The organism is Rhizobium sp. PAMB 3182, from assembly GCF_052908355.1.
The window spans coordinates 1,851,072-1,906,993 of sequence record NZ_CM128607.1 but is presented as its reverse complement, the minus strand read 5'-3'; the positions used below and the strand labels follow the sequence as shown (position 1 = coordinate 1,906,993).

Below are 55,922 nucleotides of genomic sequence, written 5' to 3'. Positions count from 1 at the left end.
GGCGGCGACTTCGGGAGTGGTCTCCGGCTTCGGCACGGAGCGCAGCATCGCCGTCGGCGCGGAAGAAGGAGCCGCGCTCGGCATTGCCTGCGTGGCGCGGACCGTGGACGAGGTGTAGCTCGCCGTTGCGCCGCCATTTCCGCCGCGGGGTGCGCCGCTGCCATTGCCGGCCGGCTGGCCGCTTCCGGCCATGTCCAGGAGCCGGCGAGCGGCGTCTTCGGGAGAGGGCAGGTGGGCGGCGTGCGCCAGCCGGATCAGCACCATTTCAGCGGCACCGGCGGGGCGCGAGGAGTTTTCCGTCTCCGGAATGCCCTTCAAGAGCATCTGCCACATGCGCGACAACGTGGTCACCGCAATGCTGGATGCGAACTCGGCACCGCGGGTGCGCTCGACTTCGCTGAGCGACGGGTCGTTCGCGGCTTCCGGCACGTATTTGAGCTTGGTGACGAGATGGGTGAAATCGGCAAGGTCGGTCAGGACGACGGGCGGATTGGCGCCCGATTCGTACTGGCTCTGGAATTCGTTCAAGGCGGCTGCCGCTTCGCCGGCGACGATATGGCCGAAGAGGTCGACGATGCGGCCGCGGTCGGCAAGCCCCAGCATTGCGCGCACCTGGGCGGCATCGATGCGGCCGCCGCCATGCGCGATCGCCTGGTCCATCAGCGACAGGCCATCGCGCGCCGAGCCTTCCGCCGCGCGGGCGATCATGGCGAGCGCTTCCGGATCGGCCTTGATGCCTTCCTTGCCGGCGATGGTGGAGAAGAGATGCACGAGGTCGGCAGCCGAGATGCGGCGCAGGTCGAAGCGCTGGCAGCGCGACAGGACCGTGATCGGAACTTTCCGGATTTCCGTCGTCGCGAAGATGAACTTCACATGTTCCGGCGGCTCCTCGAGCGTCTTCAACAACCCGTTGAAGGCCTGCGTCGAGAGCATGTGCACTTCGTCGATGATGTAGACCTTGTAGCGCGCCGAAACCGGGCGGTAGCGCACCTGCTCGATGATCTCGCGGATGTCGTCGATGCCGGTATGCGAGGCGGCGTCCATCTCGATCACGTCGACATGGCGGCCTTCCATGATCGCCTGGCAGTGTTCGCCGGGGATGGCGAGGTCGATGGTCGGTTTGTCGACGGTCGGGCTCTTGTAATTGAGCGCACGGGCGAGGATGCGGGCGGTGGTCGTCTTGCCGACCCCGCGCACGCCGGTCAGCATGTAGGCCTGCGCGATGCGGCCCGTCTCGAAGGCGTTGGTCAATGTCTTGACCATCGGCTCCTGGCCGACCATCAGGTCGGTGAAATCCTTGGGGCGGTATTTGCGGGCGAGCACCCGGTAGCCGCCCTGCGGCGGATCGGTGGCCTTGTCTGTGGGTCCGCTCGTGCTCATTGCCCTCGCCGGCTTGGGTGCCTGGTTTTCTGGCCCGGCATGGCGGATCATCGATCCGCTCGCTCACGAAACCGGCCGGTAACTTAAGAGGTGGGAGGCTGGCACGGCGACCCGTGCCGGGCTCGTTAGGGCTGCTTCCTTCCGGACCTGACCCGGTTGGCGAGTGGCTCGTCCACCACCAACCTCCCGTCCGCACATATCGGGGATATCCCGCCCAATTGCAAGCCGGGTCGGCAAAAAACTCGTCCAACCCACTGGCGCAGCACTTTGCGTGCATCGGCAAGCCGATACGCACCAATCCTGCCATTCCAATTGTCCCGCCGATGATCTACTCTTCATGGAAAAACAGATGATTGGAGAGAACGGGTGGGGAAATTCGAACTCGACGGCCGCCTTGAGCGCGACAGCATTCTTGTCGCCAATCTCGGCCTATGCCAACTGCGCCTCATGACGGATGCCCGCTGGCCGTGGCTCGTGCTCGTTCCGCAGCGCGCCGGCGTTTCAGAGGTGTTCGACCTGACGCCGCTCGACCAGACCATGCTGACCTTCGAGACCAACCAGGTCGCCTCCGCGCTGAAGGCGGCGACCGGTGCCGAAAAAATCAATGTCGGGGCGCTTGGCAATATCGTCCGCCAGCTCCATGTGCATGTGCTCGCGCGGTCCGAGGGCGATGCCAACTGGCCGGGCCCGGTCTGGGGCTATGGCAAGGCCGAGCCCTATGACGACGACACGCGCAACGCACTGATCAAGAAGATACTGGACGCCATTTCATCATGACATCAGCCCTGTTCGACCTTCATGCTCCCCATATCGAACCGAGCAGCATGACGGCCTTTGCCGGCAACGGCCTTGAAAGACGGTCGGAAAACCGGGATGAGAACTGCGTCGAAGAGGCGCTGTCGAAGGAAGGGTCGCATATCCTTGCCTTTTCCGGGCGCAATCTGGTGCTGAAGCACGACCGGCAGGTCCTCGATCCGCTGTTCGCGCCCTACGAGCTGGCGGAGCTGAAGCCGGAATTCGACGATGCGATCCTGCTCGGCTACTACAAGAACGGCGAGCCGAGACTGGCCGTGCCGGTCAAGGCGCCCGCCGAGGAAATCGAAAGGCACTACAAGATCGCTGACGGCCGTACGCTCTACCGCGACCAGCTGATATCGGAGGAGCTTCTGGGCGAATTCGCGCAGGGTGCGGCGCTGATCGCCTGGAACTTCGACAATCGCTTCTGCGGCCGCTGCGGCAAGCCGACGGAGATGAAGATTGGCGGCTACAAGCGCGTCTGCACGGCGTGCGAACACATGATCTTTCCGCGCACCGATCCGGTGGTGATCATGCTCGTCGTCGACGAGGAACGTGACCTGTGCCTGCTTGGCCGCGGCGCCCATTTCGCGCCGGGCATGTATTCCTGCCTGGCGGGCTTCGTCGAGCCCGGCGAAACGATCGAAAACGCGGTGCGGCGCGAGACGCATGAGGAGTCGGCGATCAAGGTCGGCCGCGTGCGCTACCATGCGTCGCAGCCCTGGCCGATGCCGCATACGCTGATGATCGGCTGCTATGGCGAGGCACTGTCACGCGACATCAAGCGCGACGAGGCGGAACTGGAGGACTGCCGCTGGTTCACCCGGCAGGAAGTGGTCGAAATGCTTGAAAACACCAGCGCCAACGGCTCTTCACCGCCGCCGAAAGGTGCGATCGCCCATCGACTGATGCGCGACTGGCTGGAATGGGGCGCCTGAGACGCGCGCCCGGCCTTATGGAGGCCGGGCTCATCGTGGCAAGACGGCGAGGCTAGATCTTGCCGCGCATCGGATGGGCCTTGTAGACGCCGAGAATCCGGACCTTTTCCGAGAAGAAGTTCAACTCTTCCAGTGCCCGCTGCACGGGCGCGTCGCTCGGATGGCCTTCGATGTCGGCATAGAACTGCGTCGCGAAGAACTTGCCGCCGAGCTGGTAGCTTTCGAGCTTCGTCATGTTGATGCCGTTGGTGGCAAAGCCGCCCATCGCCTTGTAGAGCGCTGCCGGAATGTTGCGCACGTTGAAGATGAAGGTGGTGATGTAGACCTCGTCATCGCTGGCGCGCTGCGGAATGCTCTCCTTCGGCGCCAGCACGACGAAGCGGGTGACGTTGCTTTCCGTGTCCTCGACGTTCTCGGCCAGGATTTCCAGCCCGTAGAGTTCGGCCGCAAGCCGCGGCGCGAGCGCCGCCATGGTGCGGTCGCCCTTTTCCGAGATGAACTTGGCCGCGCCCGCGGTATCGCCGGCGACCGTCGGCTTCCAGCCGTTGGCGCGGATAATCTTGCGGCACTGGCCAAGCGCATGGATGTGGCTGTGGACCGTCAGGATCTCGCTCTTCGTCACGCCCGGCAGCGCCATCAGCTGGAAGCGGATCGGCATGAAATATTCGCCGACGATGTGCAGGCGTGATTCCGGCAGCAGGTGATGGATGTCGGCGACGCGGCCGGCGATCGTGTTTTCGATCGGGATCATCGCGATGTCCGCCTCGCCGGTCTCGACCGCGTTGAAGGCGTCCTCGAACGTCTGGCAGGGCAGCGGATCCATGTCCGGAAACATGTCGCGGCAGGCCATGTCGGAATTGGCGCCATAATCGCCCTGGAAGGCGATGCGGTTGGTCTTCTGGGTCATCGTGTTTCCGTTCTGTCTTCTTGAAATCATGCAGTCCGGCCGGAGAGAATCCGGCGGGCCTTTTCGAGATCGGCGTGGGTATCGACCCCGAGCGGCACCGAATCGACGATCTCGACGTCGATCCGCATGCCGGCTTCCAGCGCCCGCAGCTGCTCCAGCCGCTCGCGGCGCTCCAGCGTCGAGGGCTGAAGGGAGACGAACTGCTCCAGCGCCGAGCGGCGATAGGCGTAGAGGCCGATGTGATGGTAGAGCGGCCCGTCGCCGGTGGGCGCCGTGGCACGGGTAAAATAGAGCGCGCGCAGCCGCGTCGGCGAGAGCGGAGAGCCTATGACCTTGACCACGTTCGGGTTGGTCTTCTCCTCTTCGTCGGTGATTTCGACGGTCAGCGTGCCGATGTCGACGGAAGGATCCTTCAAGATGTCGATCGACCGGTGGATCGGTTCCGGCTCGATCGTCGGCAGGTCGCCCTGGACATTGATGATGTAGTCGATGCGGCCATCGGGATCGACGAGCTGCAACGCTTCATTGATCCGGTCCGATCCGGACTGGTGGTCCTGGCTGGTCATCACCGCCTCGAAACCGGCCGCCTTGACGGCCTGCAGCACGTCGGCGTCATCGACGGCAACGACGACCCGGCCGCAATCGGCTTCCTTCGCGCGATGCGCCACCTGGACGATCATCGGCAGCCCGCAAATGTCCGCCAGCGGCTTTCCGGGAAGACGCGTCGACGCCATACGGGCCGGGATCATGAAAAGTGTATTGTCAAAGTGGGGGTACTTCATTCTCGACTCTTCTAATCCGGGCTGAAAGATGGCAAATAGACACCAACCGACAATCAATATCGTGTTGCATCCGAAATGCAAAAGACATAGGTTCCGCGCGATTTCAAGATGGTCCGGTCTTCATATCTGGCGGTTGCAGGGGAGCGTTTGCAGATGAATTCGAAGGTGAATATGGCCGTTGGGGCGTTGCTCGGCACGGTTTTCGTTCTTATGACGGTGTCGATCGCGTCGGAAGGGATCTTCCATTCCGAGGCACCGGAGAGCGAAGGCTTCAAGATCGTCGCCGAGGAAGCGTCGTCCGAAGGCGGCGCTGCGGAAGCAGCCCCGGCAGCCAAGCCGATCGCCGTCCTGCTGGCCAGCGCCGACGCTGCCGCCGGCGAAAAGGTCTTCAAGAAGTGTCAGGCCTGTCATGACGCCACCAAGGGTGGTCCGAACAAGGTCGGACCGAACCTTTGGGGCGTCGTTGACCGTCCGATCGCCTCGCATGAGGGCTTCAGCTATTCGTCTGCCATGAAGGACTTCTCCAAGGGCGGCTCCGAGGTCTGGGACTACGAGCACCTGAACCACTTCCTGCATGGTCCCAAGTCCTACATCGCCGGCACGGCCATGGGTTTTGCGGGTGTGAAGAAGGACGAGGAACGCGCCGACCTGATCGCCTATCTCCGTACGCTGTCCGACAGCCCGGTACCGCTGCCGACGCCTGAGGCCGAACCGGCCGCCGCTCCGGCTGGCGATGCCGCCGCCCCGGCCGCCGAGGCTCCCGCTGCTGAAACGCCGGCACCGGCCGCCGAAACCCCGGCACCGGCTGCAGACGCTCCTGCCGCCGAGACGCCCGCACCGGCAACGGAAGCACCGGCCACCGAGGCGCCTGCCACGGAAGCGCCTAAGACATCGAACTGATCTTCGGGATGTCGAAGTAAAAATGGCCCGGAACGCGAGTTCCGGGCCATTTTTTATTGCCAGTCCTGCAGGGATATCGGCCTGTCGATGTCGTAGACCGCCAGCCCGTCCAGCGCATCCGGAGGTATGCGCCAGTCTTCGGCCTTCAGCGCCTTCCTGCCGTCTTCCATGCCTGCTTCCCAATGCTGGTGCATCGAGACGCGCGAGAACTCGTAGTCCTTCGAATGGATTGCCCTGTTCTTGCTGCGGTGGATCAGGTGGATGAGGGTGACGCTGTAGTCGGCGCTCATGCCTTTCAGCTCGTCGATCTCCTCGCCGTCGAGCGCGTCATCCGGCAGCTTCTCGAGTAGCGTCGCGATCGAACGGCGCATCTTGTGGCGCTCGAGGAAGGCGTCGGTGATCATGCGCGTACGGCTGGAATAGGTGATGTCCTTGCGCCGCTCTTCGACCTCTTCCAGATTGCCGGGCACCTCTCCGCGGGAATTGAAGAGATCGACCTGGAAGATGACGGTGTCGACCGATGCGCCGCGGATCAGCACCTGCTGCAATGGCGTGTTGGAAACGAGGCCGCCGTCCCAGTAATGCCGACCGTCGATCTCGATCGATGGAAAGCCCGGCGGCAGCGCGCCGCTCGCCATGACGTGCTCCGGACCGAACGTCCAGGTGCGGCCGGGCTCCTGATTGTCGAAATAGCGGAAATTGCCGGATTCGACGTCCACCGCGCCGACCGAAAGCCGTGTCTTGCCTGCATTGATGCGATCGAAATCGACGAAACGCAGCAGTGTCTGTTTCAGCGGATGAGTATCGTAGAAGCTGGCGGCTTCGTCGCTGCCGTATTTCTGCAGCCACGGGCCAGGGAAGCGGGGCGTGAAGAAGCCCGGCACGCCGAGCATGATCGACCACAGGCTGCTGGCCTGCTTGAATTCCCGGCCGCTGGAAAGCTGCTTCGGCATGATCGAATCCATCGGGAATTCGACGCCGATCGTTTGCCAGAAGGAGGTCAGTTTCTCCACCCGGTCCTGCGGTTCGTTGCCGGCGATGATCGCGGCGTTGATCGCGCCGATCGAGATGCCGGCGACCCAGTCGGGTTCGATCGCGGCTTCCGCAAGCGCCTGGTAGGCGCCGGCCTGATAGGCGCCGAGCGCGCCGCCGCCCTGCAGGACAAGGACTTTCTGCTGGTAGGCTGCGGCGGGGCTGACGGCTCTGGTGCTGGACATGTTCACTTGGCTGTCCTCTCAAGGATCAGAAATATTGCAGTGCATATAAATCTGAATGTACCGCAGGATCGGCCCGAGAGAAGCACGTGGACGAAATTTAATGGTGGCCTGACGTGGATGCGGGCGATCAGCTTAGCAGATAGGCCCAGAACGACACGGTCAGCACGCCGAGCGCGGTCGTCAGGCTGATCGTCGAGGCAGCGACCGTGTGGCCCGCCTTGAACTGGTTGGCGAACAGCCAGGCGTTGACGCCGGTCGGCACCGAGGCCGTCAGCACGATTGCCGTCGTCCAGATCTGGTTGAGGCCCACCAGGGTCGCCATCGCATAGACGATCGTCGGCAGCACCATCAGCTTCAGGAGCGTCATGATCGCCGTGATCATGCGGTTGCCGGAAATCTGGTAGCGGGTCAGCGCCATGCCGATGGCGATCAGCGCCGTCGGCCCGGCGATGCCGGCAAGCTCGTCGACGACCGTCTTGATTGGACCGATGAGCGGAATGCCGGCGAAGTGGACGATGACGCCGGCGATGATGCCGATGATCAGCGGATTGGTCAAAAGATTGCGGCCGACCTGCTTCACGACGTCGAAAGTGCTGCGTCCGGCAACGCCCTGTTCCAGCGCCGCCGCACGCTCGGTCAGGATCGTGCCCATCATCATCATGAAGGGGAGGTGGACGGCGAGCAGGATCGACATGGCGACCATGCCCGGCGGGCCGAGCAGCCGGTCGATCAGCGGCAGGCCGATGAACACGGCGTTGGAGAAGACCGCGGAAATGCCGGCAATCACGCTTTCGCGCGGTGGCCTATTGAAGATGCGCCGGGCGGCAAAGGTCGCCAGTGTCATCGTGATGAGGGCGCTGGAGAAATAGGCGGCCCACAGCCGGAACGGCGATGCCCCGTGGAAATCCGCGACCGCGATGGTGCGGAACAGGATGAAGGGCACGGCGATCTTGAAGACGAAATCGCTGATCGCATCGCCGGTCTCGGCCTTCAAGAGGCCGGTGCGGGCAATCACCCATCCGATCAGGATGAGAATGAAGATCGGCAGGACGTTGGAAGCGATGACGAGCATGTCGGCGATTGTGTCGTGGGCAGGATGACCCGCGTTTATCAGGCCGACTTACGTTTGACAAACGGGTCGGGCGAAAACCGGGCAACAAAAAAGCGGGGTTGAACCCCGCTTCCGCCCTCCATCGGGAGGTTGCGGTACCGCTGCCAGTTCATCCGTGGTCAGCCGTCCCGCGTTTCAGCGCGGACCGTCTTCGGCCCACCGCTGCATATTCATATAGGTATGAATTGTATCAGCACAATGACAGCCGGCAAAATTCGGGAAGTCCCGAAAATTTGGCGAATTCCCGCGCCGGTCTTCCCAAGCCGGCAAAATCGGGTATTACCGGAGACTGCATCACTATAACCGGGAAGGGCTGATGAGCAGGTTCGACGTTTTGACGGTAGGCAACGCGATTGTCGACATTCTGGCACGCTGCGACGAGAAGTTTCTTGTCGACAACGGCATCATCAAGGGGGCGATGAACCTGATCGATGGCGACCGTGCCGAACTGCTCTATTCGCGCATGGGGCCGGCAGTCGAGGCCTCAGGCGGCAGCGCCGGCAACACGGCGGCCGGTGTGGCCAATTTCGGCGGACGTGCCGCCTATTTCGGCAAGGTCGCCGACGACCAGCTCGGCGAGATCTTCGCCCACGACATCCGCGCCCAGGGCGTCCATTACAAGACCCACGCCAAGGGCATCTCGCCGCCGACAGCGCGCTGCATGATCTTCGTCACGCCGGACGGCGAACGCTCGCTCAACACCTATCTCGGCGCCTGCGTCGAGCTCGGCCCGGAGGACGTCGAGGCCGACGTCGTCGCCGATGCGCTGGTTACCTATTTCGAGGGATATCTCTGGGACCCGCCGCGGGCGAAGGAGGCGATCGTCGAATGCTGCCGCATCGCCCACGAGGCGGGCCGCGAAACCTCGATGACGCTCTCCGACAGCTTCTGCGTCGGCCGCTACCGGGCCGAGTTCCTGGAGCTGATGCGCTCTGGCACCGTCGACATTGTCTTTGCAAACCGGGACGAGGCGCTGTCGCTCTACGAGACGACGGATTTCGATCAGGCGCTCGACCGCATGTCGAAGGACTGCAAGCTGGCCGCGGTGACGATGAGCGAGGACGGCGCGGTTATCGTGCGTGGCGACGAACGCATCCGCATTCCGGCAACCCCGATCGCCCAGCTGGTCGACACCACCGGCGCCGGCGACCTGTTCGCGGCCGGCTTCCTGTTCGGCTACACCAAGGGACTGGATTTGGAGACCTGCGGCAAGCTCGGCTGCCTGGCGGCCGGCGTCGTCATCCAGCAAATCGGCCCGCGGCCGATGTCATCGCTTGCAGATCTTGCCGCAACGGCGGGGCTTATTTGAAGGCTTCGCCGGGATAGGCGCCCCAGATTTCGGCCTGCGCCACCCAGCCTTCCAGGTCCTTTGCCGTGACTTCGCACCAGTCGCCGTTGCATTCCTTGACCGTCAGCACCACGCCGGGTTCCATCTTGGCGATGACGCGGGCGGTCTTCTCCGGTTCGTTGCGCATGGTGATGTAGATGTCCGCGCCTTTGCCGCGCATCCATGGCGCGGTGATGGCGGTGCGCTCGCCGGAAAGCAGCGAGCGGTTGACCCAGCCCTCGACGCCGTCGGCATCGCGGATGCGCCGCCAGTTGTCATATTCCTGGATGATCTCCACCGGCAGACCGTGGCGGGTGTAGAGCCACTCGACCGCGTAGTCCGTGCTCGGGCCGACGCGCATGTTCACCCGGCTCGCCTTCAGGCTGGCGAAACGCGGCAGCGGCAGGCCGCTGGCGCCCTTGGCCGCCTGGGCATAGGTCTCGTGCGCGGTGGCGCTGAGATGCAGAAAGCTTGCCAGCAAAGAGAAGACGATTTTTGTCAGTACGCCGCGCATTGCACGTTTCCGATGGTCGTTGCCTGGGTGGTCGATTGCTTAACGCTGCTTCCATCCTGCCCGCGAATGCGCCAGACATCTGTTGGTCTTCGCTGACGGGTCTGGTAGAAACGATTGAAGCGGATCAAAGTATCACCCGTCTTGGTTAACGAGCTCTGAACAGGCACAGCATCATCGATGATGAACAAGAAGAAGCCGAAGGTTTACATCACGAGGAAACTCCCGGACGCCGTCGAAACCCGCATGCGCGAACTGTTCGACGCGGAGCTGAACATCGATGATCGCCCACGCTCGCAGCCCGAGCTGGTCGCGGCGATGAAGACCGCCGACGTGCTGGTGCCGACAGTGACCGACCGAATCGATGCGGCACTGATCGAACAGGCGGGGCCGCAACTGAAGCTCATAGCCAGCTATTCGAACGGCTACGACCACATCGACGTCGATGCCGCCGCCCGCAAGGGCATCACGGTGACGAACACGCCGAACGTGCTGAGCGAAGACACCGCCGACATGACCATGGCGCTCATTCTCGCCGTCTCGCGCCGCCTGCCGGAAGGCGCACAGATCCTCACCGAAGAGGGCGCCGAATGGGCGGGCTGGTCGCCGACCTGGATGCTCGGCCGCCGCATCTGGGGCAAGCGCATCGGCATTGTCGGCATGGGCCGTATCGGCACGGCGGTGGCCCGTCGCGCGAAGGCCTTCGGCCTGGCGATCCATTATCACAACCGCAACCGGGTGAGCCCGGCGACGGAGGAGGAACTGGAGGCCACCTATTGGGACAGCCTCGACCAGATGCTCGCCCGCGTTGACATCGTGTCGGTCAATTGCCCGTCGACGCCCGCGACCTATCATCTTCTGTCAGCCCGCCGTCTTGAACTGATGCGGCCGGAAAGCTACATCGTCAACACGGCGCGCGGCGACGTGATCGACGAGACCGCGTTGATCAAGCTCCTGAGGGCCGGCAAGATTGCCGGCGCCGGCCTCGACGTGTTCGAAAACGAGCCGGCCGCCAATCCGAAGCTCGTGGCGCTCGCCCGGGACGGCAAGGTCGTGCTGCTGCCGCACATGGGCTCGGCGACGATCGAGGGCCGCATCGACATGGGCGACAAGGTGATCATCAACATCCGCACCTATTTCGACGGTCACCGGCCGCCGAACCGCGTCCTGCCCGGACGCAGCTAAGGGCGTTCCCGAAAGATCAGGCCACCGGCCGCTGCATCTCGATCGACGTGGTGCGGTCGAAACCGGCATGCCGGTTCTCGGCCGTCTTCACGAACCCCCAAGCGGCGAATGTCGCGTGATTTTCGACAAGCTCGATCCGCGTCTCCAGCCGAAGCTTCGGCAGGCCGAGTTGGCGCGCGGTGTCCATGGCGGCCGCCAGCAACAGCTTGCCGAGACCCTCCCCCTGCGCAGCCGGCGAGACCGCCAGCTTGCCGAGATAGAGGAAGTCCGGCGGCTCCGGCCGGAAGAAGGCGCAGGCCAGCAACGTGTCGCCGTCGGCAATGACATAGCCGATCTCGTCGCGCGCCTTCTCAGCCAGCGCCTCCGGTGTCAGCCTGTGGGCCGAGGAGGGCGGGTCGATCCGCTGATCCATGTAGGCAAACGACGCCATGACGAGCGCCAGCAGCGCGTCCCAGCGGGAAAAGCTGTCGTCGAGCCGGTAGAGTTCAGGCATGCTTGCGGGCGTCTGTCTTGGCGCGGCGGTACTTGATCGTGTCGAAGCGGGACGTGAGTGAATCGTAGAGCAACAGCCGCCCGACCAGCGGCTCGCCGGCACCGGTCACGAGCTTGATCACCTCCATCGCCATCAGCGTGCCGATGACGCCGGTCAGCGCGCCGACGACGCCGGCCTCGGCGCAGGACGGCACCATGCCCGGCGGGGGAGGGGCGGGAAAGAGATCGCGGTAGGAGGGAAGCAACTCACCGTCGGCGCCGCGCTCATAGGGCTTCAGCACGGTGAGCGACCCGTCGAAGCGGCCGACCGCGCCGCTGACCAGCGGCACTTTCGCCTGTTCCGCCCTATCGGCGGCGAGATAGCGGGTATCGAAATTGTCAGAGCCATCGACGAGAATGTTGAAGCCGGAGACCTGCCGGTCGGCATTGTCGAAGCTGAAGCGCTCCTCGAACCGGATCACCTTCACATGCGGGTTGAGGCGGGCGATCGCGTCGCTGGCACTCTGCGTCTTCATCTCGCCGAGCATGTCGGTCGAATGGATGACCTGCCGCTGCAGGTTGGAGAGCGACACGCGGTCGTCGTCGGCGATCCCGATCGTGCCGACGCCGGCGGCGGCGAGATACTGCAGCACCGGCGCGCCGAGCCCGCCGGCGCCGATCACGAGCACCCGCGCGTTCTTCAGCTTCTGCTGACCCGGCCCGCCGATCTCCGGCAGCAGGATGTGCCGTCCGTAGCGGGTGATCTCGTCGGGGGTAAGGGGGTCGGTCATGGGCCGGGCATCCTTTTGGGGATCTGCATAACAACACCATATAGTATCAAAGGCCGGCGGAGTGAATTGCGTTCATTTGCACCGGCATAGAGCCCCCTCCCCAACCCCTCCCCACGAGGGGGAGGGGCTAACCCCGCGTCAGCTGTCTTCATCAATAAGGATGCTGCAGTTCTTAGGTGCCAGGCCTGCCACGAGTCTTCTCCCCCCTTGTGGGGGAGATGGCCGGCAGGCCAGAGGGGGCATTCTTCACCTCGGTCTTCATTCCGAAACGGCGCCGTTGGCAACCGTAAAAAACTGCGCGCGGTCGGCAAGGGCGGAAAACATGGCCCGGTCGGTGCCGGTCATGAAGGCCTGGCCGCCGAGATTGTCGATGAGGTCGAAGAGCGCGGCGCGCCGGCCCTCGTCCAGATGGGCGGCGATCTCGTCCAGAAGCAGGATCGGCGCAAAGCCGGTCATGTTGGCGGCAAGCCGCGCATGCGCGAGGATCAGGCCGACCAGCAGCGCCTTCTGTTCTCCCGTCGAGCAGCGCTCCGCCTCCATGTCCTTCTCGCGGTGGCGGACCAGGAGGTCGGCGCGGTGCGGGCCTTCCAGCGTCCGACCGGCGGCCTGGTCGCGGTACCGGCCCCTCGCCAGCATGTCGGCATAGTCGTCCTCGAGATCGATCGCCGGGCGATGATATTCGCCGTCGAAGAAGCCGGAAAGCATCAGGGTCGCGGAGGGAAACGGCGAGCCGCCCGCCGTCTCCTCGATCAGCTTTGCCAGCAGGCCGAGCATTTCATGGCGGGCGAGCATCATCGCGATGCCGAGGCTCGCCATCTGCTGCTCGATGCCCGAAAGCCAGGTCGGGTCGAGCCGGCCGTCGGCGAGAAGCTTGTTGCGGCTGCGCATGGCGCGCTCGAAGTCGCTCGCCCGCCGCCCATGGGCGGGGTCGATGGAGAGCACCAGCCGGTCGAGGAAGCGGCGGCGGTCGCCGGCAGCCCCGGTGAACAGCCCGTCCATCGCCGGCGTCAGCCACAGGAGGCGCACATGGTCGAGCAGCTCGTCCATGGATTTCGCCTGCGTGCCGTTGATGCGCAGCTGGCGCGAGGCAATGTCCTCGCCGCCGGTCATGCCGGTGCCGACCTTGACCTCGCCCTCCATGCCCTCGACATCGGCGAAGATGGTGAAGCCGCCGGAGCCATGGGCGCGCGGAAGGTCGCCATAGGCGGCGCGGCGCAGGCCGCGGCCGGGGGAGAGGAAGGAAACGGCTTCCATCAGGTTCGTCTTGCCGGCGCCGTTCTCGCCGGTCAGCACCACATGCCGCCCGTCGAACGCGACCGAGGCTTCGGCATAGTTGCGGAAGTCGGTGAGCTTCAGGCGGGTGATGGCAATCTTTTCCGGCATCGAAGCCAGCTACGATGAATCGGGCGTCGAGTGCAAGGCGGGATGACATCTTGTGGTCGCCGCGATGCGTCAGTATGAAGGCCGTCATCAGGAGACGAGGCCATGTCCGACGAAGACCGCATCATCACGCTCGAGGAAACCGTCGCCCACCAGGCGAAGGCGATCGAGGAGCTTTCGGACCAGATTGCCGAGCAATGGAAGGTGGTCGAGCAGGTGCGCGCCAAGCTCGACCGGCTGACCGAACGCTTCCTCAGCCTTGAGGAACAGTCGCTCGACGCGCCGCCGATCACCAGGCCGCCGCATTATTGACGTGTGCATCTTCTCCCCTTGGGGAGAAGGTGGCGCGAAGCGCCGGATGAGGGTTTTTTGTGAAGTGCAATAGGGGAACCCCTCATCGCCTCACATGCGTTCGGCACTTCTCCCCAGGGGGAGAAGGGGAGGTGAACTGAGCCGCTGGGCTGGAATGGATCAGCTTGCGGCGAGCACGATTCTTGAGATTGAAAGCCGGTGGAATTTTCGCTATTTCTATTTGCGTGACCGCGCGGCGATGGCGTCGCTGCACTTTCGCGGATCACGATCATCGCCATGATGATTGCTTGTCCTGTACGCCCGGATGGAACGCCGGGCGTTATCCATCCTGCCCGGCTTTTGGACGAGGATGAACCCATGCTTGATGTCACCAAGCGTCCCGAAACATTTGTCTGCCACAATGGCGAGAAGGTGCCGCTGCCCTTCTCTCAAGCCGAATATGTGCGCCGGCTCGCCGGCCTGCGGGCGATCATGGCAGAGCGCGACCTGCCGGCCGTTCTGCTGACCTCCATGCACAACATCGCCTACTATTCCGGCTTTCTCTATTGCAGCTTCGGCAGGCCCTATGGCTGCGTCGTCACCGCCGAGGGGCTGACGGTGGTGTCGGCCAATATCGACGGCGGCCAGCCCTGGCGCCGGTCGGTCGGCGACAACATCATCTACACCGACTGGCAGCGCGACAATTACTGGCGCGCCGTCGCCGGCCTTATCGGCACTAGCGGCCGCCTCGGCATCGAAGGCGATCACATGACGCTCGCTGCCCGCGCCACGCTGGAGCGTATCGTCGGCACCGTCGAACTCGTTGACATCGCGCAGGCGACCATGGCCTCGCGCATGATCAAGTCGGCAGAGGAGATCGCCCTCATCCGCGAGGGTGCGCGTATCGCCGATGTCGGCGGCGAGGCGATCCGTACGGCGATCCGTGAAGGAACGCGCGAGATCGACGTGGCAATGGCCGGCCGCGATGCGATGGAGCTCGAAATCGCCCGCGCCCATCCGAACGGCGAACTGCGCGACAGCTGGGTGTGGTTCCAGTCCGGGCCCAACACGGATGGCGCCCATAACCCCGTCACCACGCGCCGGCTCGCACCGGGCGAAATCCTCAGCCTCAACGCCTTCCCGATGATCTCCGGCTACTACACCGCACTGGAGCGCACGCTGTTCCTCGGCGAGCCGGATGCGGCGTCGCTGAAGCTGTGGGAAGCCAATGTCGCCGCCCATGAACTCGGCCTGTCGCTAATCAAGCCGGGGATCAGCTGCGCCGCCGTCTGCGCCGAGATCAACCGATTCTTCGCCGACGAGGGCCTCTTGCAGTACCGCTCCTTCGGCTACGGCCACTCCTTCGGCATTCTCAGCCACTACTACGGCCGCGAGGCCGGGCTGGAGTTCCGCGAGGATATCGAGACAGTGCTGGAACCGGGCATGGTCGTCTCGATCGAGCCGATGCTCTGGGTGCCGAACGGCACGTCGGGAGCGGGCGGCTACCGTGAGCACGACATCCTGGTCGTCGGTGAGACCGGAGCCGAGAACATCACCGGCTTCCCGTACGGGCCGGAGAAGAACGTGATTGCCTGCTAGGGCCGAACCTGGGGCCAGCAGGTTTCCGCAGAAACAAGAAGAGCCGGGCGATGCCGCCCGGCTCTTTGTATTCCATCATATGAAGAACACGCCCTACTCGAAGAATTCCTTCATCCGGGCGAAGAAGCCGGAGGTCTCCGGATTGTTCTCCTTCGAGGAGAGCTGCTCGAATTCCTGCAACAGCTCACGCTGGCGCTTGGTGAGCTTCTGCGGTGTTTCGATCTGCACCTGGATGTAGAGATCACCCTTCTGTGCGGAACGCAGCACCGGCATGCCCTTGCCCTTGAGGCGGAACTGCTTGCCGGCCTGGGTGCCTTCCGGAACCGTGACCCGCGATTTCGTCGCGTCCAGCGTGCCGACGTCGAACGTGCCGCCAAGCGCTGCCGTCGTCATCGAGATCGGCACCGTGCAGTAGAGATCGGCGCCGTCGCGCTGGAAGAACTGGTGCGGCCTGACCGACAGGAAGATATAGAGATCACCCGCCGGACCGCCCCGTACGCCGGCTTCGCCTTCGCCCTGCAGGCGGATGCGCGTGCCGTCCTCGATGCCGGCCGGGATGTTGACCGACAGCGACCGTTCTTCCTGGACCCGGCCATGACCATGGCACTTGGTGCAGGGATCGGAAATCGTCTGGCCGCGACCCTGGCAGGTCGGACAGGTGCGTTCGATCGAGAAGAAGCCTTGCGCCGCGCGCACGCGGCCGGAGCCCTGGCAGGTGGCGCAGGTCTGCGGCTTGGTGCCGGGCTTGGCGCCGGAACCGGAGCACACGTCGCAGGTGATCGAGGTCGGAACCCGGATCTGCGCCGTCTTGCCGGCATAGGCTTCCTCGAGCGAAATTTCCATATTGTAGCGAAGGTCGGCGCCGCGTTCGCGTCCGCCGGTCGAACGCCGGCCGCGGCCACCGCCCATCATCTCGCCGAAAATGTCTTCGAAGATATCGGAGAAGCCACCGGCACCCATGCCGCCGGCGCCGAAAGGTCCACCGGCGCCACCGCCGCCACCCATGCCGCCATGTTCGAAGGCGGCGTGGCCGAAGCGGTCATAGGCGGCCCGCTTCTGCGGGTCCTTGAGCACTTCGTAGGCTTCGTTGAGTTCCTTGAACTTGTGTTCGGCTTCCTTGTCGTCGGGGTTCTTGTCGGGATGATACTTCATCGCCGCCTTGCGGAAGGCGCTTTTCAGCTCCTTCTCGTCAGCGGTTTTGCCGACCCCCAATGTTTCGTAGTAGTCCGCTTTTGCCATGGAGAAACCAACCCTGGAAAGTAAATGTCCGGCCGCAGGACGCGGCCGGAATTTCAGGACGTGGCGGACGCCTTGTCGACGCCCGTCATCGAATTAGGCCGACTTCTTGTCGTCCTTGATTTCCTCATAGTCGGCGTCGACGACGTCGTCGTTGCCGCCGGCTGCGCCCTCTTCGGAAGCGCCGCCTTCAGCCTGCTGGGACTCATAGATCGCCTGACCGAGCTTCATGGAAACTTCCATGAGGGTCTGGGTCTTCGCCTTGATGTCCTCGGCGTCGGGCTCGGAAGCCTCGATGGCCGTCTTCAGCGCGGCAATGGCGTCCTCGATGGCCTTCTTGTCGTCGGCCGAAACCTTGTCGCCATAGTCCTTGAGGGACTTCTCGGTCGAATGAACGAGGCTTTCGGCCTGGTTCTTGGCTTCGACGGAGTCGCGACGCTTCTTGTCGGCCTCGGCATTGGCTTCGGCGTCCTTGACCATCTTGTCGATCTCGGCGTCGGAAAGGCCGCCAGATGCCTGGATGCGGATCTGGTGTTCCTTGCCGGTGCCCTTATCCTTGGCCGAAACCTGGACGATGCCGTTGGCGTCGATGTCGAAGGTCACTTCGATCTGCGGCACGCCGCGCGGTGCCGGCGGAATGCCGACGAGGTCGAACTGGCCGAGCAGCTTGTTGTCGGCTGCCATTTCACGCTCGCCCTGCGAGACGCGGATCGTCACGGCCGACTGGTTGTCTTCGGCGGTCGAGAACGTCTGCGACTTCTTGGTCGGGATCGTCGTGTTGCGTTCGATCAGGCGGGTGAACACGCCACCGAGCGTTTCGATGCCGAGCGACAGCGGGGTCACGTCGAGCAGCAGAACGTCCTTGACGTCGCCCTGCAGGACACCGCCCTGGATGGCCGCGCCCATGGCGACGACTTCATCCGGGTTCACACCTTTGTGCGGTTCCTTGCCGAACAGCTGCTTGACGACTTCCTGGACCTTCGGCATGCGGCTCATGCCGCCGACGAGAACCACTTCATCGATATCGGCTGCGGTCACGCCGGCGTCCTTGAGGGCGGCCTTGCACGGCGCAACGGTGCGCTGCACGAGGTCGTCGACCAGGCTTTCGAACTTGGCGCGGGTCAGCTTCATCGTCAGGTGCTTCGGACCGGAGGCATCCGCCGTGATGAACGGCAGGTTGATTTCGGTCTGCTGCGAGGACGACAGCTCGATCTTCGCCTTTTCAGCGGCTTCCTTCAGACGCTGCAGGGCCAGCTTGTCGCCCTTCAGGTCGATGCCGTTGTCCTTCTTGAACTCGGCTGCCAGATATTCGACGAGACGCATGTCGAAGTCTTCACCGCCGAGGAAGGTGTCGCCGTTGGTCGACTTCACTTCGAAGACGCCGTCGCCGATTTCCAGCACGGAGATATCGAAGGTACCGCCGCCAAGGTCGTAGACGGCGATCGTCTTGCCGTCCTTCTTGTCGAGACCGTAGGCGAGCGCGGCAGCGGTCGGCTCGTTGATGATGCGCAGGACTTCCAGACCGGCGATCTTGCCGGCGTCCTTGGTGGCCTGACGCTGGGCGTCGTTGAAGTAGGCCGGAACGGTGATGACGGCCTTTTCAACCTTCTCGCCGAGATAGGCTTCCGCGGTTTCCTTCATCTTCTGAAGGATCATCGCCGAGATCTGCGAGGGAGAATAGTTCTTGCCGGTGGCTTCAACCCAGGCGTCGCCATTGTCGCCCTTGACGATGTGGTAGGGAACGAGGCCCTTGTCCTTTTCGACGGTCGGGTCTTCATAGCGGCGGCCGATCAGGCGCTTGACCGCGAACAGGGTGTTCGTCGGGTTGGTCACAGCCTGGCGCTTGGCCGGCTGGCCGACGAGACGTTCGCCGTCTTCCGTGAAGGCTACCATGGACGGCGTCGTGCGCGCGCCTTCGGCATTTTCGATCACCTTCGCGTCCTTGCCGTCCATGATGGAGACGCAGGAGTTGGTGGTTCCAAGGTCGATACCAATTACTTTTGCCATGTCATTCTCTCCTTTAAGCAGGCCGTCGGAACCCGGCTCAGGCGTTCCGCTGACAGCCCCTCGACTGGATGGTCTTTGGGATTGCGCAGCATCCAGGCTGCGGTTATGCGGCGTATATAAGTAGCAGTTTTGCGCTCTGCAAGGCGGAAGGCGGGGGCCGAAAGACGAAAATCAAAAGATTCCCGCCGCGAATTCCGTATCGCTCATCCACGTCAATTCGCATTAGCGGACCAGCCTTGCGCCGGGCCGTCCCGGGGCTTGCGGCTGGACACGGTCATTCTCCCATGATGATACCGAGAAGGCTGGTCTTGCGCGGCGCGCGCGGCGGCGGCTCGTAGGTGCCGACATCGGCCGGCGGCACGGGTCCGCCATTGACCTGCTGCGGCATCTCCTCGACCGGCTGCCGGTTGTCATTGCCACCGCCGCCGACGGGCGCCGGCGGATAGGCGGTCTTGCGCTGGTCGCCGGTCAGTACCCGCGAAATCAGGCCGTAAAGCGTGTCGATGCCGTCGTCCTCGCGGACCATCTGCTGGTCGCCGGGCGCCTGCTGCTGTTGCTGCTGGCGGGGCTGCTGGTCGACCGTCTGTCCCTCGCCATAAAGGGGCGCGGGCGACAGGCCCTGATGAGCCGCGGCCATGAATTCCTGCCAGGTCCGCGCCGGCAATCCGCCGCCGGTCACCCGCTTCATCGAATGGCCGTCGTCGTTGCCGAACCACACGCCGGTCGTCAGGTTGCTGGTGAAGCCGACGAACAGGGCGTCCCTGTAGGACTGGGTGGTGCCGGTCTTGCCGGCGACCTGCCAGCCGGAAAGCCTGGCGGCGGTCCCGGTGCCCTTGTTCACGACGCCCATCATCATCGTGTTCATGTTGACGACGGTCTGCGGCTCCAGCACGCGCGGCGGCTTGTCGTAGGTGTTCTCGTAGAGCACCTTGCCGTCTGTGGTGGACACCCGCCGGATGATGTGCGGCGTCGCCTTGTAGCCGCCGTTCATGAAGGCGGCATAGGCGCCGGTCAGCTCGACCAGCGAAACTTCGGACGTGCCGAGCGCGATCGAGGCGTTCGGTTCCAGCTCGGATTCAATCCCCATCCGGTGGGCGAGCTTGATGATGTTGTTCGGGCCGACTTCCTGCGCCAGCTGGGCTGCGACCGTGTTGATCGAATGCGCCAATGCGTATGAAAGCGTGACCGGCCCCTCATACTTCTTCTCGTAGTTTTCCGGCGTCCAGTTGCCGATTTTCACCGGCGCGTCGTTGCGCATCGAATCCGGGCTGTCGCCCTGTTCGAGCGCCGTCGCATAGACGAAGGGCTTGAAGGCCGAGCCCGGCTGGCGCTTGGCCTTCCAGGCGCGGTTGTACTGGCTTTCCGAATAGTCCTTGCCGCCGACCAGCGCCCGGATCGCACCGGTGCCGTCGATCGAGACCAGCGCGCCCTGTTCGACATCGAGCTTCTTGCCGTTCTTGTCGATCGCCGTGGCGATGGCGTCTCCGGCGGCCTTTTCCAGCGTCGGGTCGATGGTGGTGTCGACCACCAGATCCTGGTTGACGTCGCCGACCAGCGTCTTCAGCTCGTCCATCACCATGTCGGCGGCGTAATGCGACGCGCCGGACCAGAAATGCTTGGCCTGGGCCGGTTCCTGGTTCATGGCCGTCTTGATTTCGCTGTCGGTGATGTAGCCGGCGTCCTTCATGGCGCCCAGCACCACCTGGGCGCGGGCCTTGGCGCCGTCCGGGTTGGTGGAAGGCGAAAGTCGCGACGGCGCCTTCAGGAGGCCGGCAAGCATGGCCGCCTCTGCGAGGTTCACGTCGCGCGCGGATTTGTTGAAGTAGCGCCGCGACGCCGCTTCGACGCCGTAGGAATTGGCGCCGAAATAGACGCGGTTCAAATACATCGCAAGGATCTGGTCCTTGCTGAACTTGTGCTCCAGCCACAGGGAAAGCAGGACTTCCTGGACTTTACGTTCCAGCGTCCGCTCTGGCGACAGGAACAGGTTCTTCGCAAGCTGCTGTGTCAGCGTCGACCCGCCCTGGACCATGTGGCCGGTCAGGACGTTGGTGACCATCGCGCGGGCAAGGCCGATCGGGTCGATGCCGAAATGCGAGTAGAAGCGGCGGTCCTCGATCGAGATGACGGCCATCGGAATGTAAGGCGACATTTCGTCCAGCGTCAGCGCTTCGCCGCCGGTCGGCCCGCGATTGGCGAGCACGGTGCCGTCGACCGCCATGATCTTGACGTTCGGCGGGCGATCCGGAATGGCCCAGCTGCTGGCGGCCGGCATCTTCGAGCCGTAGTAGACCACCACGCCCGCGACCGCGACGGTGCCCCAGATGCCGAGCACGATGCACCAGTAGGCGACGAACCGGAAAAGACCGATCAATCCGCCGCGACGGGCCTTGGTCTTCTTCTTGCCCTTGGACGGGCGACGGCCCGAATTCGGCTTTTCACGGGAGCCCTGGCTATCGAAGGTAGGTTCAATCCGGTCGCGGTATTTCTTGTTTCCAGCCATTGCCGACGGGTTAGCCTTGCTTGGGGGAGAATTCAAGTTTCGCGGACACGCCGGAACACTTCATGAAACATGATGATCGGGCGACTCTGGATGCCCGGATGAAAACTCCATTGGTAATATGGTCGCCCTGAACTCTAAATGCGGCGATTTAAGGGGAAGTTAACTAGTTTCCCCGGTTCGCAATTCATTGATGCCGGTCGCCAACCCGAAATTTATCGGGCGGACATGCGCAAAAACCGAAGCAGATATGGAAACCAGCAGTTTCGGACAGCGCACGAAAAGGCAAATCCAAACCGGGTTGCCTTATTTAAACCAATTTTAATCAGACTCGCCCGATTATCAACTGCAGATAGACGCCTCCTCCGCCGGGGGTGTCAGATGTCGACCAAATTTTGATCTGCAGGCCCCGAATACCGCGCAAGTAGAGGCATTTCGAAATGTTCAGCTTTTTTGACCGGGCTTTCTCCCGGCTCTCAATTCAGACCAAGGTCGTTGTTTTCATCATCCCGATTGTTGCCGGTATTGCCGGCCTGGCCTTTATCAGTCTGGTCACCGGCTCCATGCTCGGCCAGCGGCTGGACGGCACCGCGGCGAGCATCGATTCGCTCGGCGGCTTCAAAAAGGCCTATGCCGAGATGAACGAATTCCTCGGCTCGGCCACCGAAGAGCGCCGCGCCGCAGTCGTTGAGCACCTGCAGGAGCAGGTAACCGCGATGCAGACCATTCTCGACCACGTGCAGGACGACGCCCATGTCGTCGAATTGCAGAAGGGCGAGGATATCGCCCGCAACCTGATTGCCCGTGTCAACGACCTGTGGGAGCTGAACAAGAGCGAACTGGCGACCCGCGGCGAGATGGACAAGCATCTGGCCGAACTCGCCGCCGTCAAGGACGAGCTCTTCGCCACATCCTCGAAGGTCAGCAAGGAGGCCCGCAAGGCTGACAACGAGGCGAAGGATATGTTGCGCGGTTCCGAGGTCCTGAGCCAGGGCGCCACCTTCGTCACCCGCCTCTCCGGCGACCTCTCCGCGGCCGGAACGCCGCAGGAGGCCTTCGATATCGTCAAGCAGAACTATTCCGACATCCGCGCTCTGGCGAAAGATATCGGCCGCGCTGTGCCCAAGGCGAGCGCCGTCGTCGCCGATACGATCCGCGAAAACCTTCAGGGTATCCTCGACACCGCCGAGAAGAACATGAATGTCGATGCATCGCTGATCACCATCCAGAAGCACGCTACGGCGCTGCGTCCGATGGGCATCAAGCTGCGCGCGCTCGGCGCCACGGCGGCCCGTGATGCCATCAAGCGGTTCGGCGAACTGGACGAGCAACTGTCGGATTCGCAGGCGATCGTCGCCTATACGACGAACGTGCTCATCCAGGTCAACAACACGCAGATCCTTGCCGCCGACTTCCTCGGCCGCGCGGATGCCGAGAGCCTGAAAAACCTGGTGAACGGCTCGCAGAAGCTCAAATCCGTCATCCAGGCCTTCCCGATGATCATGGGCGACCTGCAGTCGGTCTTCGATACGGCCCAGAAGGCGGTCGCGCCGATCGATGCGATCAACGCCCAGGCAGCCAAGCTCGTCGAGGTCGCCAACACCCGCACGACATCCTTCAAGCAGGCCTCGCTCGACATCGACGAAGCCTGGAAGAACATCGTCGCCTTCGCCGGCAGCCAGCGCAGCGAGGCAACGCAGGTCCAGGAGCAGGCCCGCACGATCACCGTCGTTGCCGCCTTCTCGGCTGTGGCCTTCGCCATCGTTGCGACGCTCCTGCTCGTCGCCGCCCTCAAGGGGCCGATCCTCCGCCTGACCAATGCCATGCGGGACGTCGCCTCCGGCAAGCTGCAGACCGCGGTCGCCGGCCTGGAGCGCGGTGACGAAATCGGCGAGATGGCCCGGGCGCTCGGCATCTTCAAGACCAATGCCGAAGACAAGATCAAGGCGGAGCGGGAAGCCGAGCAGAACCGGCTGCGGGCCGAGGCCGAACGCCAGTCCGCCGACCGCGAGAGGGAACGCTCGGCCCAGGAGCTGCGCGTGACCATCGACGCGCTCGCCTCCAGTCTCAGGGCGCTCGCCCATGGCGACCTCGTTTGCACCATCGACACGCCGTTTGCCGGCGAGCTCGATGAACTGCGCATCAACTTCAACGAGTCCGTCGCCCATATGCGCGATACGCTCGCCAGCATCCGTGACAACGCCCTTTCCATCCAGGCGAAGAGCGGCCAGCTGAACGGCAGCGCCAACGACCTGGCGCGTCGCACGGAACAGCAGGCCTCGTCGCTGGAGGAAACGGCCGCCGCCGTCGATCAGATGACCGGTACCGTCAAGATGACGTCCGAACGTGCGGCCGAAACCGATCGCGTCACCCGCGACATTCTGAGCGAGGCGTCGAAGTCCGGCCAGGTGGTCTCGGAAGCCGTCAGGGCCATGGGCCGCATCGAACAGGCCTCGCAGCAGATCGGCCAGATCATCAGCGTCATCGACGACATCGCCTTCCAGACCAATCTTCTGGCGCTGAACGCGGGCGTCGAGGCCGCGCGGGCAGGCGAAGCCGGCAAGGGCTTCGCGGTCGTCGCCCACGAGGTTCGCGAACTTGCCCAGCGTTCGGCCAGCTCCGCCAAGGAGATCAAGGAGCTGATCCGCCGCTCTGACGAGGAGGTGAGGGACGGCGTCAAGCTGGTCGGCGAGACCGGCGAGGTGATCTCCCGCATCAACGCCCGGATCGGTGAAATCGGTATCAACATCTCGACCATGGCCAAGGCCAGCCAGGAACAGGCGACCGGCCTGCAGGAGGTCAATTCCGCCGTCAACTCGATGGACCAGATGACCCAGCAGAACGCGGCGATGGTGCAGGAGACGAACACCGCGAGCCATGCGCTGGCGCTGGAAGCCGTGGAGCTCAACGAGCTCGTGTCGCGCTTCCGTCTCGCCGACGACGGTGTTGGCGCGGCGTATTCGGACGAACGTTACGCCGCCGCCTGATCTGGCCCGTCGCCAATCCTGAAATCGAAAAGGCCCGCCGTTTTACCGGCGGGCCTTTTGCGTGTCACTTGACCAGTGCGTCGAGGATGCGCACCCAGGAGCGGATGCCCCGGTGGAAGGAATTGAGGTCGTATTTCTCGTTCGGCGAATGGATGCGGTCGTCGTTCAGCCCGAAGCCGACCAGCAGCGAATCCATGCCGAGCATCTTCTGGAAGTCGCCGACGATCGGGATAGAGCCGCCCATGCCGATGACGACGGCGGGCTTCGGCCATTCGTCGGAGAGCGCCGATTTCGCCCGGTTCAGCAGCGGTGAATCGTAGGACAGCTGGATCGCCGGCGAACCGCCATGCGGATGGAAGTCGACCTTGCAGTCGGCCGGCAGCTTGGAGCGCACATAGGCGCGGAAGCTCTCGCGGATAGCCTTCGGATCCTGCTTGCCGACCAGGCGGAACGACACCTTGGCGGAGGCCTTGGCGGCAATCACGGTCTTGAAGCCGTCGCCGGTATAGCCGCCCCACATGCCGTTGACTTCCGCCGTCGGCCGCGCCCAGGTCAGTTCCAGCGCCGAGCGACCCTTTTCGCCGGCGGGAACCGACAGGCCGACCTGGCCGAGGAAGGCCTCGTCCGTCTGGCCGAGCTTGTCCCACATCGCCTTGATCTGGGTGGGCGTCTCCTCGACGCCTTCGTAGAAGCCGTCGAGCGTCACGCGGCCCGTCTCGTCGTGCAGGCCGGCGAGAATGCTGGACATGATATGGAGCGGGTTGGCGGCCGCACCGCCGAACATGCCGGAATGCAGGTCGCGGTCGGCGGCGGTGATGGTGATTTCCTCGCCGACGAGGCCGCGCAGCCCGGCGCAGATCGCCGGCGTATCGCGGTCCCACATGCCGGTATCGCAGACGAGCGCGAAATCGGCCTTCAGTTCCTCGGCATTGGCGTCGAGGAAGGGCTTCAGCGACGGCGAACCGGATTCCTCCTCGCCCTCGAACAGGATAGTCACCTTCACCGGCAGCGCGCCGTGGATTTCCTTGTAGGCCCGGCAGGCTTCGACGAAGGTCATCAGCTGGCCCTTGTCGTCGGACGTGCCGCGGCCGGTGATGGCCTTGTGTCCTTCCACCTCGCGCACCGCCGGGTCGAAGGGATCATTGTCCCAGAGTTCGATCGGATCGACCGGCTGCACGTCGTAATGGCCGTAGAAGAGGACATGCGGCGCATCGGCGCTGGCGCCGGCATGATGGCCAACGACCATCGGGTGGCCGGGTGTGTCGCGCACCGATGCCTCGAAGCCGATGCCGGTCAGGTATTTCGCCAGCCACTCGGCAGCCGAACGGCATTCGGCCTTGTAGGCCGGATCGGTCGAGATCGACTTGATCCGGCAAAGCTCGAACAGCGTTTCCAGGCTGGAGGGAAAATTCTTGTCGGCGCAATCGAGAACGGACGATAGTTCGGTCATGTGCAAATCCTTGTGGTGGGCAAAGGTAGGGAGTCGGGGGGCAACTTAGGACAAAGGCGAGCGGCTTTCGAGATGGAATTTGCCGCAGCTGTAGGCCGGGTCAGAGAGTGCGGGCATTGCCCAGCGCCCGGCGCATATATTCCAGCATCAGCTCTTTTTCGAACTGGCGAAAGCCGGCAAACAGCGCCTCCTCGGCTTCTTCCGCCGCCCGCCGCGCATCGGCCTCCATGGCCTTCGCCTTGTCGGTGAGGAAAATGAGCTGGGCTCGGCGGTCGGTCGGATGGGCGCGCCGCTCGATGAGTGCCGCCTTCTCCATGCGCGACAACGTGTTGGCCATGGTCGGCTGCTCGATGTCGATGCGTTCGAGAAGCTGGCGCTGGGTCAGCCCGTCTTCGGCCCACAATTCGATTAGGATCGGCAGGTGGCCCGGTGAAAACCCGAGTGCGGCGGCGCGCAGCTGCAGGGACCTGGAAAATCCCTTGGCGAGCTGGCCTGCGAGATAGGCGGCCGAATCCAGTTGATCGCTTGGCATGCCTTCTGAATAGGCTTGTTTCTGTGCTTGGGCAAGGTGGGGAGATGCACCCGGAGGCGGGCGGAAAACGAAAAAGGCCGCCATGGTCGGAGGGGAAACCATGGCGGCCTGCGATAGGGGGACAAAGGCCCGGAGAGGGGGGTAAGGCCTTTGTCCGAAGTCTGATAAGGCGGGGGACAGGCCTTGCATCAGACTGCGGCGTTTTCGTTGCGCCGATGACTAAGAAATGTACTTCCGAATGTGTCTTTTCAAGGGAAACAAGGCCGCGGGATCATTACAAATTGGTAACGAAATGGTGAGCTTTCGGTGAGGCGTTTCACCGCTTTGCCCCCGTCTTCGGGCAAAAGAAAACCGCCACGGCGGGGGACGGGCCGTGGCGGTTTTATAAATGCGGTCACAGGATCATCAGAGGGGGCCTGATCGACTGTCCGCAGGGGCCGGGATGAGGGGGAATCATCTCCGGTCAAGCGGCTTTGGTAAGGGCCGCTTAGTAATTATATCGTCCTGCAAATATGGCATTTCAATGTCTGCTATCCATTTTTGCGGTCGCGTGTCGCCAAAACCCCGATGGACCTTTGGTTCGACGCGCGCTATCCATGCTCCCCATGAAAACAGGTGATCATCTTTTCCTCGTCGACGGCTCCGGATTCATCTTCCGCGCCTTTCACGCGCTGCCGCCGCTGACCCGCAAATCCGACGGTCTTCCGGTCGGCGCCGTCTCCGGCTTCTGCAACATGCTGTGGAAGCTCCTGACGGATGCGCGCGACACCTCGGTGGGCGTGACGCCGACCCATTTCGCGGTCATCTTCGACTATTCCTCGAAGACCTTCCGCAAGGAAATCTATCCGGAATACAAGGCCAATCGCTCGGCGCCGCCGGAAGAGCTGGTGCCGCAGTTCGGCCTGATCCGCGAAGCCACCCGCGCCTTCAACCTGCCCTGCATCGAGACCGAAGGCTTCGAGGCCGACGACATTATCGCCACCTATGCCCGGCATGCCGAAAAGACCGGTGCCGACGTCACCATCGTCTCGTCCGACAAGGACCTGATGCAGCTCGTCACCGCCAATGTCCACATGTACGACAGCATGAAGGACAAGCAGATTTCCATTCCCGAAGTGATCGAGAAATGGGGCGTGCCGCCGGAAAAGATGATCGACCTGCAGTCGTTGACCGGCGATTCGACCGACAACGTTCCCGGCGTTCCCGGCATCGGCCCGAAGACGGCGGCCCAGCTACTGGAAGAGTTCGGCGACCTCGACACGCTGCTTTCGCGCGCGGAAGAGATCAAACAGGTCAAGCGCCGCGAGAACATCATCGCCAACACCGAGCTGGTGCGCATCTCGCGCCAGCTGGTGACGCTCAGGACCGATGCGCCGATGGAGGTCGATCTCGACGGTCTGATCCTCGAGCCGCAGGACGGTCCGAAGTTGATCGCTTTCCTCAAGGCGATGGAATTCACCACGCTCACCCGCCGCGTCGCCGAGGCGACCGGCACCGACGCTTCCGCGGTCGACGCCGCCGGCATCGAAGTCGAGACCGCCGACGAGGCGCACGGACCAGATGTCGGCGAAGGTGGCGCAAAGCCCGCTGCCGCCAGCGCGTCCGTCACCAGCACCGACGCCGGCAGCGGCGACCCGACGCCTGCCGATCTCGCCAAGGCGCGGGCCGAGGCCTTTGCCGGCGCCAAGATCGACCCGTCCGCCTATGTGACGATCCGCGACCTGAAGACGCTCGATGAGTGGATTGCGGCGGCGCGCGAAACCGGCATCGTCGCCTTCGACACCGAGACGACGTCGCTCGACGCGATGCAGGCCGATCTCGTCGGCTTTTCGCTGGCGCTTGCCGACAACAAGAAGGGCCCGTCCGGCCTTTCGATCCGCGCGGCCTATGTGCCGCTCGCCCATCAGAGCGGCACCGGCGACCTTCTGGGCGGCGGCCTCGTCGAAAACCAGATCCCGATGAAGGATGCACTGGCACGGCTGAAGGATCTGCTCGAGGACGAAACCGTCCTCAAGGTCGCGCAGAACCTCAAATACGACTACCTGCTGATGAAGCGCTACGGCATCGAGACGAAGAGCTTCGATGACACGATGCTGCTCTCCTATGTGCTCGATGCCGGGGCGAATTCGCATGGCATGGATGCGCTGTCGGAGCGCTGGCTCGGCCACACGCCGATCCCCTACAAGGAGGTCGCCGGCTCCGGAAAGTCCTCCGTCACCTTCGACATGGTGGCGATCGACAAGGCGACGGCCTACGCGGCCGAAGACGCCGACGTCACGCTGCGGCTCTGGATGGTGTTGAAGCCGCGCCTCGCGGCTGACCGGCTGACGCGCGTCTACGAGCGGCTGGAACGGCCGCTGTTGCCGGTGCTTGCCCGCATGGAAGAGCGCGGCATTTCCGTCGACCGGCAGATCCTCTCGCGCCTTTCGGGCGATTTCGCGCAAGGGGCGGCCGCGCTGGAGGACGAGATCTTCAAGCTCGCCGGCGAGACCTTCAACATCGGCTCGCCCAAGCAGCTGGGCGACATCCTGTTCGGCAAGATGGGCTTGCCCGGCGGTTCGAAGACGAAGACCGGCCAATGGTCGACCTCGGCGCAGGTTCTGGAAGACCTCGCGGCGACGGGCCATGAACTGCCGCGCAAGATCGTCGACTGGCGCCAGCTGACGAAGCTCAAGTCGACCTACACCGACGCGCTGCCGGGCTTCATCCATCCGCAGACGAAGCGCGTCCACACCTCCTATTCGCTGGCGGCCACGACCACCGGCCGTCTGTCGTCCTCCGATCCGAACCTGCAGAACATCCCGGTCCGCACCGCCGAGGGTCGCAAGATCCGCACGGCCTTCGTCTCGACGCCCGGCCACAAGCTCTTGTCGGCCGACTACAGCCAGATCGAACTGCGTGTGCTCGCCCATGTCGCCGAAATCCCGCAATTGAAGCAGGCCTTCGCCGACGGCATCGACATTCACGCGATGACGGCATCGGAAATGTTCGGCGTGCCGGTCGAGGGCATGCCGTCGGAGGTGCGTCGCCGCGCCAAGGCGATCAACTTCGGCATCATCTACGGCATCTCGGCCTTCGGTCTCGCCAACCAGCTCGGCATCGAGCGTTCCGAGGCGGGCGACTACATCAAGAAGTATTTCGAGCGCTTTCCGGGCATCAAGGACTACATGGAGGCGACCAAGGCGGCGGCCCGCGAGCAGGGCTATGTCGAGACCATCTTCGGCCGCCGGATCCATTATCCGGAAATCAAGTCGTCGAACCCGCAGGTGCGCGCCTTCAACGAGCGCGCCGCCATCAATGCGCCGATCCAGGGTTCTGCGGCCGATATCATCCGCCGCGCCATGATCCAGATGGAGCCGGTGCTGGAGAAGGCGAAGCTTTCGGCCCGCATGCTGCTGCAGGTCCACGACGAACTGATCTTCGAAGTCGAGGACGCCGAGGTCGAAAAGACGATCCCCGTGGTCGTGTCCACCATGGAAAACGCCACCATGCCGGCACTTTCGATGAAGGTGCCGCTGAAGGTGGATGCCCGCGCCGCGACCAACTGGGACGAGGCGCACTGATATTCGCTTGACCGCTAGATCGCTTCGGTCGGCTGCATCCGCGCCGGAGCAGGGCCGGTGTAGCGTGCCCGCGGGCGGATGAGCACGTCGGCGTCCTGCTGCTCGATGGCATGGGCGATCCAGCCGGCGGTGCGGGCGAGCGCGAAGATCGCCAGTTCATGTCCGACCGGCAGGCCGAGCATGCGGGTCATGGCCGCAATCGCATAATCGATCGTCGGATGAAGCCCGGTTGCCTCGCGGATCAGGCGCGGCGCATCGACGGCAAAGCGCGGATCCGCGCCTGCCTTCTTGAGCGCTGCGAGCAGATGGTCGGCCCGCGGGTCGCCGCCGGGATAGACGGCGTGGCCGAAGCCCGCAAAGCGTTCGCCGAGCGCCACCCGCTCCCGAATGCCGTTGGCGAGATCGCCATTGGCAAGCGTATCGATCAGTCGCGCGGCAAGCGGCCCGGCGCCGCCGTGGCGCGGCCCCTTGACCGCCGCAAGACCCGCGACGGTGGCGTCATAGAGATTGAGCCCGGTAGAGACCGCGCAGCGCACGGTATAGGCGGACGCGTTGAGCTCATGTTCGGCGAGCAACACCAGCGCCCGGCGTATCAGGTCTTCCGCCACCCGGTTGCCCGGTGCCCAGGCCTCTGCCAGCTGCCGATGGATCGGCGCGCTCGACGGTTTCGCGCCGAGAATGGCGGCCGCGGCGAGCCGCATCACCCGCGCGCCGGTCTGCGTTCTGCCCGTTATCGAGCGGTTGAACGCCCGCGGGTCTTCCTCGCCGGCGACCGACATGATGGCCATTGTCCGCGCAAGCGGCGAGAACGGCAGGGTCGACTGGCGGACGGCGTCCAGCGTTTCGGACGCAGACGGCATGTTGTCGGCCGAGAACGGGTCAGCCTCGTCTACATCCCATAAAAGCGTTGCTGTCTCTTCCAGCGTCGCGTGATCCGCAAGCCGCACCGCCAGGACGCCGCGATAGAGCGGGCCGTGGGCGGTCAGCGTCGAGATGGCGGAGTCGAGGACCGCAACCCTGTCGGCATCGCTGGACTTGGGAGCACCGGCCGGGGCTCGCCGGTTCTTCAGGGCGCGCACATCATCGGCCCGGTAGCGCTTGGCGCGCGACTCGGCGGTCGCCTCGGAGCGGACAAGGCCGCGGCTGACATAGGCGTAGAGCGTTGCCGGCGAGACGGAGAGTTCGGCGGCGGCTTCGCGGGCGCTGAGATAGAGTGGATCGGTCGTGTTTTTCATATTGATCATGCTAATCAAGATTGATCAATATGAAAAGAGCGACATGCTTCTCGTCAAACATGAAAGGAGCATGATCCATGACCATCCAATCCATGCCCGTGGTCGGGCTCGACGGTGTCGTCGCCGCGGAAACGCTTTTGTCGCATGTCGACGGCGAGAAAGGCGAACTGGTGATTGCCGGCGCGCGCGTCGCCGATCTCGCCTTCAGCCAGAGCTTCGAAGCGGTGACGGCAAGGCTCTGGTCGCTGGCGAGCGGGACGCCGCATGACGCGGCGGACCTGGCGCGCGACCTTGGCCGCGCGCGCCTCGACGCCCATGCCCGCATGCCGTCAATCTTCGCGATGACGGACGGGATGGCTATCGTCGACGGTTTCCGCGCCGCCGTTGCCGCCATCCACCAACACGGCACGACACGTCCGGAAGTCGCCCTTCTCGGGGCGATGCCGGTGATCGCCGCCGGTCTGGTGCGGCGCGCCAACGGGCTCGATCTCGTCCGGCCTGACCCCGGGCTCGGACATGCCGCCGACTTCCTGCGCATGCTTCGGGGCGAGGCGGCAACCGACAGCGAGACGGCGGCGCTGAACGCCTATCTCATCACCGTCTCCGACCACGGCATGAATGCCTCCACCTTCGCCGGCCGAGTGGTCGCCTCCACCGGAGCCGACCTGTTCATGGCGGTCACCGCCGCCTATTGTGCGCTGAGCGGCCCGCTGCACGGCGGGGCGCCGGAACCGGTGCTGAACATGCTGGACGACATCGGCTCGGTGGACCGGATCGAAAGCTGGATCGACGATGCGCTCTCGCGCGGCGAGCGGCTGATGGGCTTCGGCCACCGCATCTACAGGGTCCGTGATCCGCGCGCCGACGTCCTGAAGGCGGCTGTAGAAAGGCTGGATAGGGCCGACCGCGACCTGGGCCTTGCGGCCAGGGTGGAGGCCTATGCCCGCAAGGCGCTTGCGATCCACAAGCCGGACCGCAAGCTCGACACCAATGTGGAGTTCTACACAGCCATCCTGCTCGATGCGCTGCAGATCCCGCGCCAGGCCTTCACCCCCGTCTTCGCCGCCGCGCGCACGGCCGGCTGGATCGGCCATGCCATGGAACAGCAGCGCAAGGGCCGCCTCTTGCGCCCGGCCTCGGTCTACATCGGCGAGATGCCGCGATAGGCGTCGAGCGAGCATCAAAATGAAAAGGCCGGGCGATGGCCCGGCCTGCGAGAAATTTCGAGTGAAATTGACAGTTTAACTGTCCGCTCTGCCGGTCAAGGCCAACCGGGTCGCCAATCCAAGGAAAAACAGACCGGCGATACCATCCAGCCAACGCCCGACGCTCGTTCTTGCAATCCAGCCGGAAGCTTTGCCGGCAGCCAGACCGACGACGATCAGGAAAGACAGGCCTATGACGTTATGAATGCAGCCGAGCAGGAACACCTGCAGGCCGACATGTCCCAATTCAACGCTGACGAATTGGGGCAGAAGAGCGAGGTAGAAGACGATGACCTTCGGATTCAGGATATTCGTCATCAATCCCCGCAGGAAGACCTTCCAGGCTGAGACTTCCTGGACCTTCTGGTCCATTTTAACCGCCCCTGAGTTCTTCATGAACGATTTCAGCGCCTGAATACCGAGCCATGCGAGGTAAAGAGCCCCAGCGATTTTCATGACCTGGAAAGCGACGGGCGATGCGGCGATAACCGCGGAGACGCCAATTGCCGCCAGGATCGCATGGAATAGTGAACCTGCGCCTATGCCGAGTGCGGAGGCGATCGCTCCCTTTGCCTTGTGCCTCATTCCATTCGCCACGACAAACATCACGTCAGGCCCTGGCGAGAAAGCCAAAGCTGCTGCCAAAACGATGTATGCGGCCGTCAAGCCGGGATCGAGAAGCATTCCATAACTCCCTTGTTCAAACGCTCTTAAGCGGACGGTAGCATTGCAAAAATACCCCGGTCTTTACCGCTTGCGCCAGTTCGCCACGAAATCATAACGCCAGAACCGGGGCCTTCAAGCAAGTCGGGACAGTAACTTTTCCCGAGCAGTGCGCGATGCTGAAAGACGCTGTCTCGCTTCGTTCAGCACATTCGGGGATGCTTGTTTGGGAGTGCCGGAAGAGAACGGTGGCGCAGGAGCATATTCCAGCGCAAGTTGGACAATCTCGGCTTCTGTTTGTCCCAAAAGCGCGCCAATTACGGTCAATCCGAAATCAATGCCTGAGGTGACTCCGCCGGCAGTGATGACATTGCCATCCTGCACGATACGGTCATCAATCGCAGTGGCACCGAAACGAGGAAGGAAATCCAGCGCATTCCAGTGCGTGGTGGCGCGTTTGCCTCTAAGTAATCCCGCTGCCCCCAACACCAGCGCTCCGGTGCAGACGGACGTGACATAGCGCGCGCTGTTCGCCTGCTCGCGAACGAAATCCAGCACCATCTCATCAAGCAACAGGCCGTTGACACCGCTTCCGCCGGGAACGCAGAGAACGTCGAGTGGCGGACATTCCGCAAAGGTCGTTGTGGGTTTGAATGTCAATCGCGTTGATGCCTGGATCGGCTGCAAGTCCTTCCAGATCAGATGAACCTCTGTTCCATTTGCCGACGCGAAGACCTCATAGGGGCCCGTAAGATCGAGTTGTTGGACATCTGGGAAGGCGAGGATTCCAAATCGAAGGGTCATGACGATCTCCTGATTGACTTCACAAACCCTAGCGCAATAATCCTTGGCGTATCTGCCAACCATACCTCGTTTCATGCCAAACTGCGTTCGCCGAATTGAAATTCTCGCTTTCCCGGACAGCCAGCTTCTTGATGTGGCCGGGCCATTGCAGGTCTTTGCAACGGCGAACGATCTCGCGGCGCTCGCGGGTAGCGAAACACCCTATGAGGTAGCCGTTGTTTCCGATTGCTCCGAAATAACGACATCGTCCGGCCTCGTCTTGGCGACCTCGTCCCTGTCGCCGCTGCACATGCCCGTGGACACGCTGATTGTGGCCGGAGGTTGGGGGATCAATGCAGCTTGCGAAAACCGCGACCTGGTCGAGTGGATTGGCGGTCGCTCGAAAACGGCTCGACGCACCGCGTCGGTTTGCAGCGGTGCGTTCCTTCTTGCGACGGCGGGATTGCTCGATGGAAGGCGTGCCGTCACGCATTGGCAGCGCTGCGTTGAATTCACGAAGCGGTTTCCACTGGTGCATCTTGACCCCGACCCGATTTTCATCCGTGACGGAGATGTTTGGACATCCGCTGGCGTGACCGCCGGGATCGACCTTGCTTTGGCCTTGGTCGAAAGCGACCTGGGGCGCAAGGCGGCCCTTGCTGTCGGGAGGCAGTTGGTGGTTTTTCTGAAGCGACCGGGCGGGCAAGCGCAGTTCAGCACAACCCTCGCATTACAGGAAGCCGACGGACGTTTCGACCAACTGCATACATGGATCATGGAAAACCTGAACCGCCCGCTACCGCTTCCGGCTCTTGCCGAACGGGCCAATATGAGCCTGCGCAGTTTTTCGCGGCATTATCGGCAGGTAACAGGTCGGACGCCGGCGCGCGCGATAGAGGAAATAAGGATCGAAACTGCTCGTACACTGCTGGAAGAGGGACTGTCGGTTGCTCGCGTCTCCAAGCGGTGTGGTTTCGGATCGGAGGAGACCATGAGGCGCGCTTTCCTGCGCCGCTTCGGGACCAGCCCGCAAACCTATCGCGAACGTTTTGTCGTGTAGACGACCAGACTCTGCCGATGGAACCGAAGCGGCCGGCCACAGGGCGATCCGACTCCGCTATCTTTTTGGCGTCCAAACAGCAAAGGCCGGGCAATCGCCCGGCCTTTGCATCATTTCGGTCTGCCGTTCAGTGGGCGCCGGACATGTCGCCGAGCACGTCCTTGGAGGCGACCGTCGAGTCTGCGTTGAGCTTGTAGACCATCGGCACGCCGGTCGCGAGGTTGAGCTTGAGGATATCCTCGCGGCTCATGCGGTCGAGCACCATGACCAGCGAGCGCAGCGAATTGCCGTGGGCGGCGACCAGCACCTTCTCGCCACGCAGGACGCGCGGCAGGATCTCCATCATGTAGTAGGGCCAGACGCGGGCGCCGGTGTCCTTCAGGCTTTCGCCGCCGGGCGGCGGAACGTCATAGGAGCGGCGCCAGATATGCACCTGCTCCTCGCCCCATTTTTCGCGTGCATCGTCCTTGTTGAGGCCGGCGAGATCGCCGTAGTCGCGTTCGTTGAGCGCTTCGTCGCGGATCGTCTCGAGACCGGACTGCCCGACATTGTCGAGGACGATCTGGCAGGTCCTCTGGGCGCGCGACAGCGCCGAGGTGAAGGCGATGTCGAACTTGATGCCGTAGTCGGCCAGCGCCTTGCCGCCGGCATTGGCTTCCTGAACTCCGAGCTCGGTCAGGTCCGGGTCCTTCCAGCCGGTAAACAGGTTCTTCAGGTTCCATTCGCTCTGGCCGTGGCGCACCAGCACAAGTGTTCCGCTCATCCGTTTGTCCTCAAGTTGATGGTCAAGAATTGGATTTCGACAGCCCGAGCACGTCGAGCATGGAATAGAGGCCGGGCTTCTCGCCGCGGGCCCAGAGGGCGGCGGTAAGCGCGCCGCGGGCGAAAATCGTGCGGTCGCCGGCGCTGTGGGACAGCGTGATGACCTCGCCTTCACCGGCAATGACGACCGAATGATCGCCGATCACCGAGCCGCCGCGCAACGTGGCAAAGCCGATCGTGCCGGCCTGGCGTGCGCCGGTGTGGCCGTCGCGCACGCGCACGGAATGCGAGGCGAGATCGATGCCGCGCCCCTTGGCGGCGGCATTGCCCAGCAGCAGGGCGGTGCCGGACGGCGCGTCGACCTTGTGCTTGTGGTGCATTTCGAGGATTTCGATGTCCCAGGCGTCCGGGCCGAGCGCGCGCGCGGCCTGTTCGGTCAGGACGCTGAGCAGATTGACGCCGAGGCTCATATTGCCGGAGCGGATGATACGGCCGTGGCGCGCCGCGGCTTCGAATTTCGCCTCGTCGTCGGTAGAGCATCCCGTCGTGCCGATCACATGCACGATGCGGGCCTGCGCCGCGAGCCCCGAAAACGTGACGCTCGAGGCGGGCGAGGTAAAGTCGAGCACACCTTCCGCCTCGAGGAAGGCCTTCAGCGGATCGTCGGTGACGGTCACGCCGATCGGGCCGAGGCCGGCGAGCTCGCCCGCGTCCTTGCCGATGAACGGCGAACCCTCGCGCTCGACGGCGGCGTGCAGGACGACGCCCGGCGTGGTGTGGACGAGACGGATCAGCGTCTGCCCCATCCGCCCGGCCGCGCCGACCACCACCAGCTTCATATCGGATCCGCTCATTCCTGTTCCTCGTCCCTTGGTCCCTGTCAGTCGGCGTGAAGGCCGAGCGCGTCCAGCTGCAGGCTGTTCAGTCGTGCATAAAGGCCGTTGTCCTGCCGCGCCAGCGTATCGTGCGTGCCTTCCTCGATGACCCGGCCGTCGTTCATCACGACGATCTTGTCGGCGTCGGCGATGGTCGACAGTCGATGCGCGATGACGATCACGGTACGCCCGCTCATGGCGACATCAAGCGCCTTCTGTACCGCGGCCTCCGATTCCGTGTCGAGAGCGGAAGTCGCCTCGTCGAGAAGCAGGATCGGCGCATTGCGGACGATGGCGCGGGCAATCGACAGGCGCTGCCGCTGGCCACCCGACAGCGTGACGCCGTTTTCGCCGAGCGGCGTGTCGTAGCCGTTCTCCTGCTGCATGATGAAGTCGTGAGCATAGGCATGACGCGCCGCCTCCTCGACCTCCGCGTCGGTCGCGTCGGGCCGGCCGTAACGGATGTTGTCGCGGATCGAGCCCTCGAACAGATACGGCTGCTGCGAGACATAGGCGAGGCTGTGGCGCAGCGACACCTTGGTGATGTCGGCGATGTTCTGCCCGTCGATCAGCACCTCGCCCGACACCGGATCGAAGAAGCGCGGAACGAGGTTGATGACCGTCGACTTGCCGGCGCCCGACGGCCCGACGAGCGCGGTCGTCTTGCCGCCCTCGGCGGTGAAGCTGACATTGTCGAGGATCATGCGGCCGCCGTCGCTGTAGCTGAAGCAGACGTTGCGGAATTCGACGGTGGCCTTGTCGACCACGAGTGCCTTCGCGCCGTCCTTGTCACGCTGCGGCGGCTCCATGTCGAGCACCTCATAGAGCATGCTGGCATTGACCGCGGCCCGCTCGAAGCTGAGCTGCACGCGCGCCAGGCGCCGCGCCGGATCATAGGCCATCAGGAGTGCGGTGACGAAGGAGAAGAAGGCGCCGGGCAGCACATGGAAGTAGATTGAGCGATAGGCGGAATAGGCGAGCACCGAGGCAATCGCCACGCCGGCAAACGTGTCGGTCAGCGGCGCGGTGCGCTCGCTGAGGCGGGCGATGCGGTTGGCCCGGTTCTCCGACCAGTCGATCAGCTTGTCGATCTTGCTCTGGAGTTGAGGCTCCATGGTGAAGGCCTTGACGATCGAGATGCCGGCGATCGTTTCCTGCATGGCTCCGAACACCTGGGCGCCGACGAGGGTCGATTCCCGTGACGCGGTTCTAAGGCGCTTCGACAGGTAGCGGATGCCGAACAGCAGGATCGGGGCGAATATCAGGACAAAGAACGACAGCACCGGATCCTGGACGATCATCACGCCGATCAGGCCGATCAGGCTCAGGAGGTCGCGCGCCGCCGTGGTCACGGTCAGGTTGAGGATCCCGGCGATGCCGCCGATATTGCCGTTCAACTGGGCGGCGATGCGCGCGGAGCGGGCTTCGGCATAAAAGCTGCTCGAAAGCGTCATCAGATGCGCGAAGACCCGGCGCTGGTAACGGGCGACGATGTTGTTGCTGATCTTCGAAAGGGCGACAGCCTGGCCATAGGTTGCGAAGCCGCGCAAAACGAAGGCGCTGAACAGCGACAGGCAGACCACCCAGATGATGTCGGCGCGCTGCTTGGCGAAGGCCTCGTCCACGACGGTCTTCATGATCCAGGCGGTAAACGCAGTGGAGGCGGAGATGGTGATGAGGCAGCCGATGGCAAATGCGTAGCCCTTGACATGGTCCTTGGCATTTTCCCGCATCACCCTTTTCAGGATGACCCAGATGCCTTGCGTGTCGATGGCCTGTTTCTTCTTACTCAAAAGGTGTGACCTGTCTTGTCGAAAACATGGCCGGCGCCGCCGGCGCCGGATCAAGCGGCTGTATAAAGAACCGCTTGCCTTTTGGCTATAGGACGACAGGCCACAGGGGACGCCGTCCTAGCGATGCCAGCGGCGGCCCTCGGTCGCCACGCTGAAGCCGCCGGGTGCGCGCGCATAGGCGGCAAGTCCGGCGAGCGCCGCCAGCGGATGGGTGACGACATAGGTCGCAATTCCGGCCATGGCCTTGTTGTGCGGCGCCTTGTCCTCGAATGCGGCGCGGAAGCCGCCAGCCTTCAGGGCCGGCATGATTTTCTGCGGAATGCCGCCGGAAATGAAGACGCCGCCCTTCGCCATGAAGGTGAGGGCGAGGTCGCCGGCGACGCGGCCGAGATAGGTTGCGAACAGGGAGAGGGTTTCCTTCGCCTGCGGGTCGGAACCGTCGAGGCCCTTTTCGGAAACCGTTGCCGGCTCGCTGAGCTTTGGCTCGACGCCGTCGGCGGCGCAGATCGCCTTGTAGAGATTGACCATGCCGCGGCCGCAGAGGATCTGTTCGCCCGAGACGCGGCCGCCGATTTTTTCGACATGCGGGAAGATCTGGTAGTCCCGATCTGTGCGCGGTCCGAGGTCGACATGCCCGCCTTCGCCCGGAACCGGGATCCAGCGGTGCTGCGAGTAGACCACGCCGGCGACGCCGAGGCCCGTGCCGGGACCAAGCACCACGCGGGTTGCGATCCGCTCTTCGCCATTGCCGCCGATCTGCTCGCGGTCCGTATCCCGCAGCGAAGCGACGGCCAGCGCCTGCGCCTCGAAATCATTGATGATCGTGACGTCCTCGAAGCCGAGATTGGCGATCATGTCGCGCGGCTTGACCACCCAGGGGCAATTGGTCAGCGGCAATTCGTCGCCCTGGATCGGCCCGGCGATCGCCAGAAGAGCAGAGCGGGGCTGGACCGAGGTGTGATCGAGGATGCAACGCTGGATGGCGTCGTCGATCGTCTCGAATTCCGCCGTGCGGACGATCGGAAAGGTTTTCGGTTCGGCATAGGAATCGATCAGCAGCGAAAACCGGGCATTGGTGCCGCCGATATCGCCGATCAGGACCGGAAAGGCCATCGAATGTTCGTGGTGCTGGTTCGCCGCCATTGGATCCTGCATGTCTTATTTCCCGCTGCGGGCGAGGTCGTTCAGAAGAATTTGCGCCGACGACCGGTTCAGTGCCATCGGAATGTCGTAGACGATCGCCAGCCGCATCAGTGCCTTTACGTCGACATCATGCGGCATCGGCGTCAGAGGGTCGACGAAAAAGATCAGCCGGTCAATGTCGCCGGTTGCGATCAGTGCGCCGATCTGCTGGTCGCCGCCGAGCGGACCGCTCTTGAGTCGTGTGATGTCGAGATGCGGACAGACGTCGAGAATCCTCCCGCCCGTGGTCCCGGTTGCCACCAGCCGCCATTCCGACAGGAGCGGTGAGTTCTGATAGGCGAACTCCGCCATGTCGTCCTTCTTCTGGTCGTGAGCGATGAGCGCAATGCACTTTTCGCTGGGCATGCGGCCTCCCGGACAATGTGATTTAAATCGATTTGAGCCGCTTCTATACCATCATCGGAAAATTTGAAAAGCCGTGAGCGGCCGACGGAGTTTCGTCGGCCGGCAATTTTCCGTTGCGCGGGGCGTCACTGCCCGGGCGGACGCGGCAGCGGCACGGGGACGTCGAAGGCGCCGGCCGCGTTCGGTTCGACGGGTGCGAATGCCGTGGCCGGCGAGGCGCCCGCAGACCCGCTACGGTATGTCGCGGCCTCGACGGAAGCGACCGACGGACCGTTGACGACGGCGGTGCAGGCCTTCGGCAGGTCCGCGAGCGTCTTCACATGCGGCTTGGGCGCAGGCTTCGTCGGTTTGGTCGGCTTTTTCGGTGGCGCCCAGGGTTCGTCGGAGTACCACCAGGCGAGTTCCTTGCCGCAGCCGTCGTCGGCGGGCACGGCCGCTTGCTTCTTGCAATCCGGCGAGCCGGGCCGGCAGAAGAGACGGACATGGATATGGTCGTCATGCCCGTAATAGGGCCGGAGCTTGCCGAAATTGGCGCGGCTGCCGGTCCATGTCTCGCAGAGCTTCTTCTTGATCGACGGATTGACGAAGACGCGCTGAACCTCGGGATAGTTGGCGGCGCGGACGATCATGTCCGCGTAGCTGTCGTTCCATTTCGCCGGATCGACCGTCAGGCGCGCATTCTTCTTCAGGAGCGATTGCGCGGAAAGCTTTTCCCGCTCGTCGGCGCTCATACGGTGGTTCGGCATGGGTTGCAGCCAGATATCGACGTCGAGGCCGACCTGATGCGAGGCATGGCCGGATGCCATGGGCCCGCCGCGCGGCTGCGACATGTCGCCGACCAGGATGCCGGGCCAGCCGTCATTTCGGGCGACGTCGCCCGCATACTGTTCGATCCACGAGACGAGTTCCGGGTGGCCCCAGCGGCGATTGCGCGACAGTCGCATGACCTGCCATCCGGGCCCGTCCGTCGGCAACGCCACGGCGCCGGCAAGGCAGCCATTGGCGTAGTAGCCGATCGATTGCGGCGTACCCTGTTCGGGAAGCGCGATGGCGCTGAAAACCTGCTTGGCCGGCCGGTCGTCGGCCGAACTGTCGGCTGTGAACTGGCATACTGCGAGCGCTGCGGTCGCCAGCACCATGGCCGGCTTCCGGATGGCTTTAAAAAGCCTTGATTGCATTCATACCCCTCCCGCCAAGGGTTCACTTTGGTGATTTGCTGTTGATCCTACACTGAATGGAGGGTTTGTTGAAATTGTGATCCGCATTTGTCTTCACCCGCTCTCTGCGTGGAATTGCCCCCTGTATTTCCGCAGTATTTCGCCTATGGTATGGCCGAAGAAACCCATGAAGGTCGCTATATGAAATTGGCATTCCGGACATTCGTTTTTCCCCTTGCCCTCCTTTTTCTGCAGAGTGTGTCCTCCGCTCCGGCCAGCGCCGCCGATCCGGTTTGGCGGCATGGCATCGCGACGATCGGCGATCTGAAATATCCGAACGGCTTCAAGCGTTTTGACTACGGAAATCCCGATGCGCCCAAGGGAGGCAGCATCGACGTGTCCGAGATCGGCACTTATGACACGTTCAACTTCGTTCTCGACAAGGGCGAGATTCCCGCCAGCATCTCCATGGTCTACGACACGCTGCTGACGCCGGCCAGCGACGAACTGTCGTCGAGTTACGGGCTGCTTGCCGAGGCGCTGTCCTACCCGGACGATTTTTCCTATGCGGTGTTCCGCCTGAGGCCGCAGGCAAAGTTTGCCGACGGCTCGCCGGTGACGCCGGCGGACGTCGTCTTCAGCTTCGACAAATTCAAGGAACTCAGTCCGAAATTCACGCAATACTACGGCCATGTCACCGCCGCAGAGGTGACGGGCGAGCGCGAGGTAACATTTCGTTTTGACGAGAAGGGCAACCGCGAACTGCCGTCGATCGTCGGCCAGCTACCGGTCATTTCGAAGGCCTGGTGGCAGGCGAACGGCCCCGACGGCAAGCCGCGCGACATTTCGAAGACCTCGCTCGAACCGCCGATGGCGTCCGGCCCCTACAAGATCGCCGCCTTTTCGCCCGGTTCGACGATCACCTACGAATTGCGCGACGACTATTGGGCGAAGGACCTGAACGTCAACATCGGCCGGAACAACTTCAAGACGGTGAAATATTCGTTCTTTGCCGACCGTGACGTCGAGTTCCAGGCCTTCAAGGGCCACAATCTCGACTGGTGGTGGGACAACTCCGCCAAGCGCTGGGCGACGGCCTATGATTTTCCGGCCGCACAGGATGGGCGCATCAAGCGCGAGGAGCTTGAGAACGAGTACCGCAAGCGCGGCGTCATGGTCGGCTTCATTCCCAACATGCGCCGCGAGCAATTCAAGGACAAGCGGGTTCGCCAGGCGCTCAACTATGCCTTTGATTTCGAGGAACTGAACCGGACCATTTTCTATAACAGCTATCAGCGGATCAACAGCTACTTCTTCGGCACCGAGCTCGCCTCCAGCGAACTGCCGAAGGGTGAGGAACTCGACATCCTCGACAGCATCAAGGACATGGTTCCGCCGGAGGTCTTCACGACGCCTTACACCAATCCGGTCGGTGGCGACGAGATCAAGGAGCGGCAGAACCTTCGCCGTGCCATCGACCTCTTCAAGCAGGCCGGCTACGAGATCCGCAACCGGCAGATGGTCAACGTCAAGACCGGCGCACCCTTCACCTTTGAGATCCTTCTCGACGGACCGATCATCGAGCGTGTGGCGCTGCCTTATGCCGCCAACCTCGCCAAGATTGGCGTGAAGGCGACCGTGCGCTCCGTGGACGCCTCACAGTTCACCAACCGGCTGCGCGCCTTCGATTATGACGTGGTCTACCAGGGCTGGTCCCAGAGCATGAACCCGGGCAACGAGCAGACCGGCTATTGGGGCTCGCAGTCGGCCGAACGTCCCGGATCCGACAATTATGCAGGCATCGCGGATCCCGGCATCGACGCCCTGATCAAGAAGGTCATCTTCGCGCCGAACCGCGATACGCTGATTGCCTCGGTCCATGCGCTCGACCGCGTTCTCCTGTCCGGCGCCTACATCGTGCCGAGCTACTCCCGCCGGTCGCTGCCGATCGCCTATTGGAACAATATCGTGCGGCCGGACAACCTGCCGGAATATTCCATGGGTTTTCCGGACCTGTGGTGGGCGAAGTCGGCGGAAAAGAAGTAGCGTGGACGCCCGGAACATGGTCGGTGCGGCGCAAGCTTGGCACGGTAGCGCAGGTGGCATGATCAGGAGAATGACGGACAGAATGGCAGCAACAGACAGGATTCGGCCGGCGGCAATGCGCCAGGCGCGAACCGGAAAGGGGAAATAGCCGCAGATGGGCGCCTATATCCTTCGCCGAATTCTCCTCATGATCCCCACGATGATCGGGATCATGGCGATCTCCTTTGCAATCGTTCAGTTCGCGCCCGGCGGACCGGTCGAACAGGTCATCTCGCAGCTGACGGGGCAGGGCGGCAGCGCCGAGGAACGCCTGTCCGGCGCCAGCGGCGATCTCCTGAGCCAGCAGGACCAGTTCTCCGAGGCCAATTCCAGATACCGGGGCGCACAGGGCCTCGATCCCGACCTGATCAAGAAGCTCGAAAAGCAGTTCGGCTTCGACAAGCCGCCGCTCACCCGCTTTCTCGACATGATGTGGGACTATATCCGCTTCGACTTCGGCGAGAGCTTCTTCCGCAACACGTCCGTCATCGATCTGATCATCGACAAACTGCCGGTGTCGATGTCGCTCGGCCTGTGGATCCTGATCCTGTCCTACGGCATTTCAATCCCGCTCGGCATCCGCAAGGCGATCAAGGACGGGTCTGCCTTCGACGTCTGGACCTCCGGCGTCATCATCGTCGGCTATGCCGTGCCGAGCTTCCTGTTCGGCATCCTGCTGATCGTCGTCTTCGCAGGCGGCTCCTTCTTCGACTGGTTTCCCTTGCGCGGCCTCGTCTCCGACAATTTCTGGCAGCTCACCTGGTATGAGAAGATCGTCGACTACTTCTGGCACCTGACGCTGCCGATCATTTCGCTGTCGCTTGCCGCCTTCGCGACGACGACGCTGCTGACGAAGAACTCCTTCATCGACGAGATCAAGAAGCAGTATGTCATCACCGCCAAGGCCAAGGGGCTCAACGACCGGCAGGTGCTCTACGGCCACGTCTTCCGCAACGCCATGCTGATCATCATCGCCGGCTTCCCCGGCGCCTTCATCTCGGCCTTCTTCACCGGTTCGCTGCTGATCGAGAACATCTTTTCCCTCGATGGCCTCGGTCGCATGGGCTATCTCGCCATCGTCAACCGCGACTATCCGATCGTCTTCGGCACGCTCTACATCTTCTCGCTGATGGGTCTCGTCATCGGCCTCATCTCCGACCTCGTCTACACCTGGGTCGATCCGCGCATCGACTTCGAGCGGAGGGAGGTGTGATGGAAGCGGGCGCCACCGAGATCGCCGCCGGCAAGCCGCCGAAGCGGCCGTTCCTCAATCCGACCAACCAGCGCCGGCTTGCCAATTTTAAGGCGAACCGCCGCGGCTATTGGTCGTTCTGGATCTTCCTCGTCCTGTTCACGCTGTCGATGTTCGCCGAACTCATCGCCAACGACAGGCCGCTCGTCGTCTCCTACAAGGGCGAGATCCTGTTCCCCGTGCTGGTCGATTATCCGGAGGAGAAGTTTGGTGGCTTCTATGCCGACACGGACTACCGATCCGAGTTCATCCGCGACGAGATCAATGCGAACGGCTGGATGCTCTGGCCGCCGATCCGCTATTCCTACGATACCGCCAACTCCAACATTCCCCATTCGGCACCGACCGCGCCGTTCTGGCTGATGAGCAAGGATGAGCGCTGCTCGGGTTACCCGCAGGGTGACAAGGACCCGGATTGCGTTCTCGGCAACATGAACTGGCTCGGCACCGACGACCAGGCGCGCGACGTCACCGCCCGCATGATCTACGGGTTCCGTGTCGCCGTCCTCTTCGGGCTTGCGCTCACGATCGCTTCGGCATTCGTCGGGGTCAGCGCCGGCGCCATGCAGGGCTATTTCGGCGGCTGGCTCGACCTGCTGATGCAGCGCTTCATCGAGATCTGGTCGTCGATGCCGGTGCTCTATATCCTGTTGATCATCTCCTCGGTCCTGCCACCGGGCTTCTTCGTGCTGCTCGGCATCATGCTGCTGTTTTCCTGGGTGGGGTTCGTAGGCATCGTCCGCGCCGAATTCCTGAGGGCCCGCAATTTCGAATATGTGAAGGCGGCCCGTGCGCTCGGCGTCGGCAACTGGACCATCATGTTCCGCCACCTGCTTCCCAATGCCATGGTGGCGACGCTGACCTTCCTGCCCTTCATCCTGTCCGGCTCGATCACGACCTTGACCTCGCTCGATTTCCTCGGCCTCGGCATGCCGCCCGGCTCGCCGTCGCTCGGCGAACTCATCGACCAGGGCAAGCGTAACCTTCAGGCTCCCTGGCTCGGCCTGACCGCCTTCTTCACCATGTCGATCATGCTCTCCCTGCTGATCTTCATCGGTGAGGCTGTCCGCGACGCCTTCGATCCGCGAAAGACGTTCAAATGACTGAGCCGCTTCTCTCCGTCCGCGATCTGTCCGTCGCCTTTCATCAGGGCGGCCAGACGTCGCTTGCCGTCGATCGGATTTCCTTTGATGTCGCACCCGGCGAGGTGCTGGCGCTGGTCGGAGAATCCGGTTCCGGCAAGTCGGTATCCGCCAATTCGATCCTGCAGCTCCTGCCCTATCCGGCGGCAAGCCATCCGTCGGGCGAGATCCTGTTTTCCGGCCGCGATCTCCTGAAGGCGAGCGAGGCTGAGTTGCGCAAGGTGCGCGGCGACGACATCACCATGATCTTCCAGGAGCCGATGACCTCGCTCAATCCGCTGCATTCGATCGAGAAGCAGATCGGCGAGATCCTGGCGCTGCACGGCGGCATTGTCGGCAAGGCGGCACGGGATCGGGTGCTCGAACTGCTCAATCAGGTCGGAATCCGCGATCCGGAAAAGCGCCTGAAGGCCTATTCGCACGAGCTCTCCGGCGGCCAGCGCCAGCGCGTGATGATCGCCATGGCGCTCGCCAACCGCCCGAAGCTGCTGATTGCCGACGAGCCGACCACGGCGCTCGACGTCACGGTGCAGGCGCAGATCCTGGAACTCTTGAAGGATCTGAAGACGACGCATGGTATGTCCATGCTGTTCATCACCCATGATCTCGGCATTGTCCGCAAGTTCGCCGATCGCGTCTGCGTGATGACCAAGGGCAAGATCGTCGAGAGCGGGCCGGTCGAGGAGATCTTTTCCAATCCGCAGCATGCCTACACCCGGCATCTGCTGTCCTCCGAGCCGAGCGGTCACCCGCCCGAGCGCAACGACGCCAAGCCGTTGGTCATGGAAGCGGACGACGTCAAGGTCTGGTTTCCGATCAAGGCCGGTTTCCTGCGCAAGGTCGTCGACAATGTGAAGGCCGTGGACGGCATCGACGTGACGCTTCGGGCCGGTCACACGCTCGGCGTCGTCGGTGAATCCGGTTCGGGCAAGACGACGCTCGGCATGGCGCTGACCCGGCTTATTTCCTCGCGCGGGCGGATCGCCTTTGTCGGGCGTGACATAGCCGGCTATTCTTTCAAGGAGATGCTGCCGTTGCGTCGCGAGATGCAGGTGGTCTTCCAGGATCCCTACGGGTCGCTCAGCCCGCGCATGTCGGTCGGCGAGATCATCGCGGAGGGGCTGAAGATCCATGAGCGGACGCTCAGCGCTGACGAGCGCGACCGTCGCGTGGCCGGCGTGCTGGAAGAGGTCGGTCTCGATCCGGCCACCCGCTGGCGCTACCCGCATGAATTCTCGGGCGGCCAGCGCCAGCGCATCGCCATTGCCCGCGCCATGGTTCTGAAGCCGCGCTTCGTCATGCTCGACGAGCCGACCTCGGCGCTCGACATGAGCGTCCAGGCGCAGGTGGTCGACCTGTTGCGCGACCTGCAGAAGCGGCACGATCTCGCCTATCTGTTCATCAGCCACGACCTGAAAGTGGTGAAGGCGCTCGCCAACGACGTCGTCGTCATGCGTCTCGGCAAGGTGGTGGAGAAGGGGCCGGCCGAGAAGATATTCTCCAGTCCCGAAGATCCCTACACCCGCGCCCTGATGGCCGCTGCCTTCGATCTGAAGGCGGTCGATACCGGCGCGGTCAGCCAGTAGCGGTACGGTCCGGCTCCAAGGCTTCCCAGGAACCCTTCTTCCCGTCGTGCGTTGATTGCATAAGCCGTTCTTGATGAAGGGCACAATGCAAAAGGCAGACAAGGGAGACCGACATGAACAGTCAAACCGACTTCGCCAACAAGGTTGCTCCGCGCGCCGGGGCCATGAAGACCGAAAAGCCGCTTGAGCCGAAAGAGGCGCGGCAAGGCCGGCTGGGCCGGCCGGTTCTCTATGTCCTTCTTGCCGCTCTGGCCATTGCGCTGGCGCTGTGGCTGCCGCTGGAATGGTGGGGCCGCACCGAAGCGCCGAGCGATCCGTCGCCGGCCGGCATCAGCCAGTCGGCACCTGCCGACAGCGGTGCCACGGTCCCGTCAAACTAGTGTGGCCCGTCCCAACAACCGTCGGTAGCCACTGGACTTTCGTGTGATATTTCACGATAACGTCGCTGGTGCCGAAGCACGGTTGCTTCGGCACTTTTTATTTCTGTATCGACGTGTGATGAGAGTCCGGGGGAGCACATGATGAAGACAGATATCGCCCGGCGCGTGTATAACCACGCCTGGAAGCTGGATCCGATCATCCGCAGCCTGATCGACACGGATTTCTACAAGCTTCTGATGCTGCAGATGATCTGGAAGCGCTATCCGGACGTCCACGCCACCTTTTCACTGATCAACCGCACGACGTCCGTCCGTCTTGCCGACGAGATCGACGAGATGGAACTGCGCGAGCAGCTCGATCACGCCCGCACGCTGCGCCTCTCCAAGAAAGAGCTGATCTGGCTGGCCGGTAACACCTTCTACGGCCGCTCGCAGATCTTCGAGCCGGAATTCCTGGCCTGGCTGTCGAAATTCCAGCTGCCGGAATATGAGCTGACGCGCCGTGACGGCCAGTACCAGCTCGATTTCCATGGCCCCTGGATGGAAACGACGCTTTGGGAAATTCCGGCGCTCGCGATCATCAACGAGCTTCGCTCGCGCGCCGCCATGCGCTCGCTCGGTCCCTTCACGCTCGACGTGCTCTATGCCCGTGCCAAGGCCAAGATGTGGGACAAGGTCGACCGGCTGAAGGCCCTGCCGGGCCTGAGGATTTCCGATTTCGGAACCCGGCGCCGCCACTCGTTCCTCTGGCAGCGCTGGTGCGTGGAAGCGCTGAAGGAAGGCATCGGCCCGGCTTTCACCGGCACCTCCAACGTGCTTCTTGCCATGGATTCCGATCTGGAAGCCGTCGGCACCAATGCGCATGAACTGCCGATGGTCGCCGCGGCGCTCGCGGAAAACGACCAGCAGCTCGCCGAAGCACCCTACAAGGTCCTCAAGGACTGGAACACGCTTTACGGCGGCAACCTGCTGATCGTGCTGCCGGATGCTTTCGGCACGGCCGCCTTCCTCAAGAATGCGCCGGAATGGGTGGCCGACTGGACCGGTTTCCGGCCCGACAGCGCGCCCCCGATCGAAGGCGGCGAGAAGATCGTCGCCTGGTGGAAGAAGATGGGCCGCGATCCCAAGGAAAAGTTGCTGATCTTCTCCGACGGCCTCGATGTCGATGCGATCATCGATACCTACCGTCATTTCGAGGGCAGGGTGCGCATGAGCTTCGGCTGGGGCACCAACCTCACCAATGACTTTGCCGGATGCGCGCCGGACCCGATCGACGGGCTGAAGCCGATCTCGATCGTCTGCAAGGTGTCCGATGCCAATGGCCGCCCGGCCGTCAAGCTCTCCGACAACCCGCAGAAGGCGACCGGCGAACCGGACGCCGTCAAGCGCTACCTGCAGTTCTTCGGCAGCGAGGACCGGGTCGACCAGGAAGTCGTCGTCTGAACCTCATCTGAGCTTCAGGGCCCCTGACGGTCAGCGGGTCGCGATCGGCGGACCGTAGAGGGCGCGGGCGCCGTCTATGTCGCCTGGCTGCGGTGCACGGAACGCTTCGGTGTACTTGTAGTACATCAGGAATCCGGCGTGGTAGTAGTGGTCGAGGCCGATCGCATGGCCCAGTTCATGCGTGAACGTGTAGCGGATATCATAGGCCGACGCGTTTCCGCCGAAGCCGCTTTTCCAGATGCGCTCCGGGTTGAGGCAGATCATCGAGCGGGAAATGGTCGCGACGGACTGCGCGTGTGGCTCGCGGCCAAGGTTGGCCCGACCGTCGGGAATGTTCAGCGCGCGGTCGCCGGACCGCTTTGCGTCCTTGGCCAGCACGGGCTTGCGGTATTCGACATTGGCAAAGGCGTAGCCGGTCGGTTCGCCCTGCTCCCCGATCAGGATGTTCGCCTTGGCCGGGTCCGAGACTTCCTCGAACGTGATGCCGGCGACGCTGGACCAGAGAGCCGCCGCAGCGGCCGCCTGTTGCCGGATGTCGTCTTCGCTGAGGCCCGATCGCTGCGCGACGCTCTTCAGCGGAGCGATATCGCCGCAATTCCGTGCCTCCGGATCGTGAAACGCCGCCGTCGCGAAGGCGTAGGTGACATGCGCCGGAGAACCAAGGGTGGGATCGCCCCATTTGACGACGTGGCCGTCAAGCTTCAGCAGCTTGTAGTGGTTTTCCTCGGCGTGAAGAAAGCCAAGCCCGGACATGAAAAGCATGCAGGCGCCAAGCGCCACCCTGGAATATCTGCCCAAATTCCTCGCCCCGTGGACTGTCGCCAGACCTGTCCCCACAGGCTGGCTCATTACCGATCATCATGTTTGACCAGAGTGGCCCGAGGCTTGCGGCCTGCGCAACTCCCCAGAAATTGCGGTATGCCCGCCTCGCACACTGATCCCGGCAGTTCGCCGGCGATGATCAAGCCAAAAAACAAGCAATCCCCGTGCCATGGGGTGTAATTCATTGAAATCGCTGAAATATGGTTCAGGCAATGCTTTGGGGAAGGATGAAGTTGCCGTTTTCGGGGGCAATCCCGGGTATGACTGCACAATCGAACACCGTTTGCAGCGTCTTGGCGTCGAACACCTCGGCCGGGGTGCCGCGTGCTGCAACGCGGCCATTCTTCATCAGCACGATTCGGTCCGCGAACATGGCGCTGAGATTGAGATCATGCATGACCGCGATCACGCCGCCGCCGCGCCTCGCATAGGATCGGGCGATCTCCATGAGGCCGATCTGGTGGCGGATGTCGAGGCTTGCGACCGGCTCGTCCATCAGCAGCCAGCGTGGCTCGCCATGCGCGACCGGTTCCCAGATCTGGCAGAGCACGCGGGCGAGTTGAACCCGCTGGCGCTCGCCGCCGGATAGCTCCTGGTAGAGCCGTCCGGAAAAGCCGGAAAGATCGACTGCCGTGAGCGCCTGCAGCACGCGGCGCCGGTTCTCTTTGTCCGATCCGCCGTGAATGCCCGCGGAAATGCCGAGCGAGACGACCTCGTCGACGGTAAACGGAAAGGCGAGCTGGATTTCCTGTGGCAGCACGGCGCGCATGGCGGCGAACTGCCACGGCTTCAGCGTGCCGAGCGGTCGGCCGTTGATGGAGACCTGGCCAGACACCGGCAGTTCGCCGGAAAGCGCCTTGATGAGCGTGGTCTTTCCCGAGCCGTTCGGCCCGGCGATCACGGTGACCTCGCCGGCGGTGGCGTCAAAGTCAAGATCGGCGAGGATGGTCCGGCCGCCGAGCCTGGCCGAGATCGCCTGCGCCTCGTAGCGTATGCCGGAATCGCGGTTCATATATCCACCACCGTGCGGCTTCTGAGCAGGAGCCAGAGGAAGACGGGAGCGCCGGCCGTGGCCGTCACGATGCCGATCGGCAGTTCGGCCGGTGCGACGATCGTGCGGGCGAACGCGTCGGCCAGCACCAGCAGCGCCGCGCCGAGCAGGGCGGAAGCCGGCAGCAGGGTGCGATGGTCCGGGCCGACGGACAGGCGGATGATGTGCGGCACGACGATGCCGACGAAGCCGATGCCGCCGCTGACGGCGACCGCTGCCCCGGTCATGGCGGAGACGAGCAGGATGCAGGCGGTCTTCAGTCTCTGGACCGGCACACCCATATGGCCGGCCGCCGCCTCGCCGAGTGCGAGCGCGTTGAGCTGCTTTCCGAGGAAGGGCGCGGCAGCGAGGCACGCGAGGATCAGCGGCCCCACGGTCATGGCCTTGCTCCAGGTGGAACCCGCCAGCGAGCCGAGTCCCCAGAATGTCAGGTCGCGAAGCTGCTTATCGTCGGCCATGTAGACCAGAATGCCGGTCGCGGCCCCCGAAAAGGCGCCAAGCGCTATGCCGGCAAGCAGCATGGTCGCGACAGAGGTTCGTCCGCGGCGCGTTGCCGTCAGGTACAGGATCGTTGTGGTGGCAAGCCCGCCGCCGAAGGCCGCGATGGGTAGCGCAGAAAAGCCGAAAAGGGCGGTGAGCGGAGCCAGCAGCGAACCGCCAAGCACGATCATTCCCGCCGCCCCGAGAGCCGCCCCAGCGGAAACGCCGGCGAGACCCGGATCGGCGAGCGGATTGCGGAAAAGCCCCTGCATCAGGGCGCCGGAGACGGCGAGCGCCGCTCCGACCAGCGCGCCAAGCGCGATGCGCGGCAGGCGGATGGCGCCGAGGATGATCCGGTCGCTGGCCGACACGCCGGTATCGGATATGCCGGCAAGCGCCAGGAGGGCGTCAAGAGCCGATGTATCGGATGCACCGGCCGTCAGGGACAGGCAGCAGGCAAGCACCAGCACGACGCCGAGCGCCGGAATGGCGATGCGCGCGCGTGCCCCGCGATCGGCAGGCCACAGGCCTGTCCGCCGGCGAAGGGCGTGCCGCTCGACCTCTTGGAGCATGATCGTCATTCCGTCTACGTTGCCGGCTTGTATAGGGCGCTATGCAGATCACGGATGGCGTCGGGCGTCCGCGGCCCGAAACCCAGCAGAAACATTCCGTCCATGCGGATGATGCGTTTGGCCTTGCCGGCCGGCGTTTCGGCAATCGCCGGCTGCGCGAGAACCTGCTCGTCGCCGGCCGCGTGGTCGCCGGCTCCGGTCATCATCAGGATAAGGTCGGGCGCGGCGGCGAGGATGGCTTCGTCACTCACGGGCTTGTAGCCGGAAACGTCGGCCATCGCGTTTTTGCCGCCCGCCATGGTGATGATGGCGTCCGCATGCGAGTTCGCACCGGCGGCCATCACCCGGCCGTTCTGAAGCGAGAGCACGAAGAGAACCTTCTTGCGGACGGACACGGCCTTGGCGGCAGTCTCGGCGGCTGCAAGGTCCGCGTCGAGCCGGGAGGCCAGCGCTTCGGCCTTCTCCTGCTCTCCGATCGCCTTGCCGACGGCATGCACCTTGCCGACGATCGCCTGACGGTCGTAGCCGTCGGGAACCGTTGTCAGTGGGATGCCGGCCTGCTGCAGCACGGAGAGCGCCTCGGGTGGCCCGGCGCCCTCAAGGACGAGGATGAGATCCGGATTGACCGAGAGCACGCCTTCCGGCGACAGCGCCCGGATATAGCCGGTGTCCGGAAGCTTGAGCGCTTCCGGCGGATAGGTGGAGGTCGTGTCGCGCGCGACCAGCCGGTCCCCGGCGCCAAGCGCGAAGACGATCTCGGTCAGGGAGCCGCCGATCGATACGATCCGGGACGGGGAGGCGACGCCGGCCGCCACCGAAAGGCGTGGCCACGCCAGTGTGGCGGAGCCGATCAGGGCGGTCGTGACAAGTGCACGTCTGGAAATCGATGTCATTGCCGTCTCACGCTGCCCGGGTGTCGGAAAGGCGCGGCAGCGCCTCGACGATCGCGCGCCAGTTCGGCCGCTCGTCCTGCCCCTCGATGCGCTTGCCGAAGAACTGGATGATCAGTTCGCCCTCGGCATCATAGGCTTCGATGGAGGTGACGTGTCCCTTGTCGACGGGTTTGCGTACCGCCCAGGTCTGGGCGATCTTGTCGGCGCGCAGATGCAGGTGGAAGGTCGGATCCATGACATTGACCCAGGGTCCCATCGTGGCGACGTTGTGGAGCGGTCCCGAATGAATCTGGATGCAGCCGCGGCTGCCGACGAAGCACATGATCGGCAGGCCGTCGTCGACGGCGGCGAGCATCATCGCATGCACGGCATCCGGTGCCAGCTGCCAGGCAAAATCCTCGCCGATGCTTTCGAGTGCCTTCAGGCGCGACAGTTCGAGGTCCTTCAGGATGCCGACGAACTGATGCGTATCGGTCATGCCCTCCCAGCGTTCGCGCAGCTTCTCGTGCGGAACGGCGTTGTCGTTGACGGGGCTTGTGCGGGAATAGACGGCCGCGGCAACCGGAACATTCTGGTCGGGGAGCGCCAGCTTGTCGGCGAGGGCCTGCCAGGCGCTCACATCGCTGGCCGGACGCAGGTGCACCTTGTGAACGGCCTCGCCACTGGCGTCGAAGAACTGGAAGCTGCGCTTCACCGTCTCGCCGGTGTAGAACTCGACGGCAAAGCCGTGCACCCAATGCTTGGGAAACATCCGCATGTCGATCTGTTCACCAAGCATCATCGCGGCGTTGCGGCCGTCAATGTAGCGGTCATAGACCCCGATCTTCTCGTGCACCGCGAACTCGTTGCGGGTCAGCGCCATGACTTCGCCCAGGGCTTCAAGGCCCGGAAAGACGCGCTCAAAGTCGGTCGAAATCCGACGGACGCCGTGGCCAATCCATGCTGCGATATAATCGGCCTCCGTAATGCCGAGGTTGGCGGCCAGATCGCGTTCGCGGAGTTTCGGATTGTCCTGTCTTGCTTTGCGGATGTCTTCCGCCGTCGGCAGATTGCCGTTCATTCTGCGCATCTCCTACTTGTTGAGAATAAGTTTGCCCTGGCGGGTGATCTTCAGCCGGTAGGAAAAACCGGCGTGTTCGATCCGTATCTCGCCCGTGCCCTTGAAGAGGAATGCGCTTGAATAGACGGGTGCATTATTGTCCGCGGGCTCGCCGCGGTCTTCGGCGTCGTAATTTTTGCTCGTGCCCATGTCACACTTCATCAGGTCACCCGATTTTCAAAAAGGGCTGATTGTTTCTATGGCCTGGCTTGCACTGCTGGCTGGGCTTGTCTCATTAATATGAATATCATAGTCAACTTATGAGCGTGTCGCAATATATGATTTTTATAATCACCTTTTAAATGTCTGCCGATCGTCAGCCCGAACGGCCGCCCGCCGGAAAGGCGCCGCGGGCACGGGAATTATTGTTGACTAATGAATTCATGTATTCTAGCTCAAAGATGAATTGTAAAGTCATATTTATGCCCGCCTGCCTGCAAGGCTGCGGACAAGTCCCAGGGAAGCAATCGACCATGATGAGGACCGGAATTCGGATTTCATTGGCCGCGATGGCCCTTGCCGCCGCTCAGCCAGCGGCGGCGACGGGCGAGGCTGCCGCCACTCCGCCGCTGCAGATCGAACTCAACAAGCTCACATCCGTCGGTGGCGGCTGCCGCATGACCTTCGTGACCAGCAACCATACCGGCGCGGAGCTGAAGAAGGCGGCATTCGAGGTCGTTCTTTTCGACAGCCGCAACCTCGTCGACCGGCTGACGGTCTTCAATTTCGGCGAACTGCCGGATGGCAAGACGGTCGTCAAGCAGTTCGATCTCAAGGACGGCGATTGCACGAGCTTCTCGCGCCTCCTGATCAATGGTGCGGCCGCCTGCGACGGACTGCCGGGCGGTGTCGAGGCGTGCAACGGCATGCTGGAAACGGCCAACCGCACCGACCTGCAGTTTGGCAAATAACCCGATCGCGAGGGAAATGGACATGAACGCTTATTTTTCCGGAGCATACGACATGCTCGCCTCGTTCCTGGAACTGGGCGGGCCGGTGGTCGTGATCCTCTTCGTGACGTCCATCGTGGCCGCCGCGCTGGTGGGATTGAAGCTCGTGCAGTTCAGCGTGCTCAGAGTGGGGCGCACCGGCCGCGCCGCCAAGGCCATCGCGCTGTTCAAGGCGGGCGAGACAGAGGCTGCTGAAGATCTGGCTCGGGGCGGGCGAAGCGCCAGTGCCTTCGCCGTGGCCACGGCGATGCGCCTGTTGCGCCGCGGCGATCTCGCCAAGTCCGACATCGAGGAAGAGATCAGCCGGATCGCGCTCGTCAGGCTGCATTCCCTGGAAGGCGGTTTCCGCTTCCTCGACATCTGCGTTCAGCTCGCCCCGCTTCTCGGCCTTTTCGGAACCGTGCTCGGCATGATCGATGCGTTCCAGAAGCTGCAGGGAGCGGGAAGCTCTGTCGATCCGTCCATCCTCGCCGGCGGCATCTGGGTGGCGCTTCTGACCACGGCGGCCGGCCTTGCCGTCGCCATGCCGGTGTCGCTGGTCCTTACCTATCTGGAAGCGCGGGTGGAGAAGGAGCGGGTGGCGATCGAGACGATGGCCTCGGAAATACTGTCGCCGGCACTGCGGCCGCCGCGTGACCCGCGCGCGCAGGCGCCGCTTCGCCAGGTGGAGCTGCGGCATGCGACTTGACATGCCGCGCCGGTCTCGCCGGCGCCTGTCGATGACCTCGCTGATCGACGTCATTTTCCTTCTGCTGCTGTTCTTCATGCTGTCTTCGACCTTCACCCGCTTCGCCTCGGTCGAACTCGCGGCGCCGGCGTCCGCCGGCGGCAGCGGCCGCCAGACGGCCGACATCATCGTCAAGCCCGGCGAGGAGGAATGGCGGATCAACGGCGTTTCGATAAGCCAGGCGGACGTCCCTGCGACGCTGGAAGACTACCGGGACAAGGGAGCCGCGAAGGCGCTTCTGATCGTCGATCCTTCCGTGGCCTCCCAAGGCTTCGTCAAGGCGCTGGAAACGCTCAGATATCTTCAGTTCACCGTGACGGTTGCGAAGTAGTGCCATGATTTCCATAGCCCGAAAGAGACAGAAGCGCGAAGTCGAGAGCACGATTGCCCTGATCAACGTCGTCTTCCTGATGCTGATCTTCTTCCTGATCGCCGGCACTCTCGCCCCGCCGCTCGATACCGGCCTCTCGATGATCGAGACGGAACAGTCGTCACCCTC

General features: G+C 63.4%; 50 protein-coding genes and 1 other RNA gene (2 of these 51 cut by a window edge). 21 read left to right on the top strand and 30 right to left on the bottom strand.

Going from position 1 to position 55,922, the window contains the following annotated elements; genetic code table 11:
- Together ACU5AZ_RS09475 and ffs are read right to left on the bottom strand one after the other, a co-directional pair.
- Nucleotides 1-1,380: the 5' portion of a DNA polymerase III subunit gamma/tau gene (locus ACU5AZ_RS09475; RefSeq protein ID WP_446825741.1), read on the bottom strand. 507 nt of this gene lie to the left of the window's left edge; 1,380 of the gene's 1,887 nt are visible here — the first part of the coding sequence; the start codon lies at nucleotides 1,378-1,380; its stop codon lies beyond the left edge, outside the window.
- 90 nt (nucleotides 1,381-1,470) lie between these two features.
- An RNA gene (gene ffs, locus ACU5AZ_RS09470) (signal recognition particle sRNA small type) lies at nucleotides 1,471-1,567 on the bottom strand.
- Between the two features lie 179 nt (nucleotides 1,568-1,746).
- On the opposite strand from ffs, the gene ACU5AZ_RS09465 reads away from it, so the two are divergent.
- Nucleotides 1,747-2,157 (top strand): HIT domain-containing protein, encoded by a 411-nt coding sequence (locus tag ACU5AZ_RS09465; protein ID WP_446825740.1) that lies wholly within the window; start codon nucleotides 1,747-1,749, stop codon nucleotides 2,155-2,157.
- Nucleotides 2,154-3,113, top strand: a complete 960-nt coding sequence (gene nudC, locus ACU5AZ_RS09460) for an NAD(+) diphosphatase (protein WP_446825739.1) — start codon at nucleotides 2,154-2,156, stop codon at nucleotides 3,111-3,113. Before ACU5AZ_RS09465 ends, nudC begins: the two co-directional genes overlap by 4 nt.
- A gap of 52 nt (nucleotides 3,114-3,165) precedes the next feature.
- Here nudC and ACU5AZ_RS09455 read toward each other — a convergent pair whose 3' ends face one another.
- Nucleotides 3,166-4,020: a prephenate dehydratase gene (locus tag ACU5AZ_RS09455; protein ID WP_446825738.1), complete on the bottom strand. Its 855-nt coding sequence runs from the start codon at nucleotides 4,018-4,020 to the stop codon at nucleotides 3,166-3,168.
- A 26-nt stretch (nucleotides 4,021-4,046) separates the two neighbouring features.
- Nucleotides 4,047-4,802: a 3-deoxy-manno-octulosonate cytidylyltransferase gene (locus ACU5AZ_RS09450; protein WP_446825737.1), complete on the bottom strand. Its 756-nt coding sequence runs from the start codon at nucleotides 4,800-4,802 to the stop codon at nucleotides 4,047-4,049.
- A 153-nt stretch (nucleotides 4,803-4,955) separates the two neighbouring features.
- Between ACU5AZ_RS09450 and ACU5AZ_RS09445 the strand changes: the two genes are divergently transcribed.
- On the top strand, nucleotides 4,956-5,702 hold the full coding sequence (locus tag ACU5AZ_RS09445; protein WP_446825736.1) for a c-type cytochrome: 747 nt from the start codon (nucleotides 4,956-4,958) through the stop codon (nucleotides 5,700-5,702).
- Nucleotides 5,703-5,755: 53 nt separating this feature from the next.
- Here the strand turns inward: ACU5AZ_RS09445 and ACU5AZ_RS09440 are convergent, their stop codons facing one another.
- Together ACU5AZ_RS09440 and ACU5AZ_RS09435 are read right to left on the bottom strand one after the other, a co-directional pair.
- Nucleotides 5,756-6,925, bottom strand: coding sequence for a patatin-like phospholipase family protein (locus ACU5AZ_RS09440; RefSeq protein WP_446825735.1), 1,170 nt, complete (start codon nucleotides 6,923-6,925; stop codon nucleotides 5,756-5,758).
- Between the two features lie 121 nt (nucleotides 6,926-7,046).
- Nucleotides 7,047-7,991, bottom strand: coding sequence for an AEC family transporter (locus tag ACU5AZ_RS09435; protein ID WP_446825734.1), 945 nt, complete (start codon nucleotides 7,989-7,991; stop codon nucleotides 7,047-7,049).
- A gap of 355 nt (nucleotides 7,992-8,346) precedes the next feature.
- On the opposite strand from ACU5AZ_RS09435, the gene ACU5AZ_RS09430 reads away from it, so the two are divergent.
- Entirely contained in the window at nucleotides 8,347-9,339 is a 993-nt protein-coding gene (locus ACU5AZ_RS09430) for an adenosine kinase (RefSeq protein ID WP_446825733.1), read from the top strand.
- On the opposite strand, the gene ACU5AZ_RS09425 is transcribed toward ACU5AZ_RS09430, so the two are convergent.
- Nucleotides 9,332-9,871 (bottom strand): SH3 domain-containing protein, encoded by a 540-nt coding sequence (locus tag ACU5AZ_RS09425; RefSeq protein ID WP_446825732.1) that lies wholly within the window; start codon nucleotides 9,869-9,871, stop codon nucleotides 9,332-9,334. The two genes, ACU5AZ_RS09430 and ACU5AZ_RS09425, sit on opposite strands and share 8 nt — an antisense overlap.
- A 177-nt stretch (nucleotides 9,872-10,048) precedes the next feature.
- On the opposite strand from ACU5AZ_RS09425, the gene ACU5AZ_RS09420 reads away from it, so the two are divergent.
- On the top strand, nucleotides 10,049-11,053 hold the full coding sequence (locus ACU5AZ_RS09420; protein ID WP_446825731.1) for a 2-hydroxyacid dehydrogenase: 1,005 nt from the start codon (nucleotides 10,049-10,051) through the stop codon (nucleotides 11,051-11,053).
- A gap of 16 nt (nucleotides 11,054-11,069) precedes the next feature.
- Here ACU5AZ_RS09420 and ACU5AZ_RS09415 read toward each other — a convergent pair whose 3' ends face one another.
- From ACU5AZ_RS09415 to recF, 3 genes are all read right to left on the bottom strand, one after another.
- Nucleotides 11,070-11,546: a GNAT family N-acetyltransferase gene (locus ACU5AZ_RS09415; RefSeq protein WP_446825730.1), complete on the bottom strand. Its 477-nt coding sequence runs from the start codon at nucleotides 11,544-11,546 to the stop codon at nucleotides 11,070-11,072.
- Nucleotides 11,539-12,315 carry a molybdopterin-synthase adenylyltransferase MoeB gene (locus tag ACU5AZ_RS09410; RefSeq protein ID WP_446825729.1) on the bottom strand — a complete coding sequence of 259 codons (777 nt, stop codon included), beginning with the start codon at nucleotides 12,313-12,315 and terminating at the stop codon, nucleotides 11,539-11,541. Before ACU5AZ_RS09410 ends, ACU5AZ_RS09415 begins: the two co-directional genes overlap by 8 nt.
- Before the next feature lie 258 nt (nucleotides 12,316-12,573).
- Nucleotides 12,574-13,698, bottom strand: coding sequence for a DNA replication/repair protein RecF (recF, locus tag ACU5AZ_RS09405; RefSeq protein ID WP_446825728.1), 1,125 nt, complete (start codon nucleotides 13,696-13,698; stop codon nucleotides 12,574-12,576).
- Nucleotides 13,699-13,800: 102 nt separating this feature from the next.
- Between recF and ACU5AZ_RS09400 the strand changes: the two genes are divergently transcribed.
- Entirely contained in the window at nucleotides 13,801-14,007 is a 207-nt protein-coding gene (locus ACU5AZ_RS09400; protein WP_446825727.1) for a SlyX family protein, read from the top strand.
- A gap of 357 nt (nucleotides 14,008-14,364) precedes the next feature.
- A complete protein-coding gene (locus ACU5AZ_RS09395) occupies nucleotides 14,365-15,585 on the top strand; it encodes an aminopeptidase P family protein (RefSeq protein ID WP_446825726.1) in 1,221 nt (406 codons plus the stop codon).
- A 93-nt stretch (nucleotides 15,586-15,678) separates the two neighbouring features.
- On the opposite strand, the gene dnaJ is transcribed toward ACU5AZ_RS09395, so the two are convergent.
- The 3 genes from dnaJ to ACU5AZ_RS09380 form a co-directional block, all read right to left on the bottom strand.
- Nucleotides 15,679-16,824, bottom strand: a complete 1,146-nt coding sequence (dnaJ, locus tag ACU5AZ_RS09390) for a molecular chaperone DnaJ (protein ID WP_446825725.1) — start codon at nucleotides 16,822-16,824, stop codon at nucleotides 15,679-15,681.
- A gap of 93 nt (nucleotides 16,825-16,917) precedes the next feature.
- Nucleotides 16,918-18,828: a molecular chaperone DnaK gene (gene dnaK, locus ACU5AZ_RS09385; RefSeq protein ID WP_446825724.1), complete on the bottom strand. Its 1,911-nt coding sequence runs from the start codon at nucleotides 18,826-18,828 to the stop codon at nucleotides 16,918-16,920.
- Between the two features lie 274 nt (nucleotides 18,829-19,102).
- Entirely contained in the window at nucleotides 19,103-21,331 is a 2,229-nt protein-coding gene (locus ACU5AZ_RS09380) for a transglycosylase domain-containing protein (RefSeq protein WP_446825723.1), read from the bottom strand.
- Nucleotides 21,332-21,768: 437 nt separating this feature from the next.
- On the opposite strand from ACU5AZ_RS09380, the gene ACU5AZ_RS09375 reads away from it, so the two are divergent.
- Nucleotides 21,769-24,315, top strand: coding sequence for a methyl-accepting chemotaxis protein (locus ACU5AZ_RS09375; protein ID WP_446825722.1), 2,547 nt, complete (start codon nucleotides 21,769-21,771; stop codon nucleotides 24,313-24,315).
- 64 nt (nucleotides 24,316-24,379) lie between these two features.
- On the opposite strand, the gene ACU5AZ_RS09370 is transcribed toward ACU5AZ_RS09375, so the two are convergent.
- On the bottom strand, nucleotides 24,380-25,765 hold the full coding sequence (locus tag ACU5AZ_RS09370; RefSeq protein WP_446825721.1) for a dipeptidase: 1,386 nt from the start codon (nucleotides 25,763-25,765) through the stop codon (nucleotides 24,380-24,382).
- Nucleotides 25,766-25,865: 100 nt separating this feature from the next.
- Nucleotides 25,866-26,282, bottom strand: coding sequence for a MarR family winged helix-turn-helix transcriptional regulator (locus ACU5AZ_RS09365; protein ID WP_446825970.1), 417 nt, complete (start codon nucleotides 26,280-26,282; stop codon nucleotides 25,866-25,868).
- A gap of 620 nt (nucleotides 26,283-26,902) precedes the next feature.
- Between ACU5AZ_RS09365 and polA the strand changes: the two genes are divergently transcribed.
- On the top strand, nucleotides 26,903-29,860 hold the full coding sequence (gene polA / locus ACU5AZ_RS09360) for a DNA polymerase I (RefSeq protein ID WP_446825720.1): 2,958 nt from the start codon (nucleotides 26,903-26,905) through the stop codon (nucleotides 29,858-29,860).
- 14 nt (nucleotides 29,861-29,874) lie between these two features.
- On the opposite strand, the gene ACU5AZ_RS09355 is transcribed toward polA, so the two are convergent.
- A complete protein-coding gene (locus tag ACU5AZ_RS09355) occupies nucleotides 29,875-31,095 on the bottom strand; it encodes a citrate/2-methylcitrate synthase (RefSeq protein WP_446825719.1) in 1,221 nt (406 codons plus the stop codon).
- 77 nt (nucleotides 31,096-31,172) lie between these two features.
- Here ACU5AZ_RS09355 and ACU5AZ_RS09350 point away from each other — a divergent pair, with 77 nt between their 5' ends.
- The gene (locus ACU5AZ_RS09350; protein WP_446825718.1) at nucleotides 31,173-32,261 is read left to right on the top strand and encodes a citrate synthase/methylcitrate synthase; all 1,089 of its coding nucleotides are present in this window, start codon (nucleotides 31,173-31,175) and stop codon (nucleotides 32,259-32,261) included.
- A gap of 75 nt (nucleotides 32,262-32,336) precedes the next feature.
- Here ACU5AZ_RS09350 and ACU5AZ_RS09345 read toward each other — a convergent pair whose 3' ends face one another.
- Complete coding sequence (locus ACU5AZ_RS09345) at nucleotides 32,337-32,984, bottom strand: LysE family translocator (RefSeq protein ID WP_446825717.1); 648 nt, start codon at nucleotides 32,982-32,984, stop codon at nucleotides 32,337-32,339.
- Between the two features lie 114 nt (nucleotides 32,985-33,098).
- Nucleotides 33,099-33,767, bottom strand: a complete 669-nt coding sequence (locus tag ACU5AZ_RS09340; protein ID WP_446825716.1) for a DJ-1/PfpI family protein — start codon at nucleotides 33,765-33,767, stop codon at nucleotides 33,099-33,101.
- A gap of 73 nt (nucleotides 33,768-33,840) precedes the next feature.
- Here ACU5AZ_RS09340 and ACU5AZ_RS09335 point away from each other — a divergent pair, with 73 nt between their 5' ends.
- The gene (locus ACU5AZ_RS09335; protein ID WP_446825969.1) at nucleotides 33,841-34,806 is read left to right on the top strand and encodes a GlxA family transcriptional regulator; all 966 of its coding nucleotides are present in this window, start codon (nucleotides 33,841-33,843) and stop codon (nucleotides 34,804-34,806) included.
- 127 nt (nucleotides 34,807-34,933) lie between these two features.
- On the opposite strand, the gene ACU5AZ_RS09330 is transcribed toward ACU5AZ_RS09335, so the two are convergent.
- The 6 genes from ACU5AZ_RS09330 to mepA form a co-directional block, all read right to left on the bottom strand.
- On the bottom strand, nucleotides 34,934-35,569 hold the full coding sequence (locus ACU5AZ_RS09330; protein WP_446825715.1) for a 2,3-bisphosphoglycerate-dependent phosphoglycerate mutase: 636 nt from the start codon (nucleotides 35,567-35,569) through the stop codon (nucleotides 34,934-34,936).
- Nucleotides 35,570-35,591: 22 nt separating this feature from the next.
- Nucleotides 35,592-36,422 (bottom strand): 4-hydroxy-tetrahydrodipicolinate reductase, encoded by an 831-nt coding sequence (gene dapB / locus ACU5AZ_RS09325; protein ID WP_446825714.1) that lies wholly within the window; start codon nucleotides 36,420-36,422, stop codon nucleotides 35,592-35,594.
- Between the two features lie 26 nt (nucleotides 36,423-36,448).
- Nucleotides 36,449-38,176 (bottom strand): ABC transporter ATP-binding protein, encoded by a 1,728-nt coding sequence (locus tag ACU5AZ_RS09320; protein ID WP_446825968.1) that lies wholly within the window; start codon nucleotides 38,174-38,176, stop codon nucleotides 36,449-36,451.
- A 177-nt stretch (nucleotides 38,177-38,353) separates the two neighbouring features.
- Nucleotides 38,354-39,379: a glucokinase gene (locus tag ACU5AZ_RS09315; RefSeq protein ID WP_446825967.1), complete on the bottom strand. Its 1,026-nt coding sequence runs from the start codon at nucleotides 39,377-39,379 to the stop codon at nucleotides 38,354-38,356.
- 15 nt (nucleotides 39,380-39,394) lie between these two features.
- Nucleotides 39,395-39,784, bottom strand: a complete 390-nt coding sequence (locus tag ACU5AZ_RS09310) for a methylglyoxal synthase (protein ID WP_446825713.1) — start codon at nucleotides 39,782-39,784, stop codon at nucleotides 39,395-39,397.
- A gap of 125 nt (nucleotides 39,785-39,909) precedes the next feature.
- Nucleotides 39,910-40,962, bottom strand: a complete 1,053-nt coding sequence (gene mepA / locus ACU5AZ_RS09305) for a penicillin-insensitive murein endopeptidase (RefSeq protein ID WP_446825712.1) — start codon at nucleotides 40,960-40,962, stop codon at nucleotides 39,910-39,912.
- 180 nt (nucleotides 40,963-41,142) lie between these two features.
- Here mepA and ACU5AZ_RS09300 point away from each other — a divergent pair, with 180 nt between their 5' ends.
- From ACU5AZ_RS09300 to pncB, 6 genes are all read left to right on the top strand, one after another.
- A complete protein-coding gene (locus ACU5AZ_RS09300) occupies nucleotides 41,143-42,987 on the top strand; it encodes an extracellular solute-binding protein (protein ID WP_446825711.1) in 1,845 nt (614 codons plus the stop codon).
- Nucleotides 42,988-43,141: 154 nt separating this feature from the next.
- Nucleotides 43,142-44,239, top strand: coding sequence for a microcin C ABC transporter permease YejB (locus ACU5AZ_RS09295; protein ID WP_446825710.1), 1,098 nt, complete (start codon nucleotides 43,142-43,144; stop codon nucleotides 44,237-44,239).
- On the top strand, nucleotides 44,239-45,381 hold the full coding sequence (locus ACU5AZ_RS09290; protein WP_446825709.1) for an ABC transporter permease: 1,143 nt from the start codon (nucleotides 44,239-44,241) through the stop codon (nucleotides 45,379-45,381). Before ACU5AZ_RS09295 ends, ACU5AZ_RS09290 begins: the two co-directional genes overlap by 1 nt.
- Nucleotides 45,378-47,006, top strand: a complete 1,629-nt coding sequence (locus tag ACU5AZ_RS09285) for an ABC transporter ATP-binding protein (protein ID WP_446825708.1) — start codon at nucleotides 45,378-45,380, stop codon at nucleotides 47,004-47,006. Before ACU5AZ_RS09290 ends, ACU5AZ_RS09285 begins: the two co-directional genes overlap by 4 nt.
- 113 nt (nucleotides 47,007-47,119) lie before the next feature.
- The gene (locus ACU5AZ_RS09280; protein ID WP_446825707.1) at nucleotides 47,120-47,386 is read left to right on the top strand and encodes a hypothetical protein; all 267 of its coding nucleotides are present in this window, start codon (nucleotides 47,120-47,122) and stop codon (nucleotides 47,384-47,386) included.
- A 138-nt stretch (nucleotides 47,387-47,524) separates the two neighbouring features.
- Nucleotides 47,525-48,829 carry a nicotinate phosphoribosyltransferase gene (gene pncB / locus ACU5AZ_RS09275; RefSeq protein ID WP_446825706.1) on the top strand — a complete coding sequence of 435 codons (1,305 nt, stop codon included), beginning with the start codon at nucleotides 47,525-47,527 and terminating at the stop codon, nucleotides 48,827-48,829.
- A gap of 30 nt (nucleotides 48,830-48,859) precedes the next feature.
- On the opposite strand, the gene ACU5AZ_RS09270 is transcribed toward pncB, so the two are convergent.
- The 6 genes from ACU5AZ_RS09270 to hemP form a co-directional block, all read right to left on the bottom strand.
- A complete protein-coding gene (locus tag ACU5AZ_RS09270; RefSeq protein WP_446825705.1) occupies nucleotides 48,860-49,591 on the bottom strand; it encodes a matrixin family metalloprotease in 732 nt (243 codons plus the stop codon).
- A 265-nt stretch (nucleotides 49,592-49,856) separates the two neighbouring features.
- Entirely contained in the window at nucleotides 49,857-50,663 is an 807-nt protein-coding gene (locus ACU5AZ_RS09265; RefSeq protein WP_446825704.1) for a heme ABC transporter ATP-binding protein, read from the bottom strand.
- Nucleotides 50,660-51,754 (bottom strand): FecCD family ABC transporter permease, encoded by a 1,095-nt coding sequence (locus ACU5AZ_RS09260; RefSeq protein ID WP_446825703.1) that lies wholly within the window; start codon nucleotides 51,752-51,754, stop codon nucleotides 50,660-50,662. The genes ACU5AZ_RS09265 and ACU5AZ_RS09260 overlap by 4 nt, the downstream gene beginning before the upstream one ends.
- Nucleotides 51,755-51,768: 14 nt before the next feature.
- On the bottom strand, nucleotides 51,769-52,647 hold the full coding sequence (locus tag ACU5AZ_RS09255) for a heme/hemin ABC transporter substrate-binding protein (RefSeq protein ID WP_446825702.1): 879 nt from the start codon (nucleotides 52,645-52,647) through the stop codon (nucleotides 51,769-51,771).
- Nucleotides 52,648-52,654: 7 nt separating this feature from the next.
- Nucleotides 52,655-53,707 carry a hemin-degrading factor gene (locus tag ACU5AZ_RS09250; protein ID WP_446825701.1) on the bottom strand — a complete coding sequence of 351 codons (1,053 nt, stop codon included), beginning with the start codon at nucleotides 53,705-53,707 and terminating at the stop codon, nucleotides 52,655-52,657.
- A gap of 12 nt (nucleotides 53,708-53,719) precedes the next feature.
- Entirely contained in the window at nucleotides 53,720-53,896 is a 177-nt protein-coding gene (gene hemP, locus ACU5AZ_RS09245) for a hemin uptake protein HemP (RefSeq protein WP_446825700.1), read from the bottom strand.
- 323 nt (nucleotides 53,897-54,219) lie between these two features.
- On the opposite strand from hemP, the gene ACU5AZ_RS09240 reads away from it, so the two are divergent.
- The 4 genes in view from ACU5AZ_RS09240 to ACU5AZ_RS09225 are tightly spaced (at most 22 nt apart) and all read left to right on the top strand, a layout consistent with a single transcriptional unit that may run on beyond the window.
- Nucleotides 54,220-54,657 (top strand): hypothetical protein, encoded by a 438-nt coding sequence (locus tag ACU5AZ_RS09240; RefSeq protein ID WP_446825699.1) that lies wholly within the window; start codon nucleotides 54,220-54,222, stop codon nucleotides 54,655-54,657.
- 22 nt (nucleotides 54,658-54,679) lie between these two features.
- Nucleotides 54,680-55,384, top strand: coding sequence for a MotA/TolQ/ExbB proton channel family protein (locus ACU5AZ_RS09235; RefSeq protein ID WP_446825698.1), 705 nt, complete (start codon nucleotides 54,680-54,682; stop codon nucleotides 55,382-55,384).
- Nucleotides 55,374-55,754 carry a biopolymer transporter ExbD gene (locus tag ACU5AZ_RS09230; RefSeq protein WP_446825697.1) on the top strand — a complete coding sequence of 127 codons (381 nt, stop codon included), beginning with the start codon at nucleotides 55,374-55,376 and terminating at the stop codon, nucleotides 55,752-55,754. Before ACU5AZ_RS09235 ends, ACU5AZ_RS09230 begins: the two co-directional genes overlap by 11 nt.
- 4 nt (nucleotides 55,755-55,758) lie before the next feature.
- A protein-coding gene (locus ACU5AZ_RS09225; protein WP_446825696.1) for an ExbD/TolR family protein crosses the window boundary here: on the top strand, nucleotides 55,759-55,922 show its 5' portion. The gene runs 238 nt beyond the window's last position; only the first 164 of its 402 coding nucleotides appear in the window; it begins with the start codon at nucleotides 55,759-55,761; its stop codon lies off the right edge, out of view.

Excerpts from the sequence above, each read along its gene's own strand:
- nudC (WP_446825739.1), top strand. The coding sequence starts at position 2,154 with ATGACATCAGCCCTGTTCGACCTTCATGCTCCCCATATCGAACCGAGC.
- ACU5AZ_RS09455 (WP_446825738.1), bottom strand. The coding sequence starts at position 4,020 with ATGACCCAGAAGACCAACCGCATCGCCTTCCAGGGCGATTATGGCGCC.
- ACU5AZ_RS09450 (WP_446825737.1), bottom strand. The coding sequence starts at position 4,802 with ATGAAGTACCCCCACTTTGACAATACACTTTTCATGATCCCGGCCCGT.
- ACU5AZ_RS09445 (WP_446825736.1), top strand. The coding sequence starts at position 4,956 with ATGAATTCGAAGGTGAATATGGCCGTTGGGGCGTTGCTCGGCACGGTT.
- ACU5AZ_RS09435 (WP_446825734.1), bottom strand. The coding sequence starts at position 7,991 with ATGCTCGTCATCGCTTCCAACGTCCTGCCGATCTTCATTCTCATCCTG.
- ACU5AZ_RS09430 (WP_446825733.1), top strand. The coding sequence starts at position 8,347 with ATGAGCAGGTTCGACGTTTTGACGGTAGGCAACGCGATTGTCGACATT.
- ACU5AZ_RS09425 (WP_446825732.1), bottom strand. The coding sequence starts at position 9,871 with ATGCGCGGCGTACTGACAAAAATCGTCTTCTCTTTGCTGGCAAGCTTT.
- ACU5AZ_RS09420 (WP_446825731.1), top strand. The coding sequence starts at position 10,049 with ATGATGAACAAGAAGAAGCCGAAGGTTTACATCACGAGGAAACTCCCG.
- ACU5AZ_RS09415 (WP_446825730.1), bottom strand. The coding sequence starts at position 11,546 with ATGCCTGAACTCTACCGGCTCGACGACAGCTTTTCCCGCTGGGACGCG.
- ACU5AZ_RS09410 (WP_446825729.1), bottom strand. The coding sequence starts at position 12,315 with ATGACCGACCCCCTTACCCCCGACGAGATCACCCGCTACGGACGGCAC.
- recF (WP_446825728.1), bottom strand. The coding sequence starts at position 13,698 with ATGCCGGAAAAGATTGCCATCACCCGCCTGAAGCTCACCGACTTCCGC.
- ACU5AZ_RS09400 (WP_446825727.1), top strand. The coding sequence starts at position 13,801 with ATGTCCGACGAAGACCGCATCATCACGCTCGAGGAAACCGTCGCCCAC.
- ACU5AZ_RS09395 (WP_446825726.1), top strand. The coding sequence starts at position 14,365 with ATGCTTGATGTCACCAAGCGTCCCGAAACATTTGTCTGCCACAATGGC.
- dnaJ (WP_446825725.1), bottom strand. The coding sequence starts at position 16,824 with ATGGCAAAAGCGGACTACTACGAAACATTGGGGGTCGGCAAAACCGCT.
- dnaK (WP_446825724.1), bottom strand. The coding sequence starts at position 18,828 with ATGGCAAAAGTAATTGGTATCGACCTTGGAACCACCAACTCCTGCGTC.
- ACU5AZ_RS09380 (WP_446825723.1), bottom strand. The coding sequence starts at position 21,331 with ATGGCTGGAAACAAGAAATACCGCGACCGGATTGAACCTACCTTCGAT.
- ACU5AZ_RS09375 (WP_446825722.1), top strand. The coding sequence starts at position 21,769 with ATGTTCAGCTTTTTTGACCGGGCTTTCTCCCGGCTCTCAATTCAGACC.
- ACU5AZ_RS09370 (WP_446825721.1), bottom strand. The coding sequence starts at position 25,765 with ATGACCGAACTATCGTCCGTTCTCGATTGCGCCGACAAGAATTTTCCC.
- polA (WP_446825720.1), top strand. The coding sequence starts at position 26,903 with ATGAAAACAGGTGATCATCTTTTCCTCGTCGACGGCTCCGGATTCATC.
- ACU5AZ_RS09355 (WP_446825719.1), bottom strand. The coding sequence starts at position 31,095 with ATGAAAAACACGACCGATCCACTCTATCTCAGCGCCCGCGAAGCCGCC.
- ACU5AZ_RS09350 (WP_446825718.1), top strand. The coding sequence starts at position 31,173 with ATGACCATCCAATCCATGCCCGTGGTCGGGCTCGACGGTGTCGTCGCC.
- ACU5AZ_RS09345 (WP_446825717.1), bottom strand. The coding sequence starts at position 32,984 with ATGCTTCTCGATCCCGGCTTGACGGCCGCATACATCGTTTTGGCAGCA.
- ACU5AZ_RS09340 (WP_446825716.1), bottom strand. The coding sequence starts at position 33,767 with ATGACCCTTCGATTTGGAATCCTCGCCTTCCCAGATGTCCAACAACTC.
- ACU5AZ_RS09335 (WP_446825969.1), top strand. The coding sequence starts at position 33,841 with ATGCCAAACTGCGTTCGCCGAATTGAAATTCTCGCTTTCCCGGACAGC.
- ACU5AZ_RS09330 (WP_446825715.1), bottom strand. The coding sequence starts at position 35,569 with ATGAGCGGAACACTTGTGCTGGTGCGCCACGGCCAGAGCGAATGGAAC.
- dapB (WP_446825714.1), bottom strand. The coding sequence starts at position 36,422 with ATGAGCGGATCCGATATGAAGCTGGTGGTGGTCGGCGCGGCCGGGCGG.
- ACU5AZ_RS09320 (WP_446825968.1), bottom strand. The coding sequence starts at position 38,176 with ATGCGGGAAAATGCCAAGGACCATGTCAAGGGCTACGCATTTGCCATC.
- ACU5AZ_RS09315 (WP_446825967.1), bottom strand. The coding sequence starts at position 39,379 with ATGGCGGCGAACCAGCACCACGAACATTCGATGGCCTTTCCGGTCCTG.
- ACU5AZ_RS09310 (WP_446825713.1), bottom strand. The coding sequence starts at position 39,784 with ATGCCCAGCGAAAAGTGCATTGCGCTCATCGCTCACGACCAGAAGAAG.
- mepA (WP_446825712.1), bottom strand. The coding sequence starts at position 40,962 with ATGCAATCAAGGCTTTTTAAAGCCATCCGGAAGCCGGCCATGGTGCTG.
- ACU5AZ_RS09300 (WP_446825711.1), top strand. The coding sequence starts at position 41,143 with ATGAAATTGGCATTCCGGACATTCGTTTTTCCCCTTGCCCTCCTTTTT.
- ACU5AZ_RS09295 (WP_446825710.1), top strand. The coding sequence starts at position 43,142 with ATGGGCGCCTATATCCTTCGCCGAATTCTCCTCATGATCCCCACGATG.
- ACU5AZ_RS09290 (WP_446825709.1), top strand. The coding sequence starts at position 44,239 with ATGGAAGCGGGCGCCACCGAGATCGCCGCCGGCAAGCCGCCGAAGCGG.
- ACU5AZ_RS09285 (WP_446825708.1), top strand. The coding sequence starts at position 45,378 with ATGACTGAGCCGCTTCTCTCCGTCCGCGATCTGTCCGTCGCCTTTCAT.
- ACU5AZ_RS09280 (WP_446825707.1), top strand. The coding sequence starts at position 47,120 with ATGAACAGTCAAACCGACTTCGCCAACAAGGTTGCTCCGCGCGCCGGG.
- pncB (WP_446825706.1), top strand. The coding sequence starts at position 47,525 with ATGATGAAGACAGATATCGCCCGGCGCGTGTATAACCACGCCTGGAAG.
- ACU5AZ_RS09270 (WP_446825705.1), bottom strand. The coding sequence starts at position 49,591 with ATGCTTTTCATGTCCGGGCTTGGCTTTCTTCACGCCGAGGAAAACCAC.
- ACU5AZ_RS09265 (WP_446825704.1), bottom strand. The coding sequence starts at position 50,663 with ATGAACCGCGATTCCGGCATACGCTACGAGGCGCAGGCGATCTCGGCC.
- ACU5AZ_RS09260 (WP_446825703.1), bottom strand. The coding sequence starts at position 51,754 with ATGCTCCAAGAGGTCGAGCGGCACGCCCTTCGCCGGCGGACAGGCCTG.
- ACU5AZ_RS09255 (WP_446825702.1), bottom strand. The coding sequence starts at position 52,647 with ATGACATCGATTTCCAGACGTGCACTTGTCACGACCGCCCTGATCGGC.
- ACU5AZ_RS09250 (WP_446825701.1), bottom strand. The coding sequence starts at position 53,707 with ATGAACGGCAATCTGCCGACGGCGGAAGACATCCGCAAAGCAAGACAG.
- hemP (WP_446825700.1), bottom strand. The coding sequence starts at position 53,896 with ATGGGCACGAGCAAAAATTACGACGCCGAAGACCGCGGCGAGCCCGCG.
- ACU5AZ_RS09240 (WP_446825699.1), top strand. The coding sequence starts at position 54,220 with ATGATGAGGACCGGAATTCGGATTTCATTGGCCGCGATGGCCCTTGCC.
- ACU5AZ_RS09235 (WP_446825698.1), top strand. The coding sequence starts at position 54,680 with ATGAACGCTTATTTTTCCGGAGCATACGACATGCTCGCCTCGTTCCTG.
- ACU5AZ_RS09230 (WP_446825697.1), top strand. The coding sequence starts at position 55,374 with ATGCGACTTGACATGCCGCGCCGGTCTCGCCGGCGCCTGTCGATGACC.